52 protein-coding genes and 5 pseudogenes are annotated in these 56895 nt (G+C 61.8%); 37 read left to right on the top strand and 20 right to left on the bottom strand.

Annotated features, from left to right (window positions below; genetic code table 11):
* From AC629_RS01235 to AC629_RS01255, 4 genes are all read left to right on the top strand, one after another.
* A partial coding sequence (locus tag AC629_RS01235) for a tail fiber domain-containing protein (RefSeq protein WP_143198831.1) occupies positions 1-324 on the top strand: 324 nt, incomplete at its 5' end.
* Complete coding sequence (locus AC629_RS01240) at positions 321-1238, top strand: DUF2950 domain-containing protein (protein WP_084802969.1); 918 nt, start codon at positions 321-323, stop codon at positions 1236-1238. The genes AC629_RS01235 and AC629_RS01240, both read left to right, overlap by 4 nt.
* Positions 1222-1692 (top strand): hypothetical protein, encoded by a 471-nt coding sequence (locus tag AC629_RS01245; RefSeq protein ID WP_084802970.1) that lies wholly within the window; start codon positions 1222-1224, stop codon positions 1690-1692. The genes AC629_RS01240 and AC629_RS01245 overlap by 17 nt, the downstream gene beginning before the upstream one ends.
* Before the next feature lie 538 nt (positions 1693-2230).
* Positions 2231-3529, top strand: coding sequence for a c-type cytochrome (locus AC629_RS01255; protein ID WP_084802972.1), 1299 nt, complete (start codon positions 2231-2233; stop codon positions 3527-3529).
* A 14-nt stretch (positions 3530-3543) separates the two neighbouring features.
* Here the strand turns inward: AC629_RS01255 and AC629_RS01260 are convergent.
* Positions 3544-5515: pseudogene (locus AC629_RS01260) on the bottom strand (4Fe-4S binding protein).
* 230 nt (positions 5516-5745) lie between these two features.
* Between AC629_RS01260 and AC629_RS01265 the strand changes: the two are divergent.
* From AC629_RS01265 to AC629_RS01310, 10 genes are all read left to right on the top strand, one after another.
* Positions 5746-6432 (top strand): biotin/lipoate--protein ligase family protein, encoded by a 687-nt coding sequence (locus tag AC629_RS01265; protein ID WP_245331661.1) that lies wholly within the window; start codon positions 5746-5748, stop codon positions 6430-6432.
* Positions 6429-6968 carry a DUF6505 family protein gene (locus AC629_RS01270; protein WP_084802973.1) on the top strand — a complete coding sequence of 180 codons (540 nt, stop codon included), beginning with the start codon at positions 6429-6431 and terminating at the stop codon, positions 6966-6968. Before AC629_RS01265 ends, AC629_RS01270 begins: the two co-directional genes overlap by 4 nt.
* Entirely contained in the window at positions 6965-7972 is a 1008-nt protein-coding gene (locus AC629_RS01275; RefSeq protein ID WP_084803048.1) for a DUF6352 family protein, read from the top strand. Before AC629_RS01270 ends, AC629_RS01275 begins: the two co-directional genes overlap by 4 nt.
* Complete coding sequence (locus AC629_RS01280; RefSeq protein ID WP_084802974.1) at positions 7969-8484, top strand: DUF3305 domain-containing protein; 516 nt, start codon at positions 7969-7971, stop codon at positions 8482-8484. Before AC629_RS01275 ends, AC629_RS01280 begins: the two co-directional genes overlap by 4 nt.
* Entirely contained in the window at positions 8481-9161 is a 681-nt protein-coding gene (locus tag AC629_RS01285) for a DUF3306 domain-containing protein (protein WP_084802975.1), read from the top strand. The genes AC629_RS01280 and AC629_RS01285 overlap by 4 nt, the downstream gene beginning before the upstream one ends.
* Before the next feature lie 120 nt (positions 9162-9281).
* Positions 9282-10061, top strand: a complete 780-nt coding sequence (locus tag AC629_RS01290; protein WP_084802976.1) for a Cro/CI family transcriptional regulator — start codon at positions 9282-9284, stop codon at positions 10059-10061.
* Positions 10062-10089: 28 nt separating this feature from the next.
* A complete protein-coding gene (locus AC629_RS01295) occupies positions 10090-10299 on the top strand; it encodes a twin-arginine translocation signal domain-containing protein (protein WP_084802977.1) in 210 nt (69 codons plus the stop codon).
* 11 nt (positions 10300-10310) lie between these two features.
* A complete protein-coding gene (locus AC629_RS46425) occupies positions 10311-13259 on the top strand; it encodes a formate dehydrogenase subunit alpha (protein WP_084803049.1) in 2949 nt (982 codons plus the stop codon).
* A 12-nt stretch (positions 13260-13271) separates the two neighbouring features.
* Complete coding sequence (gene fdh3B / locus AC629_RS01305) at positions 13272-13868, top strand: formate dehydrogenase FDH3 subunit beta (protein WP_084802978.1); 597 nt, start codon at positions 13272-13274, stop codon at positions 13866-13868.
* Positions 13869-13910: 42 nt separating this feature from the next.
* The gene (locus tag AC629_RS01310; RefSeq protein WP_084802979.1) at positions 13911-14906 is read left to right on the top strand and encodes a formate dehydrogenase subunit gamma; all 996 of its coding nucleotides are present in this window, start codon (positions 13911-13913) and stop codon (positions 14904-14906) included.
* Positions 14907-14942: 36 nt separating this feature from the next.
* Here AC629_RS01310 and AC629_RS49690 read toward each other — a convergent pair whose 3' ends face one another.
* The 5 genes from AC629_RS49690 to pdhA all read right to left on the bottom strand — a co-directional run bounded on the left by AC629_RS49690 (position 14943) and on the right by pdhA (position 18917).
* Positions 14943-15065 (bottom strand): hypothetical protein, encoded by a 123-nt coding sequence (locus tag AC629_RS49690; RefSeq protein ID WP_283845155.1) that lies wholly within the window; start codon positions 15063-15065, stop codon positions 14943-14945.
* 162 nt (positions 15066-15227) lie between these two features.
* The gene (locus AC629_RS01315; protein WP_084803050.1) at positions 15228-15512 is read right to left on the bottom strand and encodes a GYD domain-containing protein; all 285 of its coding nucleotides are present in this window, start codon (positions 15510-15512) and stop codon (positions 15228-15230) included.
* 246 nt (positions 15513-15758) lie between these two features.
* Positions 15759-16859: a dihydrolipoamide acetyltransferase family protein gene (locus tag AC629_RS01320; RefSeq protein WP_084802980.1), complete on the bottom strand. Its 1101-nt coding sequence runs from the start codon at positions 16857-16859 to the stop codon at positions 15759-15761.
* Between the two features lie 20 nt (positions 16860-16879).
* Entirely contained in the window at positions 16880-17860 is a 981-nt protein-coding gene (locus tag AC629_RS01325) for an alpha-ketoacid dehydrogenase subunit beta (RefSeq protein WP_084803051.1), read from the bottom strand.
* A complete protein-coding gene (gene pdhA / locus AC629_RS01330) occupies positions 17853-18917 on the bottom strand; it encodes a pyruvate dehydrogenase (acetyl-transferring) E1 component subunit alpha (RefSeq protein WP_084802981.1) in 1065 nt (354 codons plus the stop codon). Before pdhA ends, AC629_RS01325 begins: the two co-directional genes overlap by 8 nt.
* Positions 18918-19188: 271 nt before the next feature.
* Between pdhA and AC629_RS01335 the strand changes: the two genes are divergently transcribed.
* Positions 19189-19674 carry an adenosine-specific kinase gene (locus tag AC629_RS01335; RefSeq protein WP_084802982.1) on the top strand — a complete coding sequence of 162 codons (486 nt, stop codon included), beginning with the start codon at positions 19189-19191 and terminating at the stop codon, positions 19672-19674.
* Between the two features lie 6 nt (positions 19675-19680).
* On the opposite strand, the gene AC629_RS01340 is transcribed toward AC629_RS01335, so the two are convergent.
* The 4 genes from AC629_RS01340 to AC629_RS01355 form a co-directional block, all read right to left on the bottom strand.
* On the bottom strand, positions 19681-20775 hold the full coding sequence (locus AC629_RS01340) for an ABC transporter ATP-binding protein (protein WP_084802983.1): 1095 nt from the start codon (positions 20773-20775) through the stop codon (positions 19681-19683).
* A gap of 3 nt (positions 20776-20778) precedes the next feature.
* Entirely contained in the window at positions 20779-21630 is an 852-nt protein-coding gene (locus tag AC629_RS01345; protein ID WP_084802984.1) for a carbohydrate ABC transporter permease, read from the bottom strand.
* Positions 21631-21633: 3 nt separating this feature from the next.
* Positions 21634-22575 (bottom strand): carbohydrate ABC transporter permease, encoded by a 942-nt coding sequence (locus AC629_RS01350; protein WP_084802985.1) that lies wholly within the window; start codon positions 22573-22575, stop codon positions 21634-21636.
* A 75-nt stretch (positions 22576-22650) separates the two neighbouring features.
* Positions 22651-23982: an ABC transporter substrate-binding protein gene (locus AC629_RS01355; protein ID WP_084802986.1), complete on the bottom strand. Its 1332-nt coding sequence runs from the start codon at positions 23980-23982 to the stop codon at positions 22651-22653.
* A 469-nt stretch (positions 23983-24451) separates the two neighbouring features.
* Between AC629_RS01355 and AC629_RS01360 the strand changes: the two genes are divergently transcribed.
* Positions 24452-24649, top strand: coding sequence for a hypothetical protein (locus tag AC629_RS01360; protein ID WP_084802987.1), 198 nt, complete (start codon positions 24452-24454; stop codon positions 24647-24649).
* A gap of 110 nt (positions 24650-24759) precedes the next feature.
* Here the strand turns inward: AC629_RS01360 and AC629_RS01365 are convergent, their stop codons facing one another.
* Positions 24760-25209 (bottom strand): YbhB/YbcL family Raf kinase inhibitor-like protein, encoded by a 450-nt coding sequence (locus tag AC629_RS01365; protein WP_084803052.1) that lies wholly within the window; start codon positions 25207-25209, stop codon positions 24760-24762.
* A 363-nt stretch (positions 25210-25572) separates the two neighbouring features.
* Here AC629_RS01365 and AC629_RS01370 point away from each other — a divergent pair, with 363 nt between their 5' ends.
* Complete coding sequence (locus tag AC629_RS01370; protein WP_283845164.1) at positions 25573-26724, top strand: fructose-1,6-bisphosphatase; 1152 nt, start codon at positions 25573-25575, stop codon at positions 26722-26724.
* Positions 26725-26772: 48 nt separating this feature from the next.
* Positions 26773-27975 carry a 6-phosphofructokinase gene (locus tag AC629_RS01375; RefSeq protein WP_502692996.1) on the top strand — a complete coding sequence of 401 codons (1203 nt, stop codon included), beginning with the start codon at positions 26773-26775 and terminating at the stop codon, positions 27973-27975.
* 54 nt (positions 27976-28029) lie between these two features.
* Here AC629_RS01375 and AC629_RS50085 read toward each other — a convergent pair whose 3' ends face one another.
* Positions 28030-28200, bottom strand: coding sequence for a DUF2249 domain-containing protein (locus AC629_RS50085; protein ID WP_349530963.1), 171 nt, complete (start codon positions 28198-28200; stop codon positions 28030-28032).
* A 171-nt stretch (positions 28201-28371) separates the two neighbouring features.
* The gene (locus AC629_RS44750) at positions 28372-28668 is read right to left on the bottom strand and encodes a hypothetical protein (RefSeq protein ID WP_143198834.1); all 297 of its coding nucleotides are present in this window, start codon (positions 28666-28668) and stop codon (positions 28372-28374) included.
* Here AC629_RS44750 and AC629_RS01385 point away from each other — a divergent pair.
* From AC629_RS01385 to AC629_RS01415, 7 genes and pseudogenes are all read left to right on the top strand, one after another.
* A pseudogene (locus tag AC629_RS01385) lies at positions 28621-30896 on the top strand (4Fe-4S binding protein). The gene AC629_RS44750 and the pseudogene AC629_RS01385 overlap by 48 nt on opposite strands.
* A gap of 1 nt (position 30897) precedes the next feature.
* Positions 30898-32847, top strand: coding sequence for a TAT-dependent nitrous-oxide reductase (gene nosZ, locus AC629_RS01390; protein WP_084802989.1), 1950 nt, complete (start codon positions 30898-30900; stop codon positions 32845-32847).
* A 14-nt stretch (positions 32848-32861) separates the two neighbouring features.
* Positions 32862-34218 (top strand): annotated as a pseudogene (locus AC629_RS01395) (nitrous oxide reductase family maturation protein NosD).
* Positions 34215-35126, top strand: coding sequence for an ABC transporter ATP-binding protein (locus tag AC629_RS01400; protein ID WP_084803054.1), 912 nt, complete (start codon positions 34215-34217; stop codon positions 35124-35126). Before AC629_RS01395 ends, AC629_RS01400 begins: the two are co-directional and overlap by 4 nt.
* Positions 35123-35950 (top strand): DUF2705 family protein, encoded by an 828-nt coding sequence (locus AC629_RS01405; protein ID WP_084802990.1) that lies wholly within the window; start codon positions 35123-35125, stop codon positions 35948-35950. The genes AC629_RS01400 and AC629_RS01405 overlap by 4 nt, the downstream gene beginning before the upstream one ends.
* Positions 35947-36499 (top strand): annotated as a pseudogene (locus AC629_RS01410) (nitrous oxide reductase accessory protein NosL). Before AC629_RS01405 ends, AC629_RS01410 begins: the two are co-directional and overlap by 4 nt.
* Positions 36500-36510: 11 nt before the next feature.
* Positions 36511-37509: an FAD:protein FMN transferase gene (locus tag AC629_RS01415; RefSeq protein WP_084803055.1), complete on the top strand. Its 999-nt coding sequence runs from the start codon at positions 36511-36513 to the stop codon at positions 37507-37509.
* Positions 37510-37634: 125 nt separating this feature from the next.
* On the opposite strand, the gene AC629_RS01420 is transcribed toward AC629_RS01415, so the two are convergent.
* Genes AC629_RS01420 through AC629_RS01430 form a run of 3 tightly spaced genes read right to left on the bottom strand, consistent with a single transcriptional unit; the run spans position 37635 to position 40141 of the window.
* A complete protein-coding gene (locus tag AC629_RS01420; RefSeq protein ID WP_084803056.1) occupies positions 37635-38270 on the bottom strand; it encodes a DsbA family protein in 636 nt (211 codons plus the stop codon).
* A gap of 40 nt (positions 38271-38310) precedes the next feature.
* Positions 38311-39072 (bottom strand): thioredoxin family protein, encoded by a 762-nt coding sequence (locus tag AC629_RS01425; protein ID WP_084802991.1) that lies wholly within the window; start codon positions 39070-39072, stop codon positions 38311-38313.
* Between the two features lie 13 nt (positions 39073-39085).
* Positions 39086-40141 (bottom strand): cytochrome c biogenesis protein CcdA, encoded by a 1056-nt coding sequence (locus tag AC629_RS01430; RefSeq protein ID WP_084802992.1) that lies wholly within the window; start codon positions 40139-40141, stop codon positions 39086-39088.
* 103 nt (positions 40142-40244) lie between these two features.
* Here AC629_RS01430 and AC629_RS01435 point away from each other — a divergent pair, with 103 nt between their 5' ends.
* Positions 40245-40907, top strand: a complete 663-nt coding sequence (locus AC629_RS01435; RefSeq protein WP_084802993.1) for a response regulator — start codon at positions 40245-40247, stop codon at positions 40905-40907.
* A complete protein-coding gene (locus AC629_RS01440; RefSeq protein WP_084802994.1) occupies positions 40904-42223 on the top strand; it encodes an ATP-binding protein in 1320 nt (439 codons plus the stop codon). The genes AC629_RS01435 and AC629_RS01440 overlap by 4 nt, the downstream gene beginning before the upstream one ends.
* A 76-nt stretch (positions 42224-42299) precedes the next feature.
* Here AC629_RS01440 and AC629_RS01445 read toward each other — a convergent pair whose 3' ends face one another.
* Together AC629_RS01445 and AC629_RS01450 are read right to left on the bottom strand one after the other, a co-directional pair.
* Complete coding sequence (locus tag AC629_RS01445) at positions 42300-42770, bottom strand: Lrp/AsnC family transcriptional regulator (RefSeq protein WP_074120307.1); 471 nt, start codon at positions 42768-42770, stop codon at positions 42300-42302.
* Positions 42767-43633: a VOC family protein gene (locus AC629_RS01450; protein ID WP_084802995.1), complete on the bottom strand. Its 867-nt coding sequence runs from the start codon at positions 43631-43633 to the stop codon at positions 42767-42769. The genes AC629_RS01445 and AC629_RS01450 overlap by 4 nt, the downstream gene beginning before the upstream one ends.
* 237 nt (positions 43634-43870) lie before the next feature.
* Between AC629_RS01450 and AC629_RS01455 the strand changes: the two genes are divergently transcribed.
* The 10 genes and pseudogenes from AC629_RS01455 (at position 43871) to AC629_RS01505 (ending at position 55943) form a co-directional block, all read left to right on the top strand.
* Positions 43871-45457 (top strand): ABC transporter substrate-binding protein, encoded by a 1587-nt coding sequence (locus AC629_RS01455; RefSeq protein WP_084802996.1) that lies wholly within the window; start codon positions 43871-43873, stop codon positions 45455-45457.
* Positions 45458-45548: 91 nt separating this feature from the next.
* The gene (locus AC629_RS01460) at positions 45549-46502 is read left to right on the top strand and encodes an ABC transporter permease (protein ID WP_084802997.1); all 954 of its coding nucleotides are present in this window, start codon (positions 45549-45551) and stop codon (positions 46500-46502) included.
* A complete protein-coding gene (locus tag AC629_RS01465) occupies positions 46499-47425 on the top strand; it encodes an ABC transporter permease (RefSeq protein ID WP_084802998.1) in 927 nt (308 codons plus the stop codon). The genes AC629_RS01460 and AC629_RS01465 overlap by 4 nt, the downstream gene beginning before the upstream one ends.
* Before the next feature lie 24 nt (positions 47426-47449).
* Positions 47450-49063: an ABC transporter ATP-binding protein gene (locus AC629_RS01470; protein WP_084802999.1), complete on the top strand. Its 1614-nt coding sequence runs from the start codon at positions 47450-47452 to the stop codon at positions 49061-49063.
* Positions 49064-49095: 32 nt separating this feature from the next.
* On the top strand, positions 49096-50409 hold the full coding sequence (locus AC629_RS01475) for an NAD(P)/FAD-dependent oxidoreductase (RefSeq protein ID WP_084803000.1): 1314 nt from the start codon (positions 49096-49098) through the stop codon (positions 50407-50409).
* Between the two features lie 16 nt (positions 50410-50425).
* Positions 50426-50917 carry an L-2-amino-thiazoline-4-carboxylic acid hydrolase gene (locus tag AC629_RS01480; RefSeq protein WP_084803057.1) on the top strand — a complete coding sequence of 164 codons (492 nt, stop codon included), beginning with the start codon at positions 50426-50428 and terminating at the stop codon, positions 50915-50917.
* A gap of 15 nt (positions 50918-50932) precedes the next feature.
* On the top strand, positions 50933-52099 hold the full coding sequence (locus tag AC629_RS01485; RefSeq protein WP_084803001.1) for a M20 aminoacylase family protein: 1167 nt from the start codon (positions 50933-50935) through the stop codon (positions 52097-52099).
* A gap of 80 nt (positions 52100-52179) precedes the next feature.
* Positions 52180-53293, top strand: a pseudogene (locus AC629_RS01490) (PLP-dependent cysteine synthase family protein).
* Between the two features lie 66 nt (positions 53294-53359).
* Entirely contained in the window at positions 53360-53749 is a 390-nt protein-coding gene (locus AC629_RS01495; protein WP_084803002.1) for a Rid family detoxifying hydrolase, read from the top strand.
* A gap of 1309 nt (positions 53750-55058) precedes the next feature.
* Entirely contained in the window at positions 55059-55943 is an 885-nt protein-coding gene (locus AC629_RS01505) for an alpha/beta fold hydrolase (RefSeq protein WP_143198836.1), read from the top strand.
* A 38-nt stretch (positions 55944-55981) separates the two neighbouring features.
* Here the strand turns inward: AC629_RS01505 and AC629_RS01510 are convergent, their stop codons facing one another.
* Positions 55982-56491, bottom strand: a complete 510-nt coding sequence (locus tag AC629_RS01510) for an Lrp/AsnC family transcriptional regulator (protein WP_084803005.1) — start codon at positions 56489-56491, stop codon at positions 55982-55984.
* 45 nt (positions 56492-56536) lie between these two features.
* The gene (locus tag AC629_RS46430; RefSeq protein WP_168195361.1) at positions 56537-56689 is read right to left on the bottom strand and encodes a hypothetical protein; all 153 of its coding nucleotides are present in this window, start codon (positions 56687-56689) and stop codon (positions 56537-56539) included.
* Positions 56690-56895: the final 206 nt, after the last annotated feature.

Consider the following 56895-nt stretch of genomic DNA (forward strand, 5'->3'; position numbering starts at 1 on the left):
GGGGGCTTCCGTGGCGGAGGCGGCGGAGGCGGCTTAAGTGGCGGAGGCGGTGGCCGGCGCTCCGATATCGCGCTGAAGCATGACATCGTCCTGCTCGGCCATCTCGCCAACGGCCTTGGCTACTATCGCTTCAGCTACATCGGCAGCGAAAAGGCCTATGTCGGCGTCATGGCGCAGGAGGTCGAGCGGGTGATTCCTGACGCTGTGACCCGCGGCAGCGATGGTTACCTGCGTGTCTACTATGAAAAGCTCGGACTGACTTTCCGCACATACCGCGACTGGCTCGCGGGCGGCGCGAGGATCCCTGCGGAGGTGACGCCATGACCGGTTTGAAATCGTTCCGCCGCGCGGTCCTCCCGGGGATGATGGCGCTGGCGCTCATGGGATCGGCGTCACAGGCACAGGTGGCCTACAAGACACCGGAGGATGCAGCCGCCGCGCTCGCCGCGGCGGTCAAGAGCGGCCCGGGCGACATCCTGAAGGTGCTTGGCAGGGACGCCGAGGACATCGTCTCTTCCGGCGACGAGGTCGCCGACAACGATATACGCCAGCGCTTCACGTCGATGTACGACGTCAAGCACGGCATCAAGGCCGAGGGCAACAAGACTGCGACCCTGATGCTGGGACCGGACGATTTCCCGTTCCCGATTCCGCTGGTCAACACCAAGACCGGCTGGGCGTTCGACACCGCCGAGGGACGGATCGAGGTGCTCCGCCGTCGCATCGGCCGCAACGAGCTCGATGCGATCCAGACCGCTCTCGCCTATGTGGATGCGCAGAACGAATATGCCGACAAGGACCGGGGCGAGGGCGCCGGCGTCTATGCGCAACGCATCGTCTCTTCGCCCGGCAAGAAGGACGGCCTGTTCTGGCGCGACGACAGCGATCCGAGCCCGCTCGGTGCGCTGGCGGCCGAGGCCTCGAAGGAGGGCTATCGCGCAGGCGATGTCGGGCCTGCGCCGTATCACGGCTACTACTTCCACATCCTCAAAGGGCAGGGCCCGAATGCGCCCGGCGGCGCGCTCAACTATGTCGTCAAGGGCAAGATGATCGGCGGCTTCGCCCTGATCGCCTGGCCCGCGGAGTACGGCAATTCCGGCGTCATGACCTTCCTGGTCAACCATGCTGGCGACGTCTACCAGAAGGATCTCGGCCAGCGCACGGAGTTCATCGCCGAGCGCACCACGCTGTTCGATCCCGACCAGACCTGGAAGAAGGTTGATGCCGCAAAACCGTGAACAGGCTAGGGCGTCGTGCCTGCGCGCGTGCCGGCTGATCGTGATCGTCCTGCTGGCGCTGGCGTTCGCGACGCCAGTCACGCCATCCTTTGCGCAGGCCGCCGGCCATGTCCACGCCAAGATCGTCAAGGCCGGCCTCCTGATCGGCGGTGGCGGCGGCAGCGGCGTGCTCACTTACCGCGGCAAGAACTATCCTTTCAAGATCACCGGCCTGAGCTTCGGCATCACGGTGGGAGCGACCGTTGGCCGGCTCGACGGCTGGGCCTCGGGCATAAGCGAGGTCAGTGACTTCGCTGGCACCTACAGCTCGGTTGGCGGAGGCTTTGCGCTAGTCGGCGGCGTCAACGGCGTTCACCTCCGCAACGAGAAGGGCGTCAACATCGTGCTTCAGGGTCCGAAGGCGGGAATGGAGCTCGCGGCTAACATTAGCCAGATCGCAATTGCCTTCAGATGAAGTCGATAATGGCCGGCTTCGGTGATCACATTGCGTTTTGGTCGCCTTTGGGCGAGGTCGATCGGTCGCCTGGTCGATCGGCGAGGGCTATGGGCTCAGAAAAACGGCTTGGATGGGATCGCCGCTCCCCATAAGACCAAGCGATTGCAGTTCGTCTCGATGAGCGTCTACCTCCAGAATCGTCAGGAGAAGTGCCAGCACGACCGCGGTATAGATCAGGGACCGTGACGCTTTGGCAGGCGCGGCCTCATGGTCTGGCGGTATCGCATCGCGAAGTGATCGCCACATCGAGATGAAATGCAGATACGCCTTGGGTCGTATTTGCATGACGTCGCCCTCGACGTTTCAGTCGGAGATGGGATCAGGCTAGGTCCGGTTCAAGCCGAGAACAGCCATTGCGGCATTGAGTAGCGGGCACTTTCTGTCATGCGGCGCAGCATGGAAACCGAACAGCGGCTTCGATCGTTGACGCGACCGAGCGAACGCAGATATCCCGCATGAGCGCCAGTAACCGCCCGGATCTACTGTAAAACCAGAGATGAATTGGGTCCCGAGTCTCAGCACCAGTCTCCACATCGTTGCCGCCTTGCTGGCGATCCATTCATCGCCGGTGCAAGCGCAATTAACAGGTCACGGTGGACCCGTGCGGGCGATTGCGGTGTCCAGTGATGGCAACAACGTTCTGTCGGGCAGTTTCGATACCGCCGCCATCCGGTGGTCGCTCAAGACCGAAGCCGCTGAGCAGGTCCTTCGGTTTCACTCTGATGCGGTGAACGCGGTTGCCTTCCTGAAGGACGGGCGAATGGCGACCGCTGGTGCGGATGCGAAGGTAGCGATCTGGACGGCCGGCCGGCAGCAGCCGGACCGGGTTTTCGAGGGCCATACCGCGCCGATCGTTTCACTGGCTGTCTCGCCGGATGGTGCAAGACTAGCCACTGCCTCCTGGGACCATACGGTTCGCGTCTGGTCGCTTGGCGACGGCGCGCAGCAGATTCTGGAAGGGCATGTGCAGAACGTCAACGGCGTCGCATTCACACTGGATGGTCGATCGCTGGTGAGCGTGGGTTATGATTGTGAGCTGAGGATCTGGCCGTTGGTGGAGGGCACCCCAAGCGTCGCGATGCTGGCTTCGCCCCTCAACGTCGTGGCGGTTGCACCGGACGGCGAGATCGTAACAGGTGGTGCCGACGGGAAACTACGCTTCCTGACGTCAGAGGGCCAGGGAAGCGGCGAGGTTCAGGCTGGCCAGACGCCGATTGTCGCGCTGGGGATATCTCCAGACGGCACGTCGGTCGCTACTGCGGGAATTGGCGGTGGCGTGGCGATCATCGACCGAAAGGCGCGGACCATCGCGCGAACGCTGGTCGATCCAGGTTCGCCGGCGTGGTCGGTCGCGTTCTTGCCTGATAACGCGGCATTGCTGACGGGTGGCGCTGACGGCAAAATCCGACGCTGGAATGCGCTGACTGGCGAGCCCAAGGGCTCATCGTTGCAAGCCACGCCGCGCGATCCGCTTGCCGCCTATGCAGGAGATCACGGCGCCGAGGTGTTCAGGGCGTGCATTGCCTGTCACACCCTGTCCGAGAAGGACGTGCAACGCGCCGGCCCCACGCTGGCCGGCTTGTACGGCCGCAGGATTGCGTCCCTGCCCGGCTATCGCTTCTCCGACGCTCTGAAAGGGATGAACATCGTCTGGACGCCTGAAACCGTATCAAAATTGTTCGAACTCGGTCCAAACGCCTACACGCCCGGCACAAAAATGCCGGACCAGCGGATCGGATCCGCGGAGGATCGCAAGGCGCTCACGGATTTTCTCGGACGCGCGACGTCGAAATAACTCTTTGCGTCAACCTAGTTCTTGGTTTCCCGTTGGCGCAAATAATCGTCGGTTGTACGCGGCGGCGTTCGCTCTGGAACGCCCTTGAACGGATCGAACTCTTGCTCGCTCATGGCGATGACGCGGCAATCCGCACACATTCTGACCACGTCCAGTCGCTTGTCGCCCATCGGAAACATCCAGTGCCGTCCTTCAAGCTTCGCGGCAATCTTGTCGATCGTACTTTTCACGCCGAAGGGCTTGTTGCAGCGGATGCAAAGCGCCGGTTCTTCTTCCTTGATTACGCGGGCCGCCGCTCTGGCGGCACCGAAATCGATCTGCGGCTTCAATGTAATCACCTTTTCCGGGCAGGCGCTTTGGCATAATCCGCACTGAACGCAGGCGTCTTCGACGAATTTGAGCACGGGCCGTTCGGGATCGTCGCGAAGGGCGCCGGTAGGACAGATCGAGACGCAGGACAGGCACAGGGTGCACCCATCCACATTGACGCTGATCGCTCCGAGCGGCGCGCCTTCAGGCAGAGCGATCACGTCGGTCGGCGCAGGTGCGACGCGGTGCAGTTCGTGAAGAGCGAAGCGAAGCAGATCGCGCCGCTTGCCGACTGTCTTGAAGGTTGCGGGAAGCTGCACGGCCGGTGCGGGCTCGATCGCCCGCAGCACTTCACCCAGAACATCCGGATCGTCCGTTTCGATGGCTGAAACGCGCTGGCCGGAAAGTCCGAGTCCGGAAACAATGGTATTGGCTATCGCGATCGTCTGCGACAGACCAGTGAGATCATGCAGCGGCTTTGCCCGCAGAAGAAAGCGGATCGCCGCCGCGCCATAGGCAAAAGATGCCGCGACGGCTTCCAGGCCAATCTGCGCCACCTCGTTGACAGCGAACGGTAGTACATTGGCCGGAAGCCCATCGCCGTGACGAGCAAGCGCGTCGATCAGCGCAGCGCCATGTTGGTCATCGTGAAACAGTACAATGGCATTCGCGCCACCGGCTTCCCGATAGGTCAGCAGCATGGCGCGCAATTTGTGCAGCAGCGTATCCGCTGGCGGCAGAGCATAGGAGGCTGCGCCTGTCGGGCAGGCCGCGGCACATTGGCCGCACCCGCCGCAGACCTCCGCGTTGATCTTGACGTGATCGCCGTCCGGCGTGATTGCCCTGGTCGGACAGAGATCGAGGCAGCGGTGGCAGCCCGTCTGCTTCGAGCGCGAATGGACGCAGATATCTGCAGTGAAATTGACGTATTGCGGTTTGTCGAAGCTGCCGACAAGGTCGCGGGCCTTCAGTACTGCGCGCAGCATGGCTGCCGGATCGCGTGGATCCGCCCGAAGATAACCGTCGCGCAAGTCGTGAGCGGGGAAAAGCGGCGTTCCGCCGGAAAGATCAAGGACGATGTCGCAGCGCGAGGTCAGGCCGCTGCGGGAAGCTTCGAAGACCAGTGTGTCGCGCGAGGAGGGGCGGGGCAAGGCGTAATTGTCGATTGCAAGCTCGAACGCCCCCAAATGGCCCTTGGCGTTGCGCACCGTTCCCTGGACGATCGGAAACGATGTCGTAGCCGGGGGGGGTCAGCTGCGCCGGCATTGTGAGCATGACCGTCACGTCGAGATGATCTGCAAGCAGTCGGCCGGCTTCGACCGCAGCTTCGTCGCGGCCGTAGATCAGGATCACACCTTCGCTCGATAAGGTGACAAATGGGAAGGCAGGCGCAATCTCGGACGCAGCTGCGAGCAGTGCCGCCATTTTGGGACCTGCCTTGGCCCCATCCACCGACCAGCCCGCCGTCTCGCGAAGATTGACGAATTCCAGCTTTCCGGAACGTCCCTTCGCCTCGTCGCCGAAAAGCGGTGCCTCCTGCGTGCAGCCGACGATGAGGGAGCCTTCCGCCTTCGCGGCGTTGCGAAAATGATCGAGCTCGGCGCGACAAAGCTGGCGGAACCCGGCGATTTCGCTCTTGCGGCATCCTCGCTTAAGGGCGGCCGTATCGAGGCGCATCGTGTCCTCGCACGAGCAGATCAGGATGGTTTTCGGCGGATCGACCATACGCAGTCATCTACCTCCCGAAGGTCAGGCAACGATATTGAGCGGACTCGCGTCGCTTCCTCTGCTCGATTAAGTTATTCTCGCGCGTGGAGAAAAGGAAGCTGGAGGCTCGCCTGACGTCAACAGCCCGCACCCGCTCGTCGGTCTCGGACCCGATCAATCTGCCTCCGCCGTTCACGCTGGTGAGGCTGCGCGAAAGTCGTGACGCCTTCACCCGCGCCATGGAGATTGCCGAAGAGAGCGGGGCAGGTACGCTGACCTATGTGGGACGGTTCGATCTCGCCGAGTTCGCGGTCGTGCTTGAGCCCGGGGAGCCCTTGCGCACCGCGTGCCGCGCTTTTTATGCGGGAATGGTGGCGCTCACCGACGCCTTGCGTGCCTATGCGCCGCCGAACAAGGAGATCACGATCGACTGGCCGGATGCGATCCGTGTTGACGGTGGTCTTATTGGTGGCGGGCGGCTCGGCTGGCCCTCACCTGCGAAAGAAGATGAGCCTCCGCACTGGCTGGTATTCGGCGCCATGATCAGGACAGTTGCGATGACTGACCGGGAAGCCGGCCTGTATCCGCTTGCTTCCGCACTGGATCAGGAGGGCTTTGGTGAGGCAGGCGCGGTTCAGGTGACCGAAGGCTTTGCGCGGCATCTGATGCGCGCACTCGACGCATGGCAAACCGACGGTTTCGACGGCATTGCACGCGATTTCCTGAATAGGCTGCTGCGCGAGCGGAATATCTCTCGCGCGATCGCCGACAACGGTGATCTTGTGGAACGCCGGATCGGGACGGACAGGACCGATCGGCGCGATTTGAGGAAGGCCTTGCTGTTGCCCTCGTGGCTCGATCCGAAGCTTGGAGGACCGCGCCAGTGAAGCTTCTGCGCACCATCGCGCTCGACCCCTCCGATACGTTCGTGTTCGACGTGCCGGCGGAGCCGGGCGATTGGGCGGTGTCGGGTGCGTTCCGCTTTTGCGATCGCGATCCGACGAAGCTGATCGGCAAGGATCGTTCGGCGTTCCGCAGCGGTTTTCTCGGAGTGCAGTCCTGGGGCTGGTCGACGCTGGTGCAAATCGTCCGCGCCACCGAGGACGATCGGCGGGCGGTGGTAGAGCTCCTTGCAAGGCAGCTGGTCGAACGGTTCGGGGCTCCGGATCTCGCTGCTGCGCGACTTGCCGCAGAAGATGAGGTTGCCTTTGCGCAATCGCTCTGCACGCATCCCCTCAGCGCGCTGATCGCGGTTCACCGTGCCGCAAGCGATGGCGAGATCCGCGAGTCATTCCGCAGATTGCAACTGCGCGAGGGCCAGCGTCATGGCAAGGCGTTCTCGTTCATGGAAGTGGAGGATGACGCCGAGGCCGACAGCACTCTCAACCCTGCGAAGGTGAGTGAGGAGCAGTGGCGCCGATGAAGGATTTTTGGACCGCCTGCGGCTATCATCTGCTCGATCACAACGCGAGCGGCGGGCTCGTTGTCACGGATGAGTTCTTGAAGGCCTATTTGGCGCGTCCGGAGCTGATGCCGCCGGACAATGCATGCGTGGTCGAACGCAGGCTGCACCAGCAACTGCTCGTAGACCCGCGCCGGACGGTTTCTGCAGAGGAGATAGCCGCGATTGCCGATGCGGATGCACGAGAGAACTGGCAATTCGTGCTTGCATTTCGCCAGCTCCTCATGCGTGAGCCTACGCTGGAAGCGGCGTATCTCGCACTGGTGCGTTCGGGATCCATCAGCTTGCCGCCGCTATTTGTGAACCAACTGGTGCAGGTGATCCTGCGAAACGCGCTTGACGGCTGTGAGGACCCGTTCGTGCTGCGCGCAGCCGAATTGTTCTTCCGGGCACAGCGTATAGTACCGCACGAACATTCGCTGCTGTTGGGAGACGAGGAAGTTGGCCACCGGGTGAGCCCGACGCCGGTATTGTCGCTGATCTCGATGTTGGGGGGCGCGACCAGCGCCGAGCTTGACGTACTGAGCGAGGCTAATGCCGACAGCTATTGGAGGCGCAGCGATCGGTTCGATCTTGCGCTCGAATTCAGCGTCGGAACGCGGGGCCCGGCTGAACTGGCAGGGGCCATGAGGCGCTGGATTTCACATTTGCTCGGAGTTGACGTCGTTATCGAACCGCTCACCGCCCTGCGCGATGCGGAGCTCACCTGGTATGTTGGACTCGATGCTGACGGCACGCGAATAGGTGACTGGCTTTGGCACGGAGAGACGCTCGATAACCGAACGATGGCACGCGTGCTTGCGTTGTTCCGTGTGACTTTCGCCGATGCCGGTCTGGTGGTCGATGCCGTAGGGCGCGAGCCGGTCTACCTGATACTTGCAATGACCTCCGATCGGCTGGTGCGCATGAAGCCGCAAAACCTGTTGACGGGACTGCCGATCAAACATCTGGAGGCTGCTACGTGAGCCCTGCAGCTCGGCCGCTGTTGCGCATTCCGGTCGGTGTCGTGGTCGAGCGCCGACAAGCGGATTCCCCATGGATCGATTTTATCTGGCGTGGCATCGGCGTGCTGCCGGATGAGCCGGAGATGGCGCCATGGACCATCATACGGGAGGAGGAGGGAACGACGCTCTTTTACGCGGGGAGTGCGACGGTGGATCTCTATCGTTCGGAAGCAGCGCGCTACCGCGACAATCTTGCCACGGGGGCTCCCAGTATCTGGGTCGTATTGATCCCTGCCGAGGGCACCTGGCCCTACGCGATCGGCGCCGTCACGGCAGATCCCGCGGAAGGGGAGGCATTCACGCAGGCAGGCGCCAATCTGGTCGAAGCCGTTCCAATGCCTGAGGCGCTGCATCAGGCGATTGAAAACTTCATTGCCGAGCACCACGTCGAGGTGGAGTTCGTCAAGCGCGAGCGGCGCCGTGCCGATCCGGAAGCGCTCGCGCGACGTCACCACGAAGGTGGGCACGAATGAGCGACGAGCAGTTTTTGGCGCGCTGGTCGCGTCGTAAGCAGGAAGCGGCCGGTCACGCTGAACCGGCGTCGGAAAAAGCCGCCGAGGCGGTTGGATCGGCGACGTCCGAGCCTGCCGCGGCAGAGCGTGGGGCGCCTGAGATGGAACTTTCGAACTTGCCCCCAATTGCTTCGATTGATGCGGCTACGGATGTCACGGCTTTTCTGCGCCAAGGCATTCCGCAGGAGTTGTGCCGGGCGGCGCTTCGTCGTGCCTGGAGCGCCGATCCTGCTATCCGTGATTTCGTGGGATTGGCGGAAAACGCCTGGGACTTCAATGATCCGAACGCGATGGCTGGTTTCGGTCCGCTTGACTATTCCGCTGAACAGGTTGACGCACTCGTTCGCCGCATTGTGGGCGGCGTCGCGGAGGCCGCTGAGAGGGTTCCCGATGCGCCCGCAGAGCTTGCCGAAGACGCTGCACGGTCGGCTTCCGCGGACGCCCGTGTCACGCAATTATCAGATCCAGTGAAGGTGATCACGAAACCTCGACTGTTCGACGAGTCCGCAGCCCGAGAGTTGCCGTCAAATTCTGCTGCATCGCAACCCGCGGCCGTGAGTGATGCGAATGCCGCAAGTGATGCGACCGAAGAGCCTCCTCTTCCGCGCCGCACACATGGCGGAGCGTTGCCTCGCTAGACTGCGACTAAATACGATAGCCTCAGGCTATGGCTGTTAGTTGACCGCTCCCGACCCGCGCCGTAGTCTTTTCCTATGCAAACGTAGTCAAGCGCTTGGCCCCTGGGATAGGAGGGCAGCGTGCGCGATGCAGGCCTTGAACGTGCCATCGATGCAGCGGGCGGCGTTGCCGAGCTCGCCCGAAAAATCGGCATTGCCCAGCCCTCGGTGTCGAACTGGAACCGAGTGCCCGCGCAACGTGTGATTGCGGTCGAACGCGCAACTGGCGTGTTGCGCATGGTGCTTCGTCCCGATCTCTATAGCGAGCCTGCTGTGACGGACAACGTGGTTGATCCGATTGATGGCGGACGCGCACAGGAATACGCGCTGCTCGCAACCTTGCTCTCGTCGGCGCCATCTGCTGCATTACTCATACAAATCGCGCAATTGAACGGTGATGCGACGGCGCTCGGGGGCGCCCACTCAGCCCTTGCAGATGCCGCCTCGATTGCGGTCGCAGGCGAGGTCGAGCGCGAATATTTCGACTTGTTCGTCGGTTTGGGCCGTGGCGAATTGCTGCCTTACGCATCGTATTACCTGACGGGATTTCTCAACGAACGCCCATTGTCGCGTTTGCGCGATGATCTCGCCGCGCTCGGCATCGAGCGGGTCGAGAGTAATTGTGAGCCCGAGGATCACGCGGCGACGCTGTGCGAGATCATGGCGGGTCTTGCGGCCGCGCGCTTCCAGGTGTCGCCGGAAGCGCAGCGCGCCTTCTTCGAGAAACATGTGTCCAACTGGATGGGACGTTTGTTTGCCGACCTGGAGAAGGCGGAAAACGCGCGATTCTACCGATCGGTCGGGACGCTTGGACGAGTATTTCTGGCAATAGAATCCGAGGCTTTCACCTTCGCCAACTGACCGGCGCCGCTGGTCCGGGAGAGATGCGATGAGAGACGACAAGAAATCGACAGCCGGCCGCCGCGACTTCCTTCGCAAGGTCGGCATCGGCACGGTCGGCGCCGGAGTGACGTTGGCGACACCCTTGATGACGCCCGCGCAAGCCGACAGCGAGACCGACCAGGAGAGGCGCAAGGCGCGCTACAAGGAAACTGAACATGTGAAAACGTTTTACCGCGTCAATCGTTATCCCAGTTGAGGGAGGCGGCCGTGCTGATCAAGAGAACACAACAGCGTTCCCAAATCGCTTCACGCGGATCAATTGCGGCAGGCATGGCCGGGCAAACCAATGGTCTCGACCGCCGCACGTTCCTGCGCCGATCGGGCCTTGCCGGTGGCGCGCTGGCTGCGTTAGGCACGCTGCCGCTTGGCAGCGTACGCACGGCGAAAGCTGCAGCTGCAGGTCCCCTCACATCTGGGGCGACCGTTCGCAAGAGCATCTGCACGCATTGCTCGGTCGGGTGCACCGTGACCGCGGAGGTCTTGAACGGGGTTTGGATCGGCCAGGAGCCGAGCTGGGAGTCCCCCATCAATCGCGGATCGCATTGTGCCAAGGGCGCGTCCGTGCGCGAGCTCGTGCACAGCGAACGCCGCCTGCGCTATCCGATGAAGCTGGTTGGCGGACAGTGGACGCGCGTCTCATGGGACACGGCGATCAACGAGATCGGCGACAAGCTGCTCGAAATTCGCCAGAAGTCGGGGCCGGATTCGGTTTACTGGCTCGGATCGGCCAAAATGACGAATGAGGGCTCCTATCTGTTCCGTAAACTCGGCGCATTCTGGGGCACCAACAACACCGACCATCAAGCACGCATCTGCCATTCGACAACTGTCACGGGCGTGGCCAACACCTGGGGCTACGGCGCGATGACCAACAGCTTCAACGACATCCGCAATGCCAAAACCCAGATCATCATGGGCGGCAATCCAGCCGAGGCGCACCCGGTATCGCTTCAGCACCTGCTCGAGGGCAAGGAGCTTCAAAAGGCCAACTTCGTCGTCATTGATCCGCGCCTGACGCGCACCGCGGCCCACGCTACCGAATATGTGCGCATGCGGCCCGGCGCCGATATCCCGGTCCTCTACGGCATGATGTGGCACATCCTCCAGAACGGGTGGGAGGATAAGGAGTTCATCAAGCAGCGCGTCTACGGTTTCGATGATCTCCGCAAGGAAGTGGAGAAGTGGAATCCGGAAGAAGTCGAGCGCGTCAGCGGCGTTCCCGGCGAGCAGCTCAAGCGGGTCGCGAAGATGCTTGCCACCGAGAAGCCGGCAACACTGATCTGGGCCATGGGACAGACCCAGAAGACCGTCGGCACGGCCAACGTGCGGGCGAGCTGCATCGCGCTGCTGCTGACAGGCAACGTCGGTGCGCCCGGCACGGGCGCCAACATCTTCCGCGGCCATGACAATGTGCAAGGAGCGACTGACGTCGGGCTCGATATCGTCACGCTGCCGTTCTACTACGGCCTCGCCGAGGGCGCCTGGAAGCATTGGGCGCGGGTTTGGGAAGTAGACTACGAGTTCCTGCAGTCGCGCTTCGACTCCAAGCAGATCATGGAAACCCCAGGCATCCCGCTCACCCGCTGGTTCGAAGCGGTGACACTGCCCAGGGAGCAGGTCGCGCAGAAAGACAATGTGCGGGCCGTGTTCGTGCAGGGGCACGCCAGCAACAGCATCACGCGTATTCCTGAATCCCTGAAGGGGCTGAAGGCGCTCGAGCTGCTCGTGATCGCCGACCCGCATCCGACCACCTGGGCTTCGCTCGCGGTGGAGGCGGGACGCAGAGATGGCCTCTACATTCTCCCAGTCGCTACGCAATTCGAATGCAAGGGTTCGCGCGTCGCCTCGAACCGCTCGCTGCAATGGGGCGAGCAGATCGTCAAGCCGGTGTTCGAATCGAAAGATGACCTCGAAGTGACCTATCTGATGGCGAAGAAGTTCGGCTTCGCCGACAAGATGTTCAAGAACATCAAAGTGGAAAACGATGTTCCTGAGGCCGAGGATATCCTGCGCGAAATGAACCGCGGCAGCTGGTCGACCGGTTACTGCGGCCAGTCGCCCGAGCGCCTCAAGGCGCACATGAAGAACCAGGCCAAGTTCGACTTTCTGAGCATGCGCGCGCCCAAGGACGATCCGGAAGTCGGCGGCGACTATTACGGCCTGCCTTGGCCCTGCTGGGGTAAGCCCGAAGTGCGCCATCCTGGCACGCCGCTGCTCTACAACACCAATCTCCATGTGATGGATGGCGGTGGCACGTTCAGACCGCGCTTCGGGCTCGAGCGCGAGGAGAAGCTTCCTGACGGTACCACGCGGAAGGTCAGCCTGCTTGCAGACGGGTCCTATTCCAAGGGTTCGGCAATCCAGGACGGCTATCCGGAGTTCACGCTGGCGAGCTTGAAGAAGCTCGGCTGGGACACAGATCTGACGGCAGAGGAAATGGCTACGATCAACCGGGTCAATCCCGCCAATCCCGATGCGGTGTCCTGGTCGCTCGACCTGTCGGGCGGCATCCAGCGGGTGGCCCTGATGCATGGCTGCGTTCCTTACGGCAACGGCAAGGCGCGCATGAATGCATTCGGACTGCCGGATCCAATTCCCGTGCACCGCGAACCGATCTACACGCCACGCGTGGATCTGGTCTCGAAATATCCGACGCTGCCGGATGCCAAGCAGTTCCGCATGCCAAACATCGGTTTCTCCGTGCAGAAGGCGGCGGTCGAGAGGGGCATCGCGAAGCAATTCCCGCTCGTCCTCTCCTCGGGTCGTCTTGTCGAGTATGAGGGCGGCGGCGAAGAGACGCGCACCAATCCGTGGCTTGCTGAACTACAGCAGGACATGTTCATCGAAATCAACCCTGGCGATGCCGCCGATCGCGGTATCAAGGACGGCGGCTGGGTCTGGGTGACGGGCGCCGAGAGCAATTCCAGGGCCAGGATGAAGGCGCTCGTTACCGAGCGCGTCGGCAAGGGCGTCGCCTGGATGCCCTTCCACTTCGGCGGCTGGTACGCAGGCCAGGATCTCCGCGGCAACTATCCGAAGGGCACCGATCCGATCGTGCTCGGCGAAAGCGCGAACACGATCACCACCTACGGGTACGATCCGGCGACTGGCATGCAGGAGCCCAAGGTCACTCTCTGCCAGATCGCAGCGGCATAAGGAGCAACGACCATGGCACGCATGAAATTCCTCTGCGACGCCGACCGCTGCATCGAATGCAACGCCTGCGTCACGGCCTGCAAGAACGAGCACGAAGTGCCCTGGGGAATCAACCGGCGTCGCGTCGTCACCATCAATGACGGCAAACCGGGCGAGCGTTCGGTGTCGATGGCCTGCATGCACTGCACCGACGCCCCATGCGCTGCGGTTTGCCCGGTGAATTGCATTTATACGACGGCTGACGGCGTCGTGCTTCACTCCAAGGACCTGTGCATCGGCTGCGGCTATTGCTTCTACGCTTGTCCATTTGGCGCGCCGCAATATCCGAAGGTCGGCAATTTCGGTTCGCGCGGCAAGATGGACAAGTGCACGTACTGCGCCGGCGGGCCTGAGGCCGACGGCAGCAGGGAGGAGTACGAGAAGTACGGTGCGAACCGCCTTGCCGAGGGCAAGCTGCCGCTATGCGCCGAGATGTGTTCGACCAAATCGCTGCTCGCCGGCGACGGCGAAATCATTGCCCAGATCTACAAGGAGCGCGTGATGAAGCGCGGCTACGGCTCCGGCGCCTGGGGCTGGAAGACCGCCTATCGCGAGACGATCGAATCCTAGGAGGCGAGATCGCCAGCGATCGCGCAAAACCGGGAGGAACTCATGGCCTCTTTTGCACGATTCATCCGTCTTACCCTCAGTGGGTTGGCTTTCCTGCTGGTGATCTCCATGGCGGGACCGTGCGGTGCGCAGCAGATCAATCCGACCGCCAGCTCCGTGAACGAGCAGCAGCTCCTGCAGGAATTCGATCGCATCCAGGGGCGGGTCAGTATTCCCGATCAGCGGTCCGGCATCCTTATCCAGCCGGCGGGCCGCGAATGGCGCGAGTTTCGAGACCTGACGCTGCGCTGGATCGGCGGCATCACCATTCTTGGTATGCTCGCGGTGCTGATCATCTTCTATCTCAGCCGCGGCATGGTGCGACTGGAGAGCGGTCGTTCCGGCCGAACCATAGTACGTTTCAATTCATTCGAGCGTTTCGTGCATTGGATGACTGCGACCTGCTTCATCGTTCTCGCAATTTCCGGTTTGAATATCACCTTCGGCCGTCCATTGCTCCTGCCCTTGATCGGCCACGAGGCGTTTTCTGATTGGTCGCAGTGGGCCAAGTATGCGCACAACTTTCTGAGCTTCCCGTTCACCATTGGGGTCGTTCTGATCTTCCTGATGTGGATAGCGGGTAACATCCCGAACAAGGTGGATGTCGATTGGCTCAAGCGCGGTGGCGGTCTCGTGGGTCACGATCATCCACGGGCCTATCGTTTCAACGCTGGCCAGAAGGCGATCTATTGGATCGTGGTCATCGGCGGAGGTCTGGTCGCAGCTACCGGATATGCGCTGATGTTCCCATTCTACCTGTCAGGTATCGAAGGGATGCAGCTTGCCCAGATCGTGCACTCCATCGTGGCGATGCTGTTTATCGCCGCGATGCTGGCGCACATCTATATCGGCACGATCGGCATGGAAGGCGCGTTCGAGGCAATGGGCAGCGGCACCGTCGATGTCAACTGGGCCAGGGAACACCACGCGCTGTGGCTTGAAGAGCAAAATGCACGTACCAGCCCGCGACCCCAGCCCTCAGCCAGTGCGGCGGAGTAGGGAAACGCACGATCTCGGGCGTTCCAAGCGCGCTCGCTAGAGCCGCACGCCCGTTGTTGCAAAGGCCTGTTGGACCGGCTGCTGCACGAGGTTCAAAACCTCGGCCCAGGCAACCGCCGCGACGATGGCGACGACGCAGGCGAGCAAGAAAGCTCTCATTGCAGTTCTCCCAAAGAGATCGGGACGCCGTGAGAGTCTACAGAAGACAGCTCGTCGCGAACAGCGTTATCCTTTGCCGGCGAGGGGCAAGGGCCCGTCTTCGCAATTTTGATTCGCGACGGGTGAGCCTGTCGGAGCCACGCGCGGCCAAGGTCCAGGCCCTTAGTCCGATGCGTCCTTGACCGCGGCTTCGAAGGTCTTTGCCTCGAAGGCCGGCATGCTCTGGATCCGCCCCAGACCGTGGGTGGAGTACCAGACGGAAAACGCGAGGACCGCCTCCGGCTTCGGGGCATCGACGACGTCGACGAAATCGTAGTGGCCTTGCGTGTAGTGGATTGACTCGATCTTGATGCCCAACTTGTCGAGCTTTGCCTTAGCCTTGCTGACCCGGTCCGACTGCTTTTTTGCCCACTCAGGACTCAGGTTTCCGAGCAATACATATTTCATGGCCACCTCCACCGTACGTTGATGGTCTAGCGCGAAGGACAATGCAATTATACGTCGGCTGGCGAGCCACGCCTACGCCGTTCCGCGTCACGGAGTTGTGTAACCGGTCGCGTGAAGCGAGCCGCGCCCCGTCGGAAGTCATGCGCCAGGCCGCCGCCGCGTGCCAGCACGCGCGTCAAGCTTGTTCCTTCACTTCGAATCCGGATCGTTCGGAGGTCGTGCGAGTGATCCGGAGATCCTTCCGGCTCACGAAGTCCGCTCAAGGTCCTGCTTGAGTGCGACCAGGAAGCGGGCGGCTTCGCCCCCCGTCACCACGCGATGGTCAAAAGTGAGCGACAACGGCAGTACGCGCCGCACTGCGGGCTGCCCCCGATGGGCGACCACCCGTTGGGAAATCCGGCCGGCGCCTATGATGGCCGCTTGCGGTGGCACGATGATCAGATTGGCAAAGCGGCCACCGATCATGCCGAAATTCGACAGCGTAATGGTTGCGCCGCGCAATTCTTCCGGAGGTATCGAGCGCGCAATGGCGTCGGCTCGCAGCCGCTCCAGGCCGGCACGCAGGTCCGATACGCTCCGCTCGGCAACATTGCGCAGCACAGGAACGATCAGGCCTCCCTCGGTATCTACGGCGATGCCGAGATCGACGCGCTCGATCAGGCGCCGCTCCCGAGTGCGGGAATCATACCAGGCATTGAGTGCGGGCTCTGCCTTGCAGGCGGCAGCAATCGCTTGGGCCAGGCGGATTGTTATGTCCTCGCCGGGGCGCCAATCGTCGATATCGGCCTCGTCGGTGACGGTGGCCGCGACGATCTCGGAATGGGCTGCCATCATGCGTTGGGCCATCGCGCGCCGCATGCCGCGCAGCGGCTCGGCGGGGCCGGTTTGGGACGTGCTCCTCGCAGCGCGCTCGACGTCGGCCCGCGTGATCGTGCCTTCCGGTCCCGTACCCTCGACGAATTCAAGAGCGACGTTGAGCTTGCGTGCAAGTGCGCGCACCGCCGGAAAAACCTGAGGTTCCAGACCGGCCGGCCGCGCGGTAGGCATTCCGGCTTCCGGTGGATGTTCGCCGCTGCGCAACTCGCCGACAATTGTGCCGGTATCCTGCTCGACGCCTTCGGCAAACTCTACCAGTGTCGTTCCGACCTTCACGAGATCTCCCTTGGCGCCAAAGAGGTGCGCGATGCGTCCACTTGACGGCGAGGGTATCTCGACAACCGCCTTGTCGGTTTCGACGGAAAGCAACGGTTGATCGGTGACGACGTGATCGCCTTCGTTGACATACCAGGTGACGATCTCCGCCTCTTCAAGCCCTTCTCCCAGATCTGGCAGCGCGAACCGGTGCATGGGACAGAGTCCGTCGTGATTTAGCCGAACTGACACAGCTTGCGCGCGGCGGTCACGATGCGATCGACCGACGGCATGTAGTGCTGCTCGAGGCGAGCCATCGGTACGATCGTGTCGTAGCCGGTGACGCGTGTCACGGGCGCAAGTAGCGAGGTGAGGCCGTGTTCAGCGACAGTAGCGGCGATCTCGGCTCCGAAACCGCCTGTGCGCGCCGCCTCGTGCACAATGAGGCAGCGCCCGGTCTTTGCGACCGAACTCAGGACGGTCTCTTCGTCATAGGGTTTGAGCGTGGCAAGATCGACGACTTCGGCAAGAACGCCTTCGGCAGAGAGTGCATCGGCGGCAGCAGCGGTTTCCTTCAGCGCCGCGCCCCAACTGATCATCGTGATATCGCGCCCGTCCCTCAGCACGAAGGCATGATCCAGCGGCAAGGCTTCGCCGTTGTCCTCCACTTCGCCTTTCGCCGCGCGGTAGAGGCGCGTTGGCTCCAGAAACACGACGGGATCGGGATCGCGGATCGCGGCGAGGAGAAGTCCATATGCGCTCTCCGGCGACGAAGGCATAACGACACGCAGGCCAGGAATATGGGCGAGCATGGCCTCTGTGCTTTCGGAGTGATGCTCGGGCGCGCGAATGCCGGCCCCATGCGGCGTGCGCAGGACCATTGGGCAGGTGAGCCGTCCCTGCGTACGGTTGCGCATTCGAGATGCGTGGTTCACCAGCTGATCGAGGCAGGGATAGACAAATCCCATAAACTGGATCTCGCCGACCGGTTTCAGTCCCTGCGCAGCCATGCCGACGCAGAGCCCGCTGATGAGGAGTTCAGCAAGCGGCGTATCGAGCACGCGCTCGGATCCAAAGCGTTTCTCTAAGCCGACAGTTGCGCGGAAGACGCCGCCATTCAAGCCGACGTCTTCGCCAAGCACGACCACGCTTGGATCATCCTCCATCGCCCGTGCGAGCGCCAGATTGAGGGCCTCGACCAAGGTCATCTCAGGCATCGCGCTCTCCCGCAAGCTCATGACGCTGCGCGGCATAGGCCTCCGGCAGGTTCGCATAGAGATGATCGAACATGGTTTCGGGTGGGCGCGGCGCGGTGGCGAGATAGCGCTCGACCGCCGCCTCGACGCGCTCATTGCACTCGGCGGCAAGCTGCTCCTCGTCTGCTTTGCTCCACAGTTTTTGGCCGACGAGATAGCTTCTCAAGCGTGCGATCGGCTCCTCTTTCCAACGGGCCTGGACTTCGTCAGTCGAACGGTAACGCAATGCATCATCGGAGGTCGTGTGATCGCCGAGTCGATAGGTGACCGCCTCGATGAAGCGGGGGCCCTTGCCGTCGCGGGCTGCCGTAATGGCCTCTTCAGCCGCCGCGCGCATGGCCAGCACATCGTTGCCATCGACCTGCTCGCCTGTGAATCCGGCGGCGACAGCCTTCTGGGCCAGCGTTTCGCAAGCAGTCTGCAGTCGTAAGGGTACCGATATGGCCCATTGATTGTTGGTGGCGACGAACACGACCGGCAGTCGGTGCACGCCGGCAAAATTCATCGCCTCGTAAACATCCCCCTTCGAGGTGGCGCCGTCGCCGAAGAGACACACCGCGACACGCGGCTCATTGCGTAGCTTGAACGCATAGGCAACGCCTGCGGCATGTGGCGCCTGGGATCCGACGGGGACGCAGAATGGGAAATCATGCACCGGTCCCGAGAAGTGGTTGCCCCGCTCGTCCCCGCCCCAGAATAGCAGGATCTCCTCCAGCTTGACGCCACGCCAGATCAGCGCGCCATTGTCGCGATAGGAGGGGAGCAGCACGTCTTCCTCCTGCATCGCACTGGCAATCCCCACCGATACCGCTTCCTGACCGAGCGAAACGGCATACGTTCCAAGCCGGCCCGTGCGCTGCAATGCGACGGCCTTTCGGTCAAACAGGCGCAGGAGCATCATGGACCGATAGAGCGCAACGAGTAGCCTCGCGTCGGAGGCGAAGGCGGGAAGTGGACGGTTGATCGAGCCGTCGGGCGCGAGGTAGTTGCGGTGGCGCACGTCAAAGCGCGCGATCACGGGGAGCTCTTGATTTGCCCGTTTACTGGCCACGCCCTTACTCCCGAGCGACGCTGCCTCCCAGAGTTGATCATCTGGTGCTTGCGCACGCGCTTTGCAATACCGTGGCGGAGACGCGCTAGCGTGGTTTTGGCTTTGCTGCATCGCGAGCAATCGCACACGTAACCGTGCGTGATGGCACTGGCTTTCTTGGACGCCGCGTCGTTCGACTTGCAATCGCTTTCCGACGGCCTACCATGGATTGCGCAGCTCACCTTACAGGAGCGCAGCCATGGAACTTACCGTGGTACCCATCGTCAAGCCGGATGCCGCCAACTTTATCTTCGGCCAGTCGCATTTCATCAAGACCGTGGAAGACCTTCACGAGGCGCTGGTCGGCGCGGTTCCGGGCATCCGCTTCGGATTGGCCTTTTGCGAGGCCTCCGGTAAGCGGCTGGTGCGCTGGTCGGGCAATGACGAAGCTGCTCTCGTCCTCGCACGTGACAACGCATTGGCCATCGGCGCAGGCCACACTTTCCTGATCTTCCTCGGTGACGGATTCTTTCCCGTCAACGTGCTGGCTACCGTGCGCGCGGTGCCAGAGGTCTGCCGCATCTATTGTGCGACAGCCAACCCGACCCAGGTGATTGTCGCCCAGACGGAGCAGGGCCGCGGCGTGCTCGGCGTGGTGGACGGCGCCTCGCCGCTGGGTGTCGAAACCGACGCCGACATTGCGTGGCGGAAAGATCTGTTGCGCAAGATCGGCTACAAGCTGTAGTGGCCGTCAGATCGCCGCTTGCGACGCACCGTCGAAGAAGTACAGGCGGTCAGGATTTAGGGCAAGGCGAAGCTGGTCATGGACTTTCGCCCTGACGGTCGGCTCTACGGCGGCTACCATCGTGCTGGGGCCGACCTTCACATCCAGGAGAATCTCAGATCCGAGCTTCTCGACGACCTCGACTATGACATCGACGGCGAGATCTGCTGCGTCGCTGCTGGCGGCCGCGCGCAGGTCCTCCGGGCGGATTCCAAGTGTGACGCTTTCTCCCACATGCTTACGAAGCCGGCCAGCGACCTCGGCCGGCAGTTTGATATGGATGCCTTCGTTGTTGGCCCACAGTAAGCCGTCGGCGTCAGCGGCGATCGTCACCGTCGCGAAATTCATCGCAGGCGACCCGATGAAGCCCGCAACGAAGCGGTTGGCGGGCGCATTGTAGAGCTCGAGCGGCTCGCCGACCTGCTGAACGACACCATCCCTCATGACGACGACGCGATCGCCGAGTGTCATCGCTTCGACCTGATCGTGGGTCACGTAGATGGCGGTGGTGCCGAGGCGAGCGTGAATCTTCTTGATCTCCACCCGCATCTGGACGCGTAGCTTGGCGTCGAGGTTCGACAGCGGCTCGTCGAACAGGAATACCTTCGGATGCCGAACGATGGCCCGTCCCAGGGCGACACGCTGCCGCTGGCCGCCGGAGAGCTGCCGCGGCTTGCGCTGCAGCTGCGCCTGGATGCCAAGGATCTCGGCCGCGGCCTTCACGCGTGCGTCGATCTCTGCGCGACCGAACCGCCGCATCTTCAGGCCGAACGCCATGTTGTCGTAGACGTTCATGTGCGGGTAGAGCGCATAGTTCTGGAACACCATGGCGATGTCGCGATCCATCGGCGGCAGCTCGTTGACGACCTTGTCGCCGATGAGGACTTCGCCCGAGGAGATGGATTCAAGGCCGGCCACCATGCGCAGCGTCGTGGTCTTGCCACAGCCCGAAGGACCAACCAGAACCACGAACTCCTTGTCGTTGATCTCGAGGTTCACGTCTTTGACGGCGTGGACCCCGTCGAACGTCTTGTTCAAATTGCGTATCTCGACCCGCGCCATGGTTCACCCTTTGACCGCTCCGGTGAGACCCGCGACGTAGTGCTCGACAAAGAACGAGTAGACGAATGCGACGGGTATGGACCCCAGAAGGGCGCCCGCCATCAGCGAGCCCCAGTAGAACACATCACCGCGGATCAGCTCCGACGTGACGCCGACCGGGACGGTCTTCTGCGCGGGGGAGGACAGGAAGACCAGAGCATAGATGAACTCGTTCCACGACAGCGTGAACGCGAAGATCCCGGCCGAGAGGATTCCGGGCACAGCGATCGGGAAGATGATGTAGAGCATCGCCTGCCAGCGGGCGGCGCCGTCGATGCGGGCGCATTCCTCGAGCTCCCGCGGGATCGCCTTGAAGTATCCCATCAAGAGCCAGGTGCAGAATGGGATCAGGAATGTGGGATAGGTCAGGATCAGCGCCCACGGCGTATCGCCGAGGTGAAAGTTGCGGACGACGTCGGCGAGCGGAATGAAGAGCAGCGTTTGCGGCACGAGATAGGTGATGAAGATGGCGGTCCCGAGCATGCCGGCGAAGCGGAATTTGAGGCGCGAGAGCGCGTATCCGGCCAAAAGCCCGCAGAACAGCGAAATCAGTGTCGCAGCAATCGAGATGAAAAGCGTGTTGAGCATCCAGGTGCTGAACAACGTCTCCTGCAAGAGATAGGTGATGTGATCGAGGGTCGGATGCGCGGTCCAGAACGGCGCGTAGTTCGGCGCGCTCCAGGGCCGGTAGAGCTCGGCATCGGGCCGTACCGCGGTGACCATCATCCAGTAGAATGGAAACAGTAGCGTGAAGACAAAGGCGCTCAACGGGATGTAGAAGAAAACCCAGCGCCGCCATTTTGCACCTTCGATCATGGCTCAAAGGGTCTCCACCCGGCGGATGTAAAGGAGCTGCACGATCACGACGACGAGCAGCACCGGGAACATGGCGAGCGAGATCGCCGCGCCCTGGCTCAACAGCCCGGTGCCGACGCCGATCTGGTAGGCATAGGTCGCGAAAAGGTGGGTGGCGTTGGCAGGCCCGCCGCCGGTCAGCACATAGACGAGCTGAAAATCGGCAAAGGTCTGGATGACCGAGAACAGAACCACCACCATCGTGACCGGCAGGAGGAGCGGCCATGTCACGTACCAGAAGCGTTGCCAGGGCCTTGCGCCGTCGATCGCCGCGGCATCCTGCAATTCCGGATTGATGGTCTGCAGACCGGCGAGCAGGCTGATCGCGTAAAACGGCACGCCGCGCCAGATGTTGACGATGATCACGGAGATCAGCGCCAGGCTCGGATCACCCAGCCAATTGATCCGGGTGCCGATGAGGCCGAGCCTGAACAGCGTCCAGTTGATGACGCTGAATGTGGGATCGAACATCCACTTCCATGCGAAGGTCGAGAGCACCGTGGGGATGATGAACGGCAGAAGGATGAAGGCGCGCGTAAAGGCTTTTCCCTTGAAGTTGCGATTGAGGAGAAGCGCAAGCCAGAGGCCGAGGGCGAGCTTGAAGACGGTTGTCACCGCCGTATAGACGACCGTGTTCCACACCGCGACGCGGAAGATGCTGTCGTTCAGCAGCAGAGCGAAGTTCTGCATCCCGACAAAGCTGCCGGGTACGCCGACCTTGGCATCCGTCACTGATAACTCCACGCCCTTGACGAACGGGTAGGCGATGAAGAGGCCGAGCAGCACCAGGGTTGGCAGCAGCAGGACGAATGCGAGCCAGCGCTCGTCCTCGAGGAGACGCGTGATCGGCCACCGGCGCACGGAGACCGCATAGGTATCCGAAGTCGTGACGTCGCTGACAGCCATCTCAAGTCCTCTCGACCGTGGCCCGCTCGCCCCCACTTTCATTGACCGTCCGGCGCTCGAGGGCCGGATCATGCTCTAGGCGTGGACCCTCGCGACCTCCTCATGCGCCCATTTCACCGCGTCTTCCGCCGGCATTCCCTGCACCGCTTTGGCGAACATGTCGATGATGATGTATTTGCTCAGCACCTCGGCCGCATGTCGGTCGGCCGGGCCCTCATAGCCAGGGAAGCGGCCGGCACGTGCCGCCGTTCGGTAGGGCAGCATGACCGGGTCCTTATCCCACAGTTTGTCCTTCTCCCAGATCGTCGTCGCACCAACCGTATAGCCCTGCTGGGTGTCGAACCATTTCTGGTAGACGTCCTTGGAGGTGATCCAGCGCAGGAACTCCTTGGCCGCCTTCTGATTCCTGGAATAGCCCATCAGCATGTTCGACATCGGCAGGTGATAGCCGAACTGACCTGCGGCACCTGTCGGCAGGGGCGCGTGCAGGATGTCCTGCCAAAGCGGCGTGCCGTTCTCGGTCGCATAGGCCTCAGGCTTGCGCTTGGCCTCGAGATAGATCGAGGCCCCGTTCAGGGTGCAACTGCAAGTGCCCGAGAGGAACGCGCGGTTGTTGCTGGAATCGTCCCAGGCGAGCCCGCCTTCGTCATAGCCGTCCTTCCAGAAACCGGCCATGAATTTGACGGACTCGATCGTCTCCTTGGAGTTCAGCACGACGGTCTTGCCGTCGGCCAGCACTTCCTTGCCGCCGAACGACCACAGGAACGGATAGGCATAGGTCGGTGCGTCGCCAAATGTGTGGCCGACCGTCTGGCCCATCGGACGCCCCTTGGCCTTGAGCAACTTGCCCGCTGCGCGATACAGTTCCCAATTCTGCGGGAACTTGCCCGCCGGATAGCCGATCTCCTCGAACCAGGACTTGCGGTAGGCCAATTGCGCCCCGACGACGCACCAGGGCACGGCGAGCCATTTCTTGCCGTCGTTGGCGACGACCTTCGATTCTTCGTAGTAACCCTCCTGGGCCTTGCCGATCTCCTCGGCGACGTCGCTGACATCAGCAACGCTCTCCGGGTAGAGCTGCGCCCAGTTGTTGAGTGCACAGATGACGTCGGGACCCGAGCCCGACTGGATCGCCGAGGTGGTGCGGGCCTGGATATCGTTGGCGTTGATCATTTCGATGGTGAGCTTGATGCCCAGCGCCTTCTCGCATTCCGGGACAATCTCCTTCAGGAGAAGGGCGTCGGAGGCTGGGACGAAATCGTTCCATCGCAACCAGTGGAGGGTGGTGGACTGGGCGTAGGCTGGGGCCTGCTTCATGGCAACGATCGACGCCATTCCTCCGGCCCTTGCCGCAAGTGCACCGCCGCCGGAAAGCTTAAGAAGCTCACGCCGACTTATGCGCGTCATGGTGTATGTCCTCCCTATTATTGGTGCTGAATTCTCCTCTCTTGGAACTCCGTAAAAGATTTGGGCGTGAAGAAGTTGCTATTCAATGTGCCGATAAACCTTTTGTCGGCGTAGCAGGGGGCGGCGGGCACCATTTCCAGGGACGCTTTCCGCCGGTCGAAGGAGCGAAAGGAGGAAGCCAAAGATCGAGTTGGTCGAAACGAAGACGAACGCGCGCGTCTTGGCCTCCGCGGCAATGCAACAAGACCAGCCTGGCTGCGCGACGCTGCCTTTCGATGATGTCGAAGCAGCTATCTCCTGGCCTCTCGCAACCGCGATCGAGGGCGTCGAACCGATAAATGTGGCAACATCTATTCCCAAAACCGCCCGTCTGTCTGCCGGGCAACACGTCCCCACTCCTCGCGGTCGCTTGCTGTTTCAGGCAGGCGCCGCTTGAGGTATCGTTAGAACTCGGATCAGGGAAATTGCCATGATTACCTACACGGTCGGGCTGAAACTCGCGAAGCGTACCAAGGCGCTCACGATCGAGGCTGAGGACGCACTGCTCGCAGCTCTCAAGATGAAGCTTGAGAACCCCGAGGCGCTCATCACGTATGTTCGCAAGTCGAATCGCCGTGGTGACCGTCGTCACCCGCATGACGCGATGCAGAGCAAGAAAATGACCTAGGATTCCATCGGTTGGCACTGTGCTGCGACGGAGGTATCTGGAAGCGCAGCAACTGGCTGGGCAGATGATGTCTGAATCGTCGGAAACGGCCTGAGTGCCGCCAGCGTTCGCTATCTCTCATACCAGCCGACGAGGATCGCTTCCGCAATTAGGGACTTGCGCGCCTCTCGCTCAATTTCGCGACAGGAGGCGTTGGCCTTTGCCTGAAGGTGGTCGGTCGAGAGGGCAAGCAGCCGGAAGTGATAGTGATGAGGCCCGTGGCCCGGGGGTGGACACGGGCCGCCGTAGCCGACCTTCCGAAAATCGTTGACCGCCTGCTTCACATTCTTGTTCCGCGCGGCCCCCTCCGCAGACTCCATTAAGACTGGCGGAAGATCATACGCCGCCCAATGGTGCCACGTGCCGGCGGGCGCATCTGGGTCGTCGCACAGCAAGACAAAACTTTTCGTTCCGCCTGGTGCATCGGACCATTGCAGAGGTGGCGAAAGGTCTTCTCCGTCGCAAGTGAACCGTTTCGGAATTTGCGCTCCATCGGCGAACGCGCTTGAAACGAGTTTCATGGCTCCCTCCATCAGGTTGCAGGAGACATAGGCGCGGCTGGGCTCACTGGGCTCGGATGAGGCCTCCGGAAGCGGCCGGATCGCGCTGGATCGGTAGCAGCCCGCCGGCGATCGCGGCAGTATAGCTCGATTTTGGCGCGTGCAATTCAGCTTTGGCGCCGCAGCGAATATCGGCGACAGCGCCGGTTGTTGTCCAAGCCGAGCCCTGAGTGGAAACTCTGCATGACCTCGGCAGTCGGACGAGCCTATCAAGCAAGAACCAGATCTGTGGAACCTATCGAGGCCACAGGCGTTCCCCGAGCCAGCAGCGCCGTGCCCCGGCGTGACCAGCGCCGAGGCCGAGGTGCTGAGTAGCGCGGGGGAATGATCATGAAACTCACCCTTTCAGTCATCAAGGCTGACATTGGCTCCGTCGGCGGACACACGAAACCGTCTTCACGCATGATGGCGGCCGTCGAGGGCGAGGTCGCGAAGGCGATCTGCAAAGGTCTGCTGATCGACGGCTTCATTTGCCACACCGGCGACGACATTGCGATCATCATGACGCACACGCGGGGCGAAGGCAGCTCCGAGATTCATCAATTCGCTTGGAAGGCGTTTCTCGCCGCCACTTCGGTTGCGAAGATGTCCGGTCTCTACGGCGCGGGCCAGGATCTTCTCGCAGATGCGCCCTCCGGAAACATTCGCGGTGCCGGCCCGGGTGTTGCCGAGCTCAGCTTCGACCACAGCCTCTCGGGTCCAAGACCCGCGGAGTCCTTCATGGTGTTCGCCGCCGACAAATGCGGCCCGGGCGCGTACAACCTGCCACTCTACCTTGCCTTTGCTGATCCAATGTACTGCGCCGGGCTGATGCTGCCCCCGATGATCAGGGGCTTCCGTTTCGATATTATCGACATGGACAACACGACCGGCGACAGCGTGATCGAACTCGACGCGCCTGCGGACAGCTACCATATTGCCGCGCTGCTTCGCGACAACGAGCGCTTTGGCATCGATCGCATCATTTCCCGGACCCATGGCGAGGTCGCTGCAGCTGTTTCGGCGCAGCGTCTTCACACGATCGCAGGCAAGTACACCGGGAAGGACGATCCTGTCGCGATCCTCAGAAACCAGGGGATATTCCCGGCGCCCGAGGAAATCATCTCGCCCTTCGCGAAAGCGCACTTCGTGGGCGGTGACGCCCGCGGGTCGCACGTGATGCCGCTCATGCCCGTGCCACTTAATACACCCGTGACAGGGATGTATTGCCTGCCAATCGTTTCTTGCGTCGGCTTTTCGATCGACAAGGAAGGCCGCTTTTCCGAGTCCTATACCGACTTCTTTGATAACCCGGCGTGGGACGAGGTCCGCCAGCGCGCCCAGCGCAAGGCCCTCGAGATGCGCAGTCAAGGGTGGTCTGGTGCAGCGATGCTGCCCTATTCCGAACTGGAGTATGGAGGCTTCCGGGATACCGTGACCACACTCCTGGAGCGTTTTCGGCTGCGCGAGGAGCGCAAGCCGGAAGCGGCCGAGTAACGACCGCCTCCAATCTGAACCCGGTGGTCGCATTCACCGTGCATCCAAATGATGGAGGTAGGCGCTGTGGCGCGGAAACGCATCGGCATACTCACGGGCGGCGGCGACGTTGCCGGCCTCAATGCAGTCATCAAGAGCGTGACTTATCGCGGCAGCGAGGACGACATCGAGGTCGTCGGTCTGCGCCGTGGTTGGGAGGCCCTCACGCACTTGAACATCGAGGACCCTAACAGCAGGTCCCACTACATCGTCCCGCTGAACCGTGAGAACACTCGCACCATCGATCGGCGTGGCGGCACCGTGCTGCACTCGAGCCGCATCAATCCGTCCAGGATAAAGAAGCTGCCCGATCATCTCGTCGACAGGGGTGTTCCAGTCTCGCTGAGCACCAAGGACGGCATCGCGCAAAAGACATGGGACCTCACCGGTCAGGTGCTGGAGAACCTTTTGGGACTGGGCATCGAACACCTGATTGCCATCGGCGGCGACGACACGCTCAGTTATGCGGCCAAGCTCAACGAACTCGGCGTCAAGATCACCGCCATCCCAAAGACGATGGACAACGACGTACGCAACACCGAGTACTGTATCGGCTTCTCGACCGCGATCACCCGCGCCAGCGATGCCATCCAGCGGCAACGCACGACCGTCGGCTCGCATGAGCGAATTGGCATTTTCCGTGTCTTTGGCCGTGATTCCGGATTTACGGCGCTCTACACCGCGTACGCGACCTCGATACGATGCGTCATACCGGAGTACAAGGTTGACCTCGACAAGCTGATCCAGTTGCTCGTCGAGGACAAGCGCGGCAACCCAAGCAACTACGCGCTGGTCGTGCTCAGCGAGGGGGCCGAATGGGAAGGCTACAAGCTGCAGGAGTATGGCGAGCCTGACGCCTACGGTCACCGCAGGAAAGCCAATGTAGCGGAATCGCTAGCCGACGAGATCAAGCGGCGCGCCGGCGAGGAGACGATCACCTCTGATCTCACCTACGACTTGCGATCGGGCGACCCGGACTTCATCGACAAGCTAGTGGCCCTGACGTTCGGTAACATGGCCTACGATGCCATGTTGGACGGCAAGACCGGCCTCATGTCGGCGCTGGTAGAAGGCCGCTACGAGCTCGTGCCCATCCCCGACGCCAAGCTCGGGTCGCGCAAACTGGATGTCGCCAGCACCTACAACACGGAGCGCTACCGCCCCACCTACGCCAACAAGCAAGGGCTGCCGATCTTTCTCAACCGCGCGTAATAGGGGGCAGGTGAGAATCCCGATAGCTTGCGCTGCTGTCCGAGATGTAGTGACTTATTCAGCCTCGGCGGCGCGGCCGATGCAGACACGCCAGACATTCGGGCCCGTCTCGACATAATCCCAAGTGAAGGCGCCCACGCACTTGACGTCGAACAGGTAGCGCAACGGGCGCGGGTCGTGGTCGCTTACGACACAAAAGAACTCCCCGGGGCCCCAACCGATCAAACGTGTCGAAGATCAACGGATGGCGCGCTGGCCGCGGGATGGCGCGGACATCAATCGTCATTCCGTCAGGCGAGTGATCGACGGGTTGCCGTTGTTTCATGAGTTCAGAATCGGCCGGGGCGGCGATCATGTCTTTGTCGCAGCGCAAGCGTCCGAGACGTTCGCTGCCTATCATCCAGGCAGAGATGCGATGCTCCGAAGGTCCGCCAGTCGAGCAATGGAGCGGGCCGCAAGCTGTTGGGCAAGCTCCAATCGGGACGGGTCGACGGCTTTGTCGGCTTCATCCAGATAAATCGAGGACAATTCTTCCGCGTAGCCCGGTGGCGCTGCTACAAAAAAGCGGGAATCAGAACAACGGCGTTCTGCTAACTGGAAGCGGCGCCCTTGCGAAATTTCTTCACCATCCGTCTGTTCTTGGGGTTGGCTCTGGCCGTTCTCGGCTGGATCGGCCTCGGCTGTCCGGTCCATGCGGCTGGCAGATTGAGCGACTTTCTGCCTAAGGCGGAGCCGGGCGAGCTGGTTCCCGGTGCAAACAGGCTCGGATCGCCGCAAGGCGATCCGGCGATCGTACCGGCATATAAAGACGACCAGCTTCTCGGGTTCGTCTATTTGAATTCGGACTTCGCCAATGCAACCGGCTACTCGGGCAAGCCGATTCAGCTTTTGGTCGGAATCAGCCCGAAGGGCGTGCTGACTGGCCTCAAGCTGGTCGAGCACAAGGAGCCCATCGTACTGGTGGGCATTCCGGAAAAACGTATACTGGAAGCCGTCAACAAGCTGATCGGCACCGATATGGAGCCGGTCGTACGCGGAGCGGTGCTCGCGCCGCAGGTCGACATCGTCAGCGGCGCAACGGTCACCGTTCTGGTGATGGGCGATAGCATCGTCCGATCCGCGACCAAACTCATCAAGAGCGGCCGTCTCGGTGCCCAGGGCAATGTGCAGGTCGGCACTGCGCCTCAAGCCACCAAGGCCATTGATCCCAGCAAGAGCGAGATCCGCGATTGGCAAAGCCTGGTCGGCGACGGTTCCGTTCGCCGCCTGACCCTGTCCCTTGCCGATGTAAACCAGGCTTTCGAGAAATCCGGCAACGCGGCCGCGGCGGCCCGTCCGGAAGAGGGGGATCCCGGCGACACCTTTATCGACCTTTATGTCGCCGACGTCGCTGTGCCCACCGTCGGCCGCAGCCTGCTCGGCAACGATGGCTACGATCGCCTGATTGCGAGGCTCAAGCCGGGCCAGCAGGCGCTCGTCGTCGCAGGGGCCGGCCGCTATTCCTTCAAGGGAGCCGCTTACGTTCGCGGCGGGATCTTCGATCGGATCGAACTGATCCAGGAGACCAACAGCATCCGTTTCCGCGATCGCGACCACACCCGGCTTGGAATCCTCGAAGCCGAGGGCGCGCCCGACTTTCCGGAGATCGCCCTTTTCGTCGTGCCGGCTGAGTTCGGTTTCGATCCGACCGAGCCGTGGGCGCTGCAACTGCTCGTGCAGCGCGTCGTGGGCGCGCGCGACAAGGCATGGGTGACTTTCGAGCTCGGATATTCACTACCTGACGTCTACATGAAGCGCGAGCCGGTGGCGCAGCCGCCAGCGGCTTCGCCGGCAAAGACGCCGGACGGTATGCCCGCATCGACGGCAGAACGGCACGACGCTGCAGCTCCGCCAGCTGAAGACGAGCCGCTGTGGATGAAGATCTGGCGAGGCAACGTCGTCAAGATTGGCACGACCGTGTTCGCGCTCGGCGCGCTTACCCTGATCTTCTTTTTTCAGAATCAACTGGTGCGCCGCCCGAAAATCTATACCTGGGTGCGCCGGGCTTACCTCGCGTTCATTCTCGTGTGGCTCGGCTGGTATGCAAATGCCCAGCTGTCAGTCGTCAACGTACTGACGTTTGCCAATTCACTATTGACCGGATTCAGCTGGGAATACTTCCTCTCCGCACCGCTGATCTTCCTGCTGTGGTGCTCGATCGCCGCCGGGCTTTTGTTCTGGGGACGCGGTCGTTTTGTGGCTGGCTTTGTCCGTTTGGCGCGTTGCAGGAGTTGCTCAACAACATTGCGCAGGCGGTGAAGATTCCTCAATACCGATTGCCCTGGGGGCTTCATGAGCGGCTGTGGCCACTCAAATATATCATCTTCCTCGGCCTGTTCGGGATGTCATTGTACTCGACGGCGTTCGCCGAGCAGCTTGCGGAAGTCGAGCCCTTCAAGACAGCGATCATCCTGAAGTTCGCGCGCGAATGGCCGTTCGTGATCTACGCACTGACGCTTCTGTCGGCCGGATTGTTCGTCGAGCGATTCTTCTGTCGCTATGTGTGCCCGCTTGGTGCGGCGCTGGCGATTCCGGGCCGCATCCGCATGTTCGAATGGCTGCGCCGCTGGCCTGAATGCGGCTCGCCCTGTCAGCGCTGCGGCAACGAATGCCCCGTACAGGCGATCCATCCTGAAGGTCACATCAACGTCAATGAGTGCATCTACTGCATGCACTGCCAGGAACTCTACTTCGACGACCACCGCTGCCCGCACATGATCCAGGTGCGGCTGAAGCGCGAAAAGCGCGAAGCACTCTCGTCTTCGTCGATGCGCAGCGGCGGCAAGGGCCCGAGCACGATTTTCACTGCGGGCGGCAAGCCGGTCGGGCTACCGCGCACGGAAGCCATCACCCCGCCACCAACTCGAGAACCAGGAGGCTAGTATGAGCGAGAACGAAAACGGAAAATCCGTCAGCCGACGCACTTTGTTAGGGACAACGGCTGCGGCCGCCGGCGTAGGTATTGCGGGCGGCGTCGGCCTGTCGAGCGACGGCCACGGCCTCGTTACGGCTGCGGACGCGCAGACCAAGGCGACACCAAAGGCGCCGGCGGCGCGTCCGGCGGTGCAGAAGATCGAGGTGGCGCCGGGAGAGCTCGACGAATATTACGTGTTCTTCTCCAGCGGCCAAACCGGCGAAATGCGCATCGTCGGTCTCCCCTCGATGCGCGAGCTGATGCGCGTTCCCGTCTTCAACCGCTGCAGCGCCACGGGATGGGGATTGACCAATGAGAGCCTGAAGGTGTTGACCGAAGGGCTGCAGCCGGCCACGCGCGAAATGCTCAAGAACCGCGGCGGCACGTTCGTGAACGGCGACCTGCATCACCCGCACGTCTCATTCACCGACGGCACCTATGACGGCCGGTACGCCTTCATGAACGACAAGGCAAATACCCGGGTCGCGCGCGTGCGCCTCGACGTCATGAAGTGCGACAAGATCATCGAGTTGCCCAACCAGCATACGGTCCACGGTCTGCGGCTGCAAAAATATCCCCGCACCGGATACGTGTTCTGCAATGGCGAGGACGGCGTGCCGCTCCCGAACGATGGCAAGGTGCTCGACAAGCCGAAGGAGTACCATGCGATCTTCACGGCGCTCGACGGCGATACCATGAAAGTCGCGTGGCAGGTGATCGTCGACGGCAATCTCGACAACGTCGACTCCGACTACCAGGGCAAATACGTGTTCTCGACCTGCTACAATGCGGAAGAAGGCGTCACCCTGGCCGAGATGACGGCCAACGAGCAGGATTGGGTCGTGATCTTCAACCTCAAGAGGATCGAGGAGGGCGTCAAGAAGGGCGACTTCAAGGAGATGAACGGCGTACCGGTGCTCGACGGTCGCAAGGGCTCACCCTACACGCGTTACGTCCCGGTCTCGAACAATCCGCACGGCATGAATACTGCCCCCGATGGCATCCATATCGTGGCAGCTGGAAAGCTGTCGCCGACCGTCACGGTGATGGATGTTCGGCTGTTCGACCAGTTGTTCGACGACAAGATCAAGCCGCGCGATGTTGTGGTGGCCGAGCCCGAACTTGGCCTCGGGCCGCTGCATACGGCCTATGACGGCAGAGGCAACGCCTATACGACACTGTTCCTCGACAGCCAGGTCTGCAAATGGAACATCGATCTCGCAAAGCGCGCCTTCAAGGGCGAGAAGGTCGATCCCATCATCCAGAAGCTCGACGTTCACTATCAACCCGGTCACAACCACTCCTCCATGGGCCAGACCAAGGAGGCTGATGGAAAGTGGCTGATCTCACTGAACAAGTTCTCCAAGGACCGCTTCCTCAATGTGGGTCCGCTGAAGCCGGAGAACGATCAGTTGATCGACATATCGGGCGACAAGATGATTCTCGTCCACGACGGTCCGAGCTTCGCCGAGCCGCACGACGCCACGATCGTCCATCGCTCCAAGATCAACCCGATCTCGATCTGGGATCGGGCAGACCCGATGTTCGCGGACGCGGTGAAGCAGGCGAAGGCCGACGGGATCAATCTCGAAGCCGACTCCAAGGTCATCCGCGACGGCAACAAGGTTCGCGTCTACATGACGTCGACCGCGCCGGCGTTCGGCCTGGAGCAATTCCAGGTCAAGCAGGGCGACGAGGTGACGGTCTACATCACCAATATCGACGCGGTGGAGGACCTGACCCACGGCTTCTGCATCGTGAACTACGGCATCCAGATGGAGGTTGCGCCGATGGCGACGGCCTCGGTGTCGTTCACGGCGGATAAGCCCGGCGTCTACTGGTATTACTGCTCGTGGTTCTGTCATGCCATGCATATGGAGATGAAGGGCCGCATGTTGGTCGAGCCCAAGATGGTCTGAAGCGAGGACTGCTCGTGCTTCTCCTGCAACGACTCATTCCGGCGGCGATCCTCGCCGCCGGAATCTGTGGTTCCGCCGCCGCGGCGGAGCTGAAAGCTGCCGCGGACCAGCCGCTTCAGGCGGTGCTGGACCGTGCGCAGGAAGGCGACGTCGTCAGGCTGGCGCCTGGCGTCTACAAGGGCGAGTTCAGAATTGACCGTCGCCTTGTCCTGACCGGAGGACCCGATGCCGTGCTCAGTGGTGGCGGGTCCGGCAATGTCATTACCGTTGTCGCGCCTGATGTCGCGATCCGCGGCATCACCATCAGGGATTCCGGCCGCGATCTCCAGGCCATGAACTCAGGGATCTTTCTCGAGAAGACTGCCGAGCGCGCGGTGATCGAAAACAATCGCCTGGAAGGGAACCTGTTCGGCATCTACGTTCACGGCGCGGCGGGCTCCGCGTCGAACGCAACGTCATCGAGGGATTGCGCGAGGGGCGCGCAGCGAGAGCGGGAATGGCGTGTCGCTCTGGAATGCGCCCGACGTCACCATTGCCGAAAACACCTTCCGCAATGGTCGAGACGGCATCTTCACGATCAGCAGCCGCAAAGACCGCTTCATCAACAACCGCTTCGAACAGGTACGCTTCGCGGTTCACTACATGTACACCAACGACAGCGAGGTCAGCGGCAACGTTTCCGTGCGCAATACCGTCGGTTATGCCATCATGTATTCGAACCGACTGGTGATCCGCAATAACATCTCGGATCGCGACCGGGACTACGGGATACTGTTCAACTACGCCAATTACGCCGAAATCGACGGCAACCAGGTCGTTGGCGGACCGCTGGACAATGTCGCGGTCGGCCGCGAAGGGGCGGACGACGAGAAGGAAATGGTGCCCGACATACGGCCAACGCGGGACGTTCGCAGTGGGCCGGAAAAATGCGTGTTCATCTACAACACCAACCAAAACAAGTTCCGCAATAACTGGTTCGAACGTTGCGGGATCGGTGTCCACTTCACGGCTGGCTCGGAGGGCAATGAGATCACCGGCAATGCATTCGTCGGCAACCGCAACCAGGTAAAATATGTCGGCACGCGCGATCTCGACTGGTCGAAGGGGGGCCGCGGCAATTACTGGAGCGACAACCCGGCGTTCGATCTCAACGGTGACGGCATTGCCGACACCGCGTATCGGCCTAACGATCTGGTCGACCGCGTGCTGTGGACGGCGCCGTCGGCCAAGGTCTTGATCAACAGCCCGGCGGTGCAGGTCTTGCGCTGGGCGCAGGCGCAGTTTCCGGCTCTCTATCCCGGCGGCGTCGTCGATAGTCATCCGCTGGTCGCGCCGCCGCCGAAGCCCTCGCCCGAGTGGAGCGCCAGATGACCGCGACCGTTTCCGTGACCGGTGTTGACAAGAACTATCGCAAGGTCCGTGCGCTGCGCGACGTCTCGTTCTCTCTCGTCCCAGGGCGGCTGAGCGCGCTGGTTGGCCACAATGGCGCCGGCAAGACCACGCTGATCAAATTGATGCTGGGGTTGATCCGCTCGGATCGCGGCGAAATCCGTGTGATGGGGCAGGATCCGGCGGCGGGCGAGTTTTCGGCGCGCCGGCTGCTTGGCTATCTCCCCGAGAATGTCGCATTCAACGCCGCTCTCACGGGACGGGAGACGCTGGCGTTCTATGCGCGCCTGAAGCGGATCAAGCCGGCCTCGGCATGGGCGCTGCTCGAGCGCGTCGGATTGAGTGATGCCGCCGATCGCCGCGTTGGAACCTATTCCAAGGGGATGCGGCAGCGATTGGGTCTGGCCCAGGCGCTGCTTGGGCAGCCACGCGTGCTGCTGCTGGATGAGCCGACCACGGGGCTCGATCCGGCGCTGCGGCAAACGTTCTACGAGATTCTGAACGAATTGCGGGACGACGGCGCCACCGTCCTGATTTCGTCCCATGCGCTCAATGAACTCGAGGATCGCGCGGAACATGTCCTGATCATGAACCGGGGCCGGCTGGTCGCACAAGGCACGTTGGCGGAGTTGCGCTCGCTCTCGCAGTTACCGATCCGGGTCTCGCTGGATCTGGCGGCCGGCGCCGATGACACAACTGCTGGGCCGATCGCGGACGAAACCATCTCAACCGAGGGCCGCAGGACCATACTGGTGGCTGACGAGAAGGGTAAAATGGATCTGTTGCGCGCGGCGGCGGGCGATCCACGTGTCAAGAACATCGAAATTGCGGCACCGACGCTCGACGATCTCTACGCACACTTTCTCAACACGCAGGAGACGGCCGCGTGAGGACGGTCACGATCATCGCCTTCAAGGAGATCCAGGAAGGCTTGCGGAACCGCTGGGTGTTGGCGACAACGCTTCTGCTTGCCGCGCTTGCCTTGTCGCTGACGTTCCTCGGCAGCGCTCCCACCGGCAATGTCGGCGCCGGCGCCCTCGACGTCGTGGTTGTCAGCTTGTCCAGCCTGACGATCTTTCTGTTGCCGTTGATCGCGCTACTGATCTCGCACGATGCGGTGGTCGGTGAAATGGAGCGCGGCACGATGATCCTGCTGTTGAGCTACCCGGTAGGGCGCAGCCAGGTCATCCTCGGCAAATTCTGCGGTCACGTCCTGATCCTCGCCTTCGCAACGATCCTCGGTTATGGCGCGGCGGCCGCCGCGCTCGCGATCACCGGCACCACCGCACTGGCAGCGAGCTGGTACGCCTTTGCCTCCATGCTCGGGACGTCGATCATGCTCGGGGCTGTATTCGTGGCGATAGGATATCTCATCAGCAGTCTGGTTCGAGACCGCGGCACCGCGGCCGGCCTGTCGGTCGGCATCTGGCTTTTGATGGTGTTGGTGTTCGATATGGCGCTGCTTGGGATCCTGGTGATCGACCAGGGACAGATCATCTCGGCAACGGTCCTCGAATGGCTTCTGTTCCTCAATCCCACGGATCTTTACCGTCTGGCGAATCTCACCGGATTCAACGTGAGCCAGTTTTCCGGCATGGCCGGGCTGTCGGGAACGGCCACCACCGGCATTGCTGCGCTCTTGCTGGGTCTATTGGTCTGGATCGTGACACCGCTCGGGCTTGCGGCGACCTTCTTCGCACGGAGGGAACTATGACCCGTAGATCCGTCGGTGCGATCATCATCGCGGCGCTGCTTCTCGCCGGTTGCAACCCAGACGCGGGTAACGTCAGCATGCCGCCGCCGCTTCCGCTCACGCACGATGCGATGGGCGTTTTCTGCGGCATGAACCTGATGGAGCATCCTGGACCCAAGGGCCAGATCATCACAGCGGGCCGCATCGATCCATTCTGGTTCACCTCCGTCCGGGACACCGTGGCGTTCACGTTAATGCCGGATCAGCCGCGCGACATCCGGGCAATCTACGTCTCGGACATGGCCCGCGCGACCAGTTGGGAGGAGCCTGGTGCAACGAACTGGATTGACGCAAAGAAGGCGTTCTTCGTGATCGAGAGCCGGAAGCAGGGGGGGCATGGGGGCAGCGGAAGCGGTCCCGTTCGGCAACCGGGCTGCGGCCGACGGGTTTGCGACCGACAATGGCGGGCGAGTGGTGACACTTGCGGAGATTCCAGGCTCCTACGTGCTGGGTAGTGATACGGCAGGCGAGGCTGTCGAACATGATCGTGGCGATGTCAGGCCCAACTGAGGATCCCGATGATGCGCAATCCAATTCTCTCGCGGCGACGGATGATCGCAATCACGGCGACGGCGCTCGGTTCGGCTTTCGTGAGCGGCTCGCGCATCGCTCGGGCGCAGGGGGCTGTGCGCTGGCAAGGTTCGGCGCTCGGAGCGCAGGTCTCGATTGAGATCTATCATCCGGACCGCGCCGAGGCCGAGCGATTGGTCGGTAGCTGTCTTCTCGACGTACGAAGGCTGGAGCAGCAATTCAGCCTGTATCGCCAGGACTCCGCGATCTGCACGCTCAACCGCACCGGTATTCTCGTTGCGCCGGATCCTGACATGGTGGCCCTGCTCGAGGCCTCGCTGGCTTTCGGCGATCTGACCGGCGGCGCATTCGATCCGACCGTTCAGCCGTTGTGGTTGCTCTATGCCGACTATTTCTCTTCGGAGCGTCCGGACCCGAATGGCCCGCCGAGCGAGAAGCTCGCCGAGGTGCTGACCAGGGTCGGCCACCGCGGGCTGCTGGTGACGCCAGATCGCATTACTCTGGCGCATCGCGGCGCTGCGATTACTCTGAACGGTATTGCGCAGGGGTTTGCGACCGACAAGGTCGTCGAGAAGCTGCGAAAGGCGGGCTTGTCGACGACCTTGGTCAATATGGGAGAGATTCGCGCAATCGGGTCGCGGCCCGAAGGGGGGCCGTGGCGTGTCGGTCTTGCAGATCCGGACAGGCCAGGCGCCCTCACTGAGACGATCGATCTCGTCGACCGCGCCGTCGCGACACCGGCCGGCGCCGGATTCCGCTTCGACGCCACCGGCCGGTTTACTCATCTCTTCGACCCGACAACGGGACTGAGCCCGTCTCTCTATCGAACCGTCAGCGTTGTCGCTCCGAGCGCAACCGAAGCTGATGCGCTCTCGACTGCCTTCAGCCTGATGTCTATTCCGCGGATACGGGATATCGTCGCCTCCCGGCCGAATGTGCAGGCGCGCCTGATCGCTACGGATGGTCTGATGACCGTATGTGGTGCTTGAAGCATCGTTTCGGTCTGGCGGAACGGCAGCACGACCGGGGGGATTCGTTCCGGTTGTCTTTTTCGCGCTACCGCTTGCCAACGAGTCCCAAATGCTTCGACGGCAGCTTATGATATCGGCGCGGTTCAGTTCTTGGCCGCATGGGCGCGCGCATCCGCGGCAACGCGCTTGAAGCCTTCGTAATTGAGCGCCGAAGTCACTCTGTATTGGCCCACGATGTACGCCGGCGTTCCCTGTAGCCCCAGCGAGTCAGCTTGGGCGAGGTTGCGCCTGAGAAGCGCGGTGATCTCGCCCGCGTGGGTCTGGAGATCGGCATCGAGACGGTCCATGTCAACGCCCGCCTTCGCGATCGCTTCCCGCATCCGTTCCGCGGGAATCTTCGCTCCGGGAATCGCCATCATCGCGTAGTGTGCCTCGTCGTAGCGGTCCTGATACTTCGCTGCCAAGGCCCACTGCGCACCCTTGATCGACGCCTCGGTGAGGATCGGCCAATCCTTGTAGACGAGACGGATCCTCCCGTCGGTCTTGACCAGACGCATGAGCTCCGGCTCCGATTGCTTGCAGTACGGGCAGTTGTAGTCGAAGAACACCACAATCGTCAGATCGCCCTTAGGGTTGCCGGTCGTCGGCGTCGCAGGATCGCGGAGGATGGCTTCGCGCGATACATCCGCTTCGCTGGGATTGTCGTCGGCACGCGCCGGCGCGATGAGATACCGCGCGCCGGCGACGGCGAGGATCTGAGCGAGCGTGCGTCTGGAGATGCGTGGCAACATGAGGGGGTCCTTCTTCGGTGGTTGGGTGTCAGTCGACCGTTACGACGGTCGACAATTTCGCGAGAAGCGCGTTGGCATCGACAGCGCCTATGATCCGGGTCGTGGGGTCGCTGCCTCCCTTTCTTCCGAAAAACAGGACGGTCGGCGGTCCGACGATCTCGAAGCGCTCCATTAGGGCGCGACTGGCGGCGTCGACCGCGGTCACGTCTGCGCGCACCATGCGGAAGCTCTGCAACCTCTGGCGGACGTCGGGCCTGCGCAGGACGGCGTCCATCGCCTTGCACTCGACGCACCAATCGGCCGAGAAATCGAGCATGATCGGCTTGTTCTCGGCGCGCGCCGCAGCTAGTTCGTGGTCAAGAGCCGATATCGAACGGATCGTTCTGACGTAGTCGGCCTGTTCGGACTCCCGCAAAACGAAGCGGTCGAGAATGTGTGTCGCAGTGAGGTTGTCGTCGCCTGCCGAGCCGATCAGGAGTACCGATCCGATCAGCATCGCGACGGTCGCGATGCCCATCGAAACGAACCGACCCGACGAGTGTGCCATCAGAAATTGCGTTCCGAGATAGACGGCGACGCCCATGGCGAGCGCGCCCCAGAGCTGCAGCGTCAACTGCTGCGAAAGCACCCGCGAGAAGATCGAGATTGCCACGCCCAACAAAATGAATCCGAAGGCGTGCTGGACGCGGACTAGCCATTTGCCTGGCTTCGGCAGGAAGCGGGGGCCGAGCGCGCCGAAGACCAGGAGCGGCACACCCATGCCGACGCCGAACAGAAAAAGGGCGGCCATGCCCCGCGCGACGTCACCGGTGCGCGCGACGGAGAGCAGCGCCGTCGCAAGCGGGGGGCGTCACGCATGGGCCGGCGAGCAGTGCCGATCCGAAGCCGAGCACGGCGGCGGCCGCCAGCGGTCCACGACCGCCACGGGACGCCGCGCCCGAAATTCGGTTGACCAAGCCAGCAGGCAACTGGATCTCGAAGAGACCAAACATCGAAAGGGCGAGGACGACGAGGACGGCGCTCATGACGCCCAGCGCGATCGGCGTCTGCAGAAGGATCTGCAGGTTGGCGCTCGATCCCGACCAGGCGGCGAAAGCGCCGAGCATCGAATATGCCGACGCCGACGCACCGACGAACGTGGCCGCGAGCGCGATTCCGCGCCCGAACGAAAGGCGCTCTTGGGATCGCGCCATTAGACCGAAGAAGATCGGCACCAGCGGAAACGTGCAGGGCGAGAAGGACAGCAGGACGCCGAAACCGAAGAATGACGCCAGCATGCCGCCGAGCGTGATCCAGTAGGAGAGGTCCGCCGCCGGTCCCTGCGAAGCGTCGGTCGAGCCGCCTCGATCGGCATCGCCGGTAACATCCTGTGGAGCGTCCACGAAGGACGATCGGCCGCCAGACGAGCCGACGTCCGCGACGGTCGGTCCCGCAATCGCGAGCGTCTGCAGATCGATCGTCTTGGAGACGGGCGGGTAGCAGATCTGGTACTTTTCCGCGCACCCTTGATAGGTCACCACGATTTCGTGGAGCCCTTGCAGATCGAGAGCCGCGATCTCCACCTGCAACGTGTCCCGATACACTTCCTGTGGGCCGAAGTCGGGATCGTCCCTGGGTTCCCCGGCAGGCGTTCGGAGCGCGATCGGCGCGCCTGGCGGCTTCGCGTTCTTCGCGACGATCATCGCGCGATACAGGTAGTTGCCGGGCGCAATCGTCCAGACTAGCTTGACGCCGCTGTCTTCCGCCGCGACCCGCAGACGGAAGACTTGGTCGGCCGGCGGGGGCGTCTCGGCTCGCACGGTAACGAGGGACCCCAGAAGAACGAATAGTGCGATCGAGAGACGGAGAATGCCCGGCATTTTCTGTGGCGGTCCTGCGTTGTATGCGGATGACCGCGGATTGGATGGGCTACCTTAAGCCAGCCTTAAGGCAGGCCACCGAGAGGAGGTTCCGGAGGTTTTCATGCGAATTCTCGTCGTCGAAGACGACCCGATCCTTTCCAACGGTCTGCGGGCCGGCCTGGCGTTGTCGGGCGCTACTGTCGACGCGGTGGAATCGTGCGAGGACGCGGATGCCGCAATCGCATCTGCGAGGTATTCCGCCATCGTTCTCGACGTCATGCTGCCTGATGGAAGCGGTCTGGACTTGCTGCGGAACCTGCGGAATCGTGGGGACGCTACGCCCGTCCTGCTTCTGACTGCGCGCGATAGCGTCGTCGATAAGGTGTGCGGCCTGGACTCAGGAGCTGACGACTATCTGGCCAAGCCATTCGATCTCGATGAGCTTGCCGCGCGCCTGCGCGCCATTGTCCGAAGGGAAGGCGGGCGGGCGGCGCCCTCCCTGACGCACGGCGCGATCGTACTCTCGCCCGCGGATTTTTCGGCGACCGTCGACGGCAAACCGATCAACCTGTCAAGACGGGAGTTCGCCATACTGTCTGCGCTGATGGAGCGTCCCGAACAAGTGCGCTCGCGGTCGGAGCTAGAGGATCGCCTCTACGGCTGGCAGGAAGACATTGAGAGCAATGCCGTGGAGGTACACATCCACAATCTCCGCGCAAAAATCGGCAAGGACGCGATCCAGACGCTGCGCGGCGTCGGTTACCGGATGGGAGCCGCCCGATGAGATCTCTCAGGCTGAGACTTTTCGCGACGCTGCTTGCCGCGACCGGAATCGTCTGGCTGGCGGCGGTAATCTGGATCTATGTCGGAAGCCGCGGCGAGGTCGAGCAGGTCCTCGACACGCGCCTTCAGGAGGCCGCCCGCATGGTTGCTTCGCTTGCGTCCAGCTTCGAAAATCTTCCCGGAAAATCGGCGCCCGCCGCCATCGCGCAACTCGGCAGCTACGAACGGCAATTGTCGTGTCAGATTTGGTCGCTCGACGGGCGGATGGTCGCCAAGTCGAGCGGTGCGCCCGACCAGCAGCTCTCGTCCGCCTCGTCCGGCTTCTCTGACCGGACGATCGACGGTGAGACCTGGCGCGTGTATTCCGTGGAGGATGCCGACCACAACGTTCGTGTCATGGTGGGCGATCGGCTATCCCTGAGGGAACGCCTGGTGACCGATCTCATCAAAGGGCTGATGCTTCCAGCGCTGTTGATCGCGCCGCTGCTCGGTGCGGCGATCTGGGCCAGCGTTGGGCAGGGGCTGCGACCGCTGCGGCGGATGGCGCAGGACCTCGTCGAGCGGGGCCCGGACGATATGCGGCAAGTCGAGGCCGATCAGGCGCCGATCGAAGTCAGACCTTTGGCGGCCGCGCTCAACGGGCTGCTCGGCAGAGTGGAGGCGGCGCGCCGCCACGAACGAGAAGTGACAGCCTTCGCCGCGCACGAATTGCGCACGCCGCTGGCCGGCCTCAAGACGCAGGCTCAGGTCGCGCTTGCGGCCAAGGATCCGAAGGTCGTACGCGGCGCGCTCGAGCAGATCATCGCGGCGGTCGACAAGAGCACGCGTCTAGTGCGTCAACTACTGACGATCGCCAAGCTCGACGCCGATGTCGCCGACGCGCCGAGAAGTCGGGTCGAGGTCGGTCCGATGCTCGCGGAAATCGTCGCGGATACTCCGAGGCACGAAGGAACGGTGGTCACCATCGAAGCGAGCGCTCGCGACATGATCCTCGACACCAATGCCGAGTGCTTGCAACTCGCGCTGCGCAACCTGCATGAAAACGCGGTCCAGCACACGCGCGATGGCCGCATCGTCTGGGCCGCCTGGGCGAACTCCCTCTTGGTAGAGGATGAAGGGCCGGGTATACCTTCCGACGAGCTCGACAAGCTCGGCAACCGCTTCTTCCGTGGAAGGCTGAGAAGCCCGATCGGGAGCGGACTTGGTCTGGCGATCGTCAAGCTCGCGCTCGGGAAAATCGGAGCCGACGTGACCATATCGAACCGTACGGGTCGCAGCGGAGCCCGGTCCGAACTGACGTTCCGCGTCCGGACGTAGCGGCGCCGACGATCCAAGAAAGGCCAGTGTGAGCATGCGTTCCGAACTGGGGAAGGCAGGCCGGCTGTCCGCTATTTCACAACAGATAGTTCGTTGGCACAGCTGTTGTGAATTTGAGCTCTTCCATGGAAATGGAAGAGTTGATCTGTGAAAACTCCAGCTTCTCGATCATCGCCTTGTAGACCTGATCATAAGCTGCGACGTCGGGGACCAGCACCTTCAGGATGTAGTCGACCGTCCCTGTGAGCCTATAGGCTTCGACGATCTGCGGGATGCTCTCGATCATCTGACGGAATTTGACGAGCCACGCCATTTCGTGCCGCGGCGCGGTGACGGAGATAAATACCGTCATCGGCACGCCGGCCCTTTTGGGATCGACAAGCGTCACGCGCTTGCGAATGACGCCGGCTTCCTCCATCCGTCGGATGCGGCGCCAGCAAGGCGTTTGCGAAAGTCCAACTTCCTCGGCGATCTCGCCGACCGGACGGTCGCGTTGCTGAAGCAGGTCGAGAATCTTTCGATCGGTCTCATCGAAGCTTGTCGTCATTTCTGGATAAACTCCATCAGAGTGCCGCCGGAATCGGCGGGGGAGACGAAAACGCTTTTCCCGGACTTGCCCTTCACGAAGCCGATCGATTTTGATTGCAGGTGCGCCTGCGTCGCTGCGATGTCAGCAACTGCGATCTGAAGCGCCGCAAAATCTCCGCGAAGGATCTTTTCGGGATCCATTCCGGAGTAGTATTCGGTGATAGCGGCAGGCGTCATGCATATGATCGACGCTGATTTTTCACCGGTCGTCACCGAGAATCCGTTTTCCACCTCTCGGATATTTCCTGCCGCGTACAGGCGGGCATAGGCCCGCGCATTCTCTTCCGGTGACGTAGAGGCAACGACAATGCCGCTCAACGCCAGCGCTCCGTTGGCGTGGGTCATCAGTTCGGGGCGCCAGACCATGTCCCGGGTTTTGTGTTCGCACATGAACATTTCGCCCCTGGGCACTTCGCGTCGCTCGAAAGTGGTGACGGAAAATGCCGCGGTGCCCGTGCTTCCGTCGGGCAATGGCAGCGGGCGCGAGAACTCCATGACGTCGCTGGTGGCAATTCCCAGTTCGGCAAGCGAGGCGCGCGCTTCGTGAGCGTCGCCAATCCGGCAGGCGATTGCCGACATGCCTTCTCCGCGCACGGCGAGCAATTGTCGCTTTCCAGCATTGCGCGGAGTTTCCGCGATCACACCGAGCAGTTCGAAGTAGTCGTCGGAAAAGATGATCGTGTAGTTCGCGCTCCCCATGTGAGGGCTGTGCGTTCCGCGCGGCGACAACGTGAAGCCGAGAGCGGCGATGCGCTTGGCCGCGGCATCCAGGTCGGAAACCAGAAGGACGATATGATCGACGCCTTTGACGGGATGGGTCATGCAATGCTTCTCGATGAGTGGAATCAGGAATTGTCTTCTGTTGTATAGCTTATTTGTCCACGCAATAGGGTTATCGTGAGTTACAATTTCTAATATATGCGGCTGGAGTGGATCAAAAATACAAAAATACTCTATTTCGTAGTTTTTATTGACATTCTGTGACGAGTGTTGGAACAGTGCCCGCGTCCGCAGCGCGGCAGGTGCGGTTTGCGGAATTTCGAGGCTAGGAGGAATGTTATGCGTGGGGCGAGGAGGCGGCTTTTGCTGCTCGGAGGTGCGCTGTGCGTCATTGCAGCTGCGGCGCAAGCCGAAGGTGTCAAGCGCGGTGGAACCGCGGTCATTCACATGAATGCAGAGCAGGGTGTGTTGAACCCCGCGCTTCGTGCATCGACCGGCGTCTATCAGATCAGCGGCAAGTTCATGGAGCCGCTGATCGACAAGGCCTATGACGGCTATGTGGGCGTCCTCGCCACCGAGTGGTCATCCTCGGCTGACGGCAAGGCGATCACCTTCAAGCTGCGTGAGGGCGTGAAGTGGCACGATGGCAAGCCGTTCACCTGCGATGACGTTGCCTTCACGGCCATGAACCTGTGGAAGAAGCTGCTGAACTATTCCACGACGCTGCAGGCGAATCTGGAAGCGGTTGATTGTCCGACGCCGCATACGGCGGTCTTCAAGTATTCGAAGCCGATGCCTCTCGAGCTTCTCGTGGCTGCGATGCCGGATCTCGGCCATCCGGTGCCGAAACATCTCTACGAAGGCACCGACATCCTGAAGAATCCCTACAACCAGAAGCCTGTTGGCACCGGGCCGTTCAAGTTCGTCGAATACAAGCGCGGTGAGTACATCATCGGCGAGCGCAACAAGGATTACTGGCGCGGCAAGGAGTATCCTTACCTCGATCGCGTGATCTGGCGTTTCATCCCGGACAAGGCGGCCGCCGCGGCGGCGCTGGAAGCCGGTGAAATGCATGAGTCCGGCTTCAACGGCATTTCCATGGAAGACATGGTGCGCCTGAGCAAGGATCCGCGCTTCGACGTGGGTCCCAAGGGGTTCGAGAACAACGTCGCTCATTCGACGATCGAGTTCAATCTTCGTAATCCGATCCTCTCCGATCTTCGCGTCCGTCAGGCGATCTACCACGCGCTCGACACCGACTTCGCGCTGAAGACGATCATGCGCGGCTACGGCAAGCCCGGACGAGGTCCGATTCCGAGTGCGGCGGGGGCCAACTACACCGACGAGGTGCAGACCTATCCCTATAATGTCGAAAAGGCGAAAGCCCTGCTCGACGAGGCCGGCTACAAACCGGACGCCAAAGGCATCCGCTTCAAACTCAAGCATCGTCCGGCGCCGTGGGGTGAGTATACCCAGTTGTGGGGCGAGTATTTTGCTCAGGCCATGAAGCAGGTCGGCATCAGCGTCGAACTCGTCACCAACGATGCGCCGGGCTTCCTGAACGGTGTCTATCGCGACCACGATTTCGACACCGCCAGCGGCTGGCACCAGTTTCGGGCCGACCCAGCCGTCTCCACCACCGTCTGGCTTCGCTCGGGCGCTCCGGTCGGGACCGCGTGGTCCAACCAGTTCGGCTACAAGTCCGACAAAATGGATGACCTGATCGACGCGGCGGCGGTCGAACTCGACTCTGCCAAGCGCGCGAACCTCTATCATCAGGCTCAGAAGCTCGAGATGACGGATCTGCCGGTCATCTTCGCCATGGAGCATCCGTTCCTTGGCATCACCAACAAGAAGCTCAAGAACCACCACAACACGCCGCGCTGGGACTCTTCCAGCTGGTACGACGTGTGGCTTGATCAGTAAGCCGACCGGCCAGGGCGTTCGACGCTCTGGCCGCTCTTAACGGAGCATGGCGACATGAGCCTTCTGGTTCCCCCCGCTTCTAACCTACACCGTGCGCCGCCTGGTTCAGGCGATTCCGACCATCATTCTGATCATGATCGGCAGTTTCCTCCTGATCAAGCTGGCGCCCGGCGATACCGTTGACGCTCTGGTGGGCGACATGGGTGGTGCGGACCCCGCATTCGTGGCGAGGCTGCGGGCCGAATACGGTCTCGATCAATCGGTCTTTGTTCAGCTGTGGCGCTACATGCTCAAGCTCGTGCAGCTCGATTTCGGCTGGTCCTACGTCTACGAGCAGCCTGTCATCGAGGTTCTGATGTCTCGCCTCGCCAACACGTTGCTCCTGATGGTCAGTTCGCTGGTCGTAGCGTTCACGTTCGGCGTGGCGCTCGGCGCAATTGCCGCCCGGCGCGCCTACTCATGGACCGACAACATGATTTCGACGCTTGGCCTCGTCTTCTACGCCATGCCGTCGTTCTTCCTCAGCTTGCTGTTGATTCTCATTTTCTCCGTGAAGCTCGGGTGGCTTCCGGTCGGTGGCATTCGCACGATCGGCGCATTCAAGACGGGATGGGCAGACGTCGCCGATGTGGCGCGCCATCTGGTGATGCCGACCGCCGCCCTCTCGTTGATCTATCTCGCCTTCTATATGCGCCTGATGCGCACGAGCGTGCTGGAGGTGATGGATCTCGATTTCGTGCGCACCGCCCGCGCCAAGGGCGCGGGTGGCGCGCGGCTTATGTTTCACCATGTCATGCGCAATGCACTGCTGCCGGTGGTAACGCTGCTCGGCCTGCAATTCTCCACTGTCCTTGGCGGCTCAGTCGTCGTTGAAACGATCTTTTCCCTGCCGGGGATAGGGCAGCTTGCCTACACCTCCGTGGTCAAGCGCGATCTCAACACCCTGATGGGGATCATTGCGCTCAGCTCGATCATCGTCGTGATCGTCAATGTGCTGACCGACCTCATCTATGCCTGGCTCGACCCGCGGATCGAACTGAAATGACCCATCCGGACACCAGCGTTGCGTCAAGGCCACTTCCGGCCGCGAGTCCCGCGCCGATAGCTCTCCCAGACATTGATCTCGCGCAGACGCGCAGCCTCGTGCTCTGGCGTCGCTTTCGACGGAATCGCGCCGCTCTTCTTGGCCTCATTCTGTTCGTTGCCGTCGTGCTGATGGCGGCTCTCGCCGATGTCGTGACGCCCGGTGATCCGCTTCGCATTGCCGGATCGCCACTGACGGATCCGCTGACTGTCGCCAGCAATCCCTGGGGGACGGACCAGCTCGGCCGCGACATCATGTCGGGCATCTTCCACGGCGCGCGTATTTCGCTGGCCATCGGCGTCGTTGCCACGGTGATCTCGATCGCTATCGGCGTCGTGATCGGCGCGGTTGCGGGATATTTCGGCGGGCGGATCGATGGTGCGCTGATGCGCGTCACCGAAGCCTTTCAGACAATACCGAGCTTCGTTCTGCTGCTGACGCTCGTCGCCATCTTTGGCTCGAGCATCGAGATTATCGTGATCGCCATCGGCATCGTGTCCTGGACGGCGCCGGCGCGTATGGTGCGCGCCGAGTTCATGTCGCTGCGCAGACGCGAGTTCGTGGATGCGGCGCGTAATCTGGGCGTCAGCGACATGTCGATCATCTTTCGCGAGATTCTGCCGAATGCGCTGCCGCCGGTCGTGGTTTTCGCGTCGGTCGTCATGGCGAACTCGATCCTCATGGAAAGCGCGCTTGCCTTTCTCGGGCTTGGCGATCCGAACTACGCGAGTTGGGGCAACATGATCGGCCAGGGTCGCGCAGTGCTGCGCACGGCCTGGTTTTGCTCGGTCATTCCGGGCGTCGCAATCCTTCTCACGGTTCTCTCCTTCAGCCTGATGGGCGAAGGTCTGAACGATGCACTCAATCCGAGGCAGAAAAGATGACCCGCGAGCGTAAGACCATTCTTGATGTTCGCGACCTCCAGATTACTTTGCCGGCGGGGGGGCGACCGTCCCCATGCCTTGTGGGATTTCAACCTGACCGTCGGCGAGGGCGAGATCGTTTGCCTCGTCGGGGAAAGCGGCTCCGGAAAGTCTCTGGCTGCCAATGCAGTGATGCGGCTCCTCCCTGAACCCCATGTTCGTGTCTCGCAGGGAACGATCAGTCTCGACGGACAGGATCTGCTTTCTTTGTCCGAGGCTGAGATGCGCGCTATCCGCGGCGATCGGATGGCGATGATCTTTCAGGAGCCCATGACGGCGCTCAACCCGCAGAAGACGGTGGGCTGGCAGATCGACGAGGTGTTGCGGCTGCACACCAACCTGAACAAGGCCGGCCGCAAGGCGCGCGCACTGGAAATCCTGGGCGATGTGCATATCCCGGCTCCCGCGTCGACCTACAATGCCTACCCGCATCAGATTTCCGGCGGCCAGCGTCAGCGTGTCATGATCGCGATGGCGCTGGTGCTCAAGCCGCGGCTGATTATCGCCGATGAGCCGACAACGGCGCTCGATGTCACCACGCAGAAACAGATCCTGAAGCTCATCAAGGATCTGCAACAGGCGCAGGGAACCGGCATTCTGTTCATTACCCACGACTTCGGCGTGGTGGCGGAAATCGCTGACCGCATCGCGGTTCTTCGCCTGGGAGAACTGGTGGAGCAAGGGCCGGCCGCACAGATTCTTCGAAGCCCGCAACATCCGTATACGCGCAAGCTCATCGCCGCGGTGCCCGCGTTGACGCCGCCTCCGGAGAAGCCCGCATCGGGCGAACCGCTGGTTCTCGAAGCGCGCAGCCTTCGCAAGACATTCGCGGCGCGCGGCGGCTACCTGTCCGGCAAGCGCAATCCGGTGATCGCTGTGAAGGATCTTTCCTTCCAGCTTCGTCGTGGCGAAACGTTGGGTGTCGTCGGCGAAAGCGGCTCGGGTAAGACGACGGTTTCGCGCATCGTCACGCGGCTACTGGAATCAGACAGCGGCGAGGTCCGCATCGATGGGCGCGACCTGATTTCGGCTTCGAAAACCGAGTTGCGGGCGTTGCGAAAAGACATCCAGATGGTGTTCCAGGACCCGATGGCTTCGCTCAATCCGCGGCGGCGGGTTGTGGAGTTGATTGCGCAGGGGCCCATTGTTCAAGGCGTTGCGAAGGATGTCGCTCACGCGCGGGCGCGCGAACTGCTTTCGTTGGTCGAGCTGCCGCCGGCGGCGGCCGAGCGCTATCCACACGAGTTCTCGGGCGGTCAGCGCCAGCGCATCGGCATTGCCCGCGCATTGGCGATGGAGCCGCGCGTAATTGTCGCCGACGAGCCGGTCTCCGCTCTCGATGTGTCGGTGCAGGCGCAGGTTCTGAAGCTTCTCGCCGATCTTCGTGATCGTTTGCACTTGTCGCTTCTCTTCGTCACGCATGACCTCCGGGTCGCCGCCCAGCTCTGCGACAAGGTGATCGTCATGTCGAAGGGCGAGATCGTGGAAGCCGGCCCGACTGCGCGGGTCTTCGCCAATCCGGAGCACCCTTACACCCGCTCGTTGCTCGATTCCATTCCGGGCCGTGACTGGGAGCCGCCTGTTTGCAACGTGGCGTGACGGACAGCGCACGCTCAAGGATCTGAACACGGATGACAAAGACAACTTCAACTGCCGTTTTCCCCAAGTCGATCTGGGCCGAGACGGCACCATCCCGCACGCCGGCTCAACCGCTCAAGGGTGCGGTGGACGCCGACACAGTGATCGTGGGCGGCGGGCTCAGTGGCCTGTCCGCGGCCCTTCACCTCGCGCGGCTGGGACAGAAAGTCGTGCTCCTGGAAGCGATGGCGGTGGGCTGGGGTGCATCCGGGCGTAACAATGGACAGGTCATTCCAACCCTGACCTCCGCCGAGCCGGACGCCATCGTCAAGCGCTATGGCGACGTGGGCGAGCGTTTCGTCCGGCTGATCGGAAATAGCGCGAGCGTGTTGTTCGACCTCGTTCGCGAAGAGGGCATGGCAGCCGAGGCGGAGCAGGCCGGCTGGTTTCAACCGGCCCATTCGCCGGGAAGAATACGTCTCTCGAGAATGCGCGTTGAAGCCTGGAATCGATTTGGCTTTCCGGCGCGCCTGCTCGACCGGGATGAATCCCGCGCGCTGCTCGGCTCGGATTTCTGGTATGGCGGAATGTTCAATCCGACTGGTGGTCATGTCAATCCGCTGGCGCTAGCTCGCGGATTTGCAGCGGCTGCGGAAAAGCATGGTGCCATCATCCACGAAGGAAGTCCGGCCACGGGCTGGCAGCGCGGCGCAACCGGCTGGGTCGTTACGACGGCCACTGGATCGGTGAAGGCAAAGAACCTTCTGCTCTGCACGAATGCGTACACCGGCGAGATCATTCCGGGTCTTGCCAGCCGTCTGGCTCGTACGATCGTGCCGGTGCTCGCCTGGCAGGTCGCGACTGCGCCGCTCTCGGACAATCTTCGCGGCATGATTTTGCCTGGCAGGCAGGCCGTCTCCGACACGCGCGGCGATCTCAGGTTCTTCCGCTACGATGCGCGCAATCGGTTGATCACCGGTGGCAACGTCATCGGACCGCATGATGTCGGCCGCCGTGTGGCTCAGAAGGCCGGGCAGAGCTTGGCCGACGCCTTTCCGGAGCTTGGAGTGCCTCAGATGACGCACACCTGGAGCGGCTATATCGGAATGACCTGGGATCGCTTCCCGCGCGTTCACAATCTCGGCCCCAATGGTTGGGCATGGATCGGCTGCAATGGCCGCGGTGTTGCGCTTGGTGTCTCGCTTGGCCGGGAAATGGCGCGCGCCGTTTCAGGCGACGCGATCTCAACGCTCGCATTGCCGGTTTCCGAGCCGCATCCACTGCCCTTCCACAGCATTGCCCGGCGCATTGCCCCGACCTATCTGGCCTGGCTGCGCCGCAAAGACAAAATTGAAATGAAAGCCTGAACGGATGGATCAACCGATGAAAGACATGCCTATCCTCGAGCGTCGGCGCATCGAGGCGCAAATCCTCAAGCACGTTCACGAAGTGATCGAGGCGCGATCCGGGACCGAGGAAGCCGATGCCGTGATCGGCACGGCCGTCAGCCGGTCGGCCATCGACCAGGGACGGGAGCTCGCGAGTGCCCTGGGACACACGCCCGATTTGCAGGATTTCGCGGATATCATGCCGGCGTGGACGAAAGAGGATGCCCTGCGGGTCGAGATGGTAGAGGCGACCTCAGAGAAACTCGAGTTCAACATCGTGCGGTGCCGGTACGCCGAGATGTATCGTGAGATGGGCCTTGGCCGCATCGGTCATCTGCTCTCGTGCAATCGCGATGGTGATTTCTGCGTTGGTTACAATCCAAAGATGAAGCTGACGCGCACGCAAACAATCATGAGCGGAGCGAGCCATTGCGACTTCCGCTACCGCCTCGAACCGGACGCCGACACGACCGGCAATTCGCGGTGAACGGAGAATAAGAAAATGCCCGTCGACAATTGGGTGTCTGGGTGCCTTGACGAACTGGTTACCTTTCGTCGTGATCTTCATAGCAATCCGGAACTCTTGTACGATCTACCGCGGACGTCGGCGCAGGTTGCGAGTGCGTTGCGCAAGGCCGGCTGTGATGAAGTCGTCGAAGGTATCGGCAAGACCGGCGTCGTCGCCGTCATTCGCGGCAAGAGCAACATTTCGGGTCGGGCAATCGGTCTGCGATCCGACATGGATGCCCTTCCGATTCACGAAACGACCGGAAAACCCTGGGCTTCGCAGACGCCCGGAAAGATGCATGCCTGCGGCCATGACGGCCACACCACCATGCTCCTCGGCGCAGCCATGGGGCTTGCGCAGAACCGCAATTTCGACGGCACGGCCATCCTGATTTTTCAACCCGCCGAGGAAGGCGGCGCCGGTGCGCGCGCCATGATCGAGGACGGCCTGTTTCGTCGCTGGCCGGTCAGCGAGGTCTACGGCATGCACAACAAGCCGAACCTGCCGATCGGGGAATTCACGATTGCTCCGGGGCCTATCATGGGCTCGGTCGATATGATCGAGATCGAAATCGAAGGCGTCGGCGGTCATGCCGCTATGCCTCATCAGACCGTCGATCCGGCTCCGGTGATCGCGGCTGTCATTCAGGCGATCCAGACCATCACCGCGCGCACCATCAACCCCATGGACTCCGCCGTGATTTCGATCACGACGATTCACGGGGGCGACGCATTCAACGTGATCCCACAGACCGTGCGCATGACCGGAACGGTCCGGACGCTCAAGGATTCCGTTCGTGATCATGTCGAAGCGCGCCTTAACCAGGCGATTGCCGGCATTGCCGCGGCCTACGGCGCCAAGGGGAAGCTGGACTATTCACGTCACTACCCGGTGACGGTCAATCACGCGCAGGAAACGGAGCTGGCCGCGGTTGCCGCAGAAGCCGTGGCCGGCATCGGACGCGTGAGCCGCGATATGCCGGCTACGCTTGGCGGGGAGGATTTCGCCTTCATGCTCAATGAAGTTCCGGGCGCGATGATCAATATCGGCAACGGACCAAGCGCCGGCCTGCATCATCCATCCTATGACTTCAACGACGAAGCGATTGCCTGGGGTTGTTCCTATTGGTGTGAACTGGTGCGGCAGCGTTTGCCGCTCTGAACCCGGTAGAAAACGAGTGAGGGGCCGCCGATCAGTTCGGTGGCCGGAGACTATTGATGATGCAACAGTCAACTGCGACGATGAAGGCTGGCGTTTGCCCGGCGCCGGCCGCTCTTCCAGATTGTGCTGAGCGGGAGTGGACGCGAAACGCCATCGCCCGCCTGAAGGATGATGGCCGTCGTTCGGCTGATACACACCTGCTCAAACCGCTGTTTCCCGGCATGAAGGGAGTTTCGGTCTATCTCAAGGACGAAAGCACCCATCCGACTGGCAGCCTGAAGCACCGTTTGGCGCGTTCGCTTTTCCTCTACGGCATTTGCAACGGCAAGATTGGTCAGAACACGACGCTCGTCGAGGCATCCTCAGGATCCACGGCGGTTAGCGAAGCCTATTTCGCGCAGCTTCTTGGTCTGCCCTTTGTTGCGGTCATGCCGCGATCGACCAGCCGGCAGAAGATAGCGGCAATCCAGAGCTTCGGGGGCCAATGCCATTTTGTCGACCGGGCAAGCGACGTCTACGACGTGGCCATTCGTGCTGCCAACGAGACCGGCGGGTACTACCTCGATCAATTTACGAATGCCGAGCGGGCGACCGATTGGCGCGGCAACAACAATATCGCGGAGAGCATCTTCCACCAGATGGAGGGAGAGGAGTTTCCCATTCCGGAGTGGTTGGTGATGAGCGCCGGAACGGGCGGCACATCCGCAACGCTGGGACGCTATATTCGCTACAGAAACCTCGAGACACGGCTTTGCGTAGTCGACGTGGAAAATTCCGCATTTTACGATGCCTGGCGCACGGGCGATCTGCAGGTGACTGCTTCGGGGTCGCGCATTGAGGGAATTGGCCGGCCGCGTGTCGAACCGTCCTTCGTGCCCGGTGTGATTGACCACATGATCCAGGTGCCGGATGCCGCCTCGATCGCTGCAGCACACGTTCTGTCCGAACGATTGTTCCGGCAGATCGGCGGTTCGACCGGAACGAACTTCTTCGGCCTCTGCTGGATTGCGGCCAATATGATGCAGGCCGGGCGCCGGGGGGTCAGTTGTCACACTGATCTGCGACGGCGGCCATCGCTACTCCGAAACTTTCTACAACCCGGCCTGGCTGCGGGAAAACGGCATCGATATCGATCCCTACCGTCGCATGCTCGACCGTTTCCTTGACCATGGCGAGTTCCTGCCACCGACTTGATGGCGCAACTGAGCCACTCGGTGCCCTGCCATTGGCTGTTATCGATCTTCAAAAAACGAGTTGTCCATGAAATCCGTCTCCACGAACGATGCCCCCGCCGCCATCGGCCCCTATTCGCAGGCGATTGTCGCAAACGGCTTGGTGTTCGTATCCGGCCAGCTTCCAATTGACCCTGCGACGGGGGAGTTCGTTTCAAACGACCCGGTTGAGCAGTGCAGGCAGTCGCTGCGCAACATCGAAGCGATCGCCAAGTCGGTCGGCGCCAACCTGTCGCGCGTGGTCAAGACGACGGTGCTGGTAAAGGATCTTTCCTGCTTCGCCGCAGTGAACGCTGCCTATGCGGAGTTCTTTCCGGGCGTGCCGCCGGCCCGTACCACCTTCGAGGCTTCCGCCCTTCCCAAGGGGGCACTGGTGGAGATCGATGCCATCATCGCTCTGCGAGATGAGAAATCCTGAGATCGATCTTCGAAACGTCAAATCGCTAGAACCGGCTTGCTGCCTTTCGCCGACCATCGAGGTCCGCAATGGCCACTTCGGTTCTGGAGTACGTGACAACTCATCCCTCTGCACGTGCGCACTGACCAGCTTCAAGCGGCCATCGGCGATCCGCCTGAGAATTGCATCGAGCACGGCAGGATCTGCGGCGATCAGGTCGTGGATGTTGCTGTCGAGCATGATTCGCTTTGGTGTGTGCATATCTGAGCCGCGCCGCCATCGGTCAAATATCGAGCTCGACCACGAGATCAGACCTTGGCTTAGGCAAAGAATTCGGCGTCGTATGTATCAAGCTCATTCTTGAGGTTGCCTCCGTCGCCACCTCGCGCGTTCTATGGCGACGATCTTTCCTGGCAGGTCGTAGAGGGCCGGCGCCAACGCTTCGACGACGGCGCGGTACGGCGGAAGCTCGGTCGTGTTCATCCATGCTTTCCCCAACAAGTATTCGCCCCCCCCCCCCCGCAAATACTTGCACGCTGAAGTGGTGCGATCTTGTTGTACCACGCAGATGGAAATCACGGCATTGGCAGCCGACTGGACCGACTGGCACTGCTGCAAGAACGAAAGCAAAATGCGGCAATCTCGTTGGGTACAACATTTGCGCATGTTGGACTTTGTGTTGTACCGCTGGCTTTCGACGCACACCGACCCCAAGTATTTTCAGTAACTTAGCGGTCGGTTCCACTATCGGAAATCTTTGATGGATGCCGTAAGTAATTATAACAACTGGCGTTTTTCCGTTGCTCCCATGATGGACTGGAGCGAGAGTCTAGGTATTTCAAAGCGTTAGAGGGCGGTGTGTGCACGACGTGTGCACCGGGAGATCAAGAAAAATCTTGCGTCAGCGAACGTGAGCAAAGTTCTCTGAAACGGAGCGGGCAGTTCTGGAAACACAACATGCTGGAACAGCTACGACTGCGACCTACTATCCCATCAGCGACGCGGCGCACTGGGATCGGAGGGTTCGGCGGGCCAAGTTTCGCGCCTTCATGCGTCCCCCAAATCGATCATTTGGCGGCGGTTCACTCAAGGTCGGCGAGGATTGGATCGGCAGACTGCCGTTGATGGGATCCAACAGCTGTGTTTTAGGGGAGAACGGGCGAGGAAGTCGGCAGAGAGCGGAAAACTATGTGTCGGTCAACTCGTTCAGGGGGGCCGGGCGACAGACGAGTTGCAAAATTGGGCTACCCTGCGCGAACCGTTGACATCGCTCTACGGCCGCTGAATGCGCGTAGATCATCAGGAAGCAAATCGAGGGGTGAGGCCAGTCATGTTCAACGGCTTCGAGCGCCACGAAATCCAGACCGACGGCGCGACGATCGCCGCGTTCATGGCAGGGAGCGGTCCTCCGCTGCTGCTTCTCCACGGCTATCCGCAGACACACGTCGCCTGGCATCGCATCGCTCCCGTTCTGGCGCGCGACTACACCGTTGTCGCTACGGATCTACGGGGATATGGCGACAGCCGCGGGCCGCAGCAGGCCGACGCCTCGGCCTACTCCAAGCGCACGATGGCGCGCGATCAGGTCGCGGTCATGAAGCAATTCGGGTTTGATCGCTTTGCCGTCATCGGACACGACCGCGGTGCCCGGGTCGGATACCGGTTGGCATTGGATCACCCTGGAGCCGTACGGGCCTTCGTGTCCTTGACCGTCATTCCAACCAGCGAAGTCTGGGCGCGCGCCGGCAGGGATTTCGCGCTCGGCGCCTATCACTGGCTGTTGTTCGCGCAACCCTATGACTTGCCGGAACGGCTGTTGAGCGGAGACCCCGATTTCTTCCTGGACCGGACGCTGCGAAGAATGACCAAGGAGTTTGGCTGCCTGTCGGACGGAGCGCTCTCGGTCTATCGTGAAGCATTCCGGCGACCGGACGTGCGGCATGCAATGATGCAGGACTATCGCGCCGGCGCCACGATCGACCATGAGCACGACCTCGCCGATCGTGCCGCCGGGCGCACTCTCGACTGTCCCGTGCTGGTGCTATGGGAGCAAGGCCGTTTCAGCGAAACAGATTCGCCGCTCCAGATCTGGAGGAATTGGGCCGTCGATGTCGAGGGCTGGGCCATCCCCGGCGGTCATCTCCAGCCGGAAGAACAGCCTGAGGCCGTGCTCGCCGCCGTCAAGCCATTTCTCTCGCGTTACGCGACGGCCTGACGGCAAGGCCACGGGCCACGTTCATCGCGTGTGAGATCTCAATCCGCCGCCACCGGCGGAACCGGCAGCGCCGTGATCGACTTGATCTTCTCCATCGCAAAGCGCGAGGTGACATTCTTGAGCGGCACCGCGTGGATCAGCTTCTTGTAGAACACGTCGTAGCTCAGCATATCCGGAATGACGACGCGCAGCATGTAGTCGACATCGCCGGCCATCCGGTAGAATTCCATCACCTCGGGCATGGCGCTGACCGCCGTGGCAAAACGCTTCAGCCAGGCATCGGAGTGATCGGAGCTTTCCACCGAGACGAACACCGAAAGGCCGAGGCCTATCTTGTTCTGGTCGACCAGCGCGACCCGCTTCAGGATGATGCCATCGGCCTCGAGCCGCTGGATCCGTTTCCAGCACGGCGTCGACGACAGGCCGACCCGGTCCCCGATTTCCGCAACCGAGAGCGAAGCGTCATCCTGGAGGACCGCCAGGATCTTGCGGTCGATGCCGTCGAGACGGCGGCCGGTCTCGGCGAGCTGCAACGCAGCGTCGGTCATGTCAAAAACCTCAGTGTGATGGAGAGTTGGACGCGTTGTGTGGCGTCAGCCGTGAGGCCCGAACAGGAAGATCTCGTAGAGGTCGTCCTGCTTGTTGTCCGGGCCGCCTGTCCGCGGCCGCAGCGAGCGCTGGAACCATCCGCGTGCCTGGTCGATCAAACGAGCGAAGCCTGATTGCAGCGAGATGACGTAACTCATGTTCACTCCGGACAACGGTGTAGGGCGAGAACTCGGAAAAGCTATCACGGCAGGGATGGAGTTGAACATTGCTAGACACGTGTCGGGATCAGTTTGGTTGAATCGTGCTGACGTCGTTGCGAGCGCGATTGGAAAATTGCACGCTGCTTGGCAGCTGTGGATGATTTTGATGCTCATCGCCTCGGGGAAAGCATGAAAGGCATAGC

The organism is Bradyrhizobium sp. NAS80.1 (assembly GCF_001908205.1).
Classification (GTDB): Bacteria; Pseudomonadota; Alphaproteobacteria; order Rhizobiales; family Xanthobacteraceae; genus Bradyrhizobium.

Bases quoted from the DNA above. Each gene is read 5' to 3' on its own strand.
- AC629_RS01240 (WP_084802969.1), top strand. From the start codon at position 321: ATGACCGGTTTGAAATCGTTCCGCCGCGCGGTCCTCCCGGGGATGATG.
- AC629_RS01245 (WP_084802970.1), top strand. From the start codon at position 1,222: ATGCCGCAAAACCGTGAACAGGCTAGGGCGTCGTGCCTGCGCGCGTGC.
- AC629_RS01255 (WP_084802972.1), top strand. From the start codon at position 2,231: ATGAATTGGGTCCCGAGTCTCAGCACCAGTCTCCACATCGTTGCCGCC.
- AC629_RS01275 (WP_084803048.1), top strand. From the start codon at position 6,965: ATGAAGGATTTTTGGACCGCCTGCGGCTATCATCTGCTCGATCACAAC.
- AC629_RS01285 (WP_084802975.1), top strand. From the start codon at position 8,481: ATGAGCGACGAGCAGTTTTTGGCGCGCTGGTCGCGTCGTAAGCAGGAA.
- AC629_RS01295 (WP_084802977.1), top strand. From the start codon at position 10,090: ATGAGAGACGACAAGAAATCGACAGCCGGCCGCCGCGACTTCCTTCGC.
- fdh3B (WP_084802978.1), top strand. From the start codon at position 13,272: ATGGCACGCATGAAATTCCTCTGCGACGCCGACCGCTGCATCGAATGC.
- AC629_RS01310 (WP_084802979.1), top strand. From the start codon at position 13,911: ATGGCCTCTTTTGCACGATTCATCCGTCTTACCCTCAGTGGGTTGGCT.
- AC629_RS49690 (WP_283845155.1), bottom strand. From the start codon at position 15,065: ATGAGAGCTTTCTTGCTCGCCTGCGTCGTCGCCATCGTCGCGGCGGTT.
- AC629_RS01315 (WP_084803050.1), bottom strand. From the start codon at position 15,512: ATGAAATATGTATTGCTCGGAAACCTGAGTCCTGAGTGGGCAAAAAAG.
- AC629_RS01320 (WP_084802980.1), bottom strand. From the start codon at position 16,859: ATGCACCGGTTCGCGCTGCCAGATCTGGGAGAAGGGCTTGAAGAGGCG.
- AC629_RS01325 (WP_084803051.1), bottom strand. From the start codon at position 17,860: ATGCCTGAGATGACCTTGGTCGAGGCCCTCAATCTGGCGCTCGCACGG.
- AC629_RS01335 (WP_084802982.1), top strand. From the start codon at position 19,189: ATGGAACTTACCGTGGTACCCATCGTCAAGCCGGATGCCGCCAACTTT.
- AC629_RS01340 (WP_084802983.1), bottom strand. From the start codon at position 20,775: ATGGCGCGGGTCGAGATACGCAATTTGAACAAGACGTTCGACGGGGTC.
- AC629_RS01345 (WP_084802984.1), bottom strand. From the start codon at position 21,630: ATGATCGAAGGTGCAAAATGGCGGCGCTGGGTTTTCTTCTACATCCCG.
- AC629_RS01350 (WP_084802985.1), bottom strand. From the start codon at position 22,575: ATGGCTGTCAGCGACGTCACGACTTCGGATACCTATGCGGTCTCCGTG.
- AC629_RS01355 (WP_084802986.1), bottom strand. From the start codon at position 23,982: ATGACGCGCATAAGTCGGCGTGAGCTTCTTAAGCTTTCCGGCGGCGGT.
- AC629_RS01360 (WP_084802987.1), top strand. From the start codon at position 24,452: ATGATTACCTACACGGTCGGGCTGAAACTCGCGAAGCGTACCAAGGCG.
- AC629_RS01365 (WP_084803052.1), bottom strand. From the start codon at position 25,209: ATGAAACTCGTTTCAAGCGCGTTCGCCGATGGAGCGCAAATTCCGAAA.
- AC629_RS01370 (WP_283845164.1), top strand. From the start codon at position 25,573: ATGATCATGAAACTCACCCTTTCAGTCATCAAGGCTGACATTGGCTCC.
- AC629_RS01375 (WP_502692996.1), top strand. From the start codon at position 26,773: ATGATGGAGGTAGGCGCTGTGGCGCGGAAACGCATCGGCATACTCACG.
- AC629_RS44750 (WP_143198834.1), bottom strand. From the start codon at position 28,668: ATGGACCGGACAGCCGAGGCCGATCCAGCCGAGAACGGCCAGAGCCAA.
- nosZ (WP_084802989.1), top strand. From the start codon at position 30,898: ATGAGCGAGAACGAAAACGGAAAATCCGTCAGCCGACGCACTTTGTTA.
- AC629_RS01400 (WP_084803054.1), top strand. From the start codon at position 34,215: ATGACCGCGACCGTTTCCGTGACCGGTGTTGACAAGAACTATCGCAAG.
- AC629_RS01415 (WP_084803055.1), top strand. From the start codon at position 36,511: ATGCGCAATCCAATTCTCTCGCGGCGACGGATGATCGCAATCACGGCG.
- AC629_RS01425 (WP_084802991.1), bottom strand. From the start codon at position 39,072: ATGGCCGCCCTTTTTCTGTTCGGCGTCGGCATGGGTGTGCCGCTCCTG.
- AC629_RS01430 (WP_084802992.1), bottom strand. From the start codon at position 40,141: ATGCCGGGCATTCTCCGTCTCTCGATCGCACTATTCGTTCTTCTGGGG.
- AC629_RS01435 (WP_084802993.1), top strand. From the start codon at position 40,245: ATGCGAATTCTCGTCGTCGAAGACGACCCGATCCTTTCCAACGGTCTG.
- AC629_RS01440 (WP_084802994.1), top strand. From the start codon at position 40,904: ATGAGATCTCTCAGGCTGAGACTTTTCGCGACGCTGCTTGCCGCGACC.
- AC629_RS01445 (WP_074120307.1), bottom strand. From the start codon at position 42,770: ATGACGACAAGCTTCGATGAGACCGATCGAAAGATTCTCGACCTGCTT.
- AC629_RS01450 (WP_084802995.1), bottom strand. From the start codon at position 43,633: ATGACCCATCCCGTCAAAGGCGTCGATCATATCGTCCTTCTGGTTTCC.
- AC629_RS01455 (WP_084802996.1), top strand. From the start codon at position 43,871: ATGCGTGGGGCGAGGAGGCGGCTTTTGCTGCTCGGAGGTGCGCTGTGC.
- AC629_RS01465 (WP_084802998.1), top strand. From the start codon at position 46,499: ATGACCCATCCGGACACCAGCGTTGCGTCAAGGCCACTTCCGGCCGCG.
- AC629_RS01470 (WP_084802999.1), top strand. From the start codon at position 47,450: ATGTTCGCGACCTCCAGATTACTTTGCCGGCGGGGGGGCGACCGTCCC.
- AC629_RS01475 (WP_084803000.1), top strand. From the start codon at position 49,096: ATGACAAAGACAACTTCAACTGCCGTTTTCCCCAAGTCGATCTGGGCC.
- AC629_RS01480 (WP_084803057.1), top strand. From the start codon at position 50,426: ATGAAAGACATGCCTATCCTCGAGCGTCGGCGCATCGAGGCGCAAATC.
- AC629_RS01485 (WP_084803001.1), top strand. From the start codon at position 50,933: ATGCCCGTCGACAATTGGGTGTCTGGGTGCCTTGACGAACTGGTTACC.
- AC629_RS01495 (WP_084803002.1), top strand. From the start codon at position 53,360: ATGAAATCCGTCTCCACGAACGATGCCCCCGCCGCCATCGGCCCCTAT.
- AC629_RS01505 (WP_143198836.1), top strand. From the start codon at position 55,059: ATGTTCAACGGCTTCGAGCGCCACGAAATCCAGACCGACGGCGCGACG.
- AC629_RS01510 (WP_084803005.1), bottom strand. From the start codon at position 56,491: ATGACCGACGCTGCGTTGCAGCTCGCCGAGACCGGCCGCCGTCTCGAC.
- AC629_RS46430 (WP_168195361.1), bottom strand. From the start codon at position 56,689: ATGAGTTACGTCATCTCGCTGCAATCAGGCTTCGCTCGTTTGATCGAC.